A 57,362-nucleotide genomic window follows, 5' to 3' on the forward strand; every position below is an offset into this window, starting at 1 on the left:
CCCGCGGAGCGGGTCCCCCAGTGCTGCGCACTGGGCAATGAACGAAGGCGCTGCACGCCTTCGAAACCCGCTCCGCGGGTTTTCGGGAAAGCGCTGCGCGCTTTCCTGGAATCCCCGCTTCGCGGGTCTTCCGGATTTCCGCTGCGCTCCAATCCAAAAAGCAGGGTATTGCCGCTGCGCGGCAATACCCGGGCGTCCGCTGCGCTCCCGCCCAACCGGCTCCGCCGGGCAGCAAGGAGGGCGGGTGTGTCGCGCCGTGAGCTGTGTGAGGCTGAAATTCGGGCCCGCCGCCCCCAGGGCCAGGACGTGGCCGGCCCAGCGAGCCCCGTGCCAGAACCCGCCTTCCCCGGATCAAGCACGTTCCTGCCGGGCCAGCCCCGAGCCATGCATCAAAAGCAGCGCAAGACCAAGTCTGGAACTAGACCACACTCCCGATCCGGGGTGCTGCATCATCTGGTTTCGCATGTACCTTTGGCGAAGTCGGAGAACATCGCCGGACCATACTGCATCACATAATGTGCTGTGTAGACTCTGATATTTTACGCCATCACCCCAGGCGGTCGAGGGAATCATGGGAACCTGTGCACCGATGTCACCGAGAAGTGCCACGACGTGACGGGTGATTACGGATCGAGAAAGCCTCAACCCTCAGCTGAGCGCAATGCTCGATGCTTACCCTTGTGCATTTCCTCATTGGAATATCCCTCCCGAGTCGCTCTGAGAGGGGCAAGTGGGATTCAACACGGAGAGCGAGTTGCCGCTGGTTGGTGCCGCCACGTGCTCACGGATGGTAGCGGCACTCCTGCCCCGAATCGAGTTGCTGAGCTTGCTGGAGAACGTTTCCGTCAGATGCCTGCAGACCAACGTCCTGCTCCGCCACCCTGATGGGATGCGTATCGAACATGAGACCCTCAACGAATACGCCCGCGCAGTCGCCCGCAGGGAAGTCAGCGCGCTGCGGCTGACGTTCATGGTGATCGTGGGAGCAGTCGTTCTGACCGCCGTCCGGACCGATCGGGACCAGCTTGCCTTGTATGCCGCCTTCGTTTGGCTGGCGGTGGGCACTTTGGACTTCGGTGTTCGCGAGCGCCGCGCGGCGCGAATCGCCGACTTAACCAGAATCGAAGGTCGAAGGGTGGGCCGTGACCCTTACGAACTCGTGCGCGAGGAGGTCGTGCATCGCTACCCCGACCGCGAGGTGTACCTGCTGCTCACCCTCGCCGGCCTCTCCTACGTTGGGCTGAAGAGCCTTCTCTCCTCTGTCCATGTCGCGGGGCTTAGTCCAGCGGACGCTCCAGCCATCCTGACCACCGCCGTCAGCCTGCCGGGGTTGATCGTGGCAGTGAGCGTCATGATCCCGCGCGTTCTCAGAGCATGGGGTGCCAAGGAGAAAGACGCAGGGCAGGGGCGCGGTGCGGCGTCGTCCGGGCGCGCCGACATCATCCGAGCGGAGAAGGAAGGCGAGGCCGCCGTTCTGCGAGCCCGAGCAGAGCTGAGGCGAGCCGATGCCGAATACAAGAGGGCAGAAATGGGTCTCGCCCCGCTGCCGCCCGCGCAGCTCCCACCGCCGGACGAGCCACCCGAGCTGCCACCGGCGTCCGGGAACGGTGCCGCTGCAGGAGGAACTCCGCAGCCTCCGTCCCTCTGACTACGCGTCCCCTTCGCGCCCCGAACCCCGAGGCTGCCCCCTGTCCGCCTGTCCCGCCCTCCAGGCATGGGCAAGCAGGGGGCATCCAACACAATCGGCTCTCCCGCACATGCCCGCCACAACCGGCCCCGCCACACACCTCGACCACAGCACGCCGAGGCACTCGGCCAGAGCAGCCGAGCCCCCGGCCCATGCCGAACGGTCCGCCCTCATAAAATCGAATACATGACCGATTCCCGTCCGCCGTCCCGCCTCGAGCTGCTCACCTTCGCCGAACGCGTCGCCGAGCAGCAGCTGGCCCAGGTGCGCCGGTGGAAGGCGGCGGAGGAGCGTCGGTGGCGGAGCGGGAACGGGGTGCGGCGGCGCGGCCGGCGGTGCCGGAGTGGACGGTGGAGCGAAGCCTGGGCGGGCGTGCGTCGGCGGCGTATGTGCACGCGGGCGGCTGTCACATGGCGGGCAAGCGGGCGCAGGGGTGCCGCGGGAGGTGGCGATGCGGGCGCTGGCGGAGGGTGTTCAGGCATGCCCGCACTGCCGCCCGGACACCGAGCTGGGCGTCCTGGAGTAGCGCGGTGGGCGGCCGGCTGGCTGTACGTGCGGCTGCGGAGTGCCGTCTCGGCAGGCGGGTCGCCCCCTGCCGCTCACGGCGCTGTGGTCGCGGCCAGCCGCGGCGCCGCAAGGGATGCGCAGGGAGGACGGTCCATCCTGCCCTCACGCTTCAACAGGTTTGGCACGCTCGCGCAAGGCTCCCTTGCCGGTTGTGCCCTGTAAGGCGGCAAGCGGAAAGCTCGGGCGGTGGCGGGTCGGCTTGTTGCCCTCGATCGCAGCCGCTGACGCGCGTCCGCGCGATCAGCGGCCGCAACCATGGGCGGGGCTGCGGTCGTACATGCGGACACAGCACGGAAATCCTCCAGCCGGACAGGACACCGCGGCAATACCTGGACCAGGCGGTCACTCGGCGGGGTTGTCCCCGCCAGGCACTGTGAGCAAGAACCATCCGCCCCGAATCGGGCTCGGTCGGAGCCGGACTGGTCGGCCGCTGGCCGCTGCCGAGACGCTCCCGGACCGGGACCAGTCGTGAATGCGCCTGCCGGGACAGGCGCATTCCGGCGGGTCAGGATCGCATCCTCCTCAGGACGGGTGAATACGGAGGGATGTGATCGCCCAGGGTGATCCTTCACTGCACACTCGTCTCACCACCCCTCCGATCACCTTGAAGGTGTACACGCACTTTGGTGAACAGGACGCGCCCTGCCTCTCATGAAAGAGGTCCCTGCATGACTCGTGTACGCACTGCCCTTCCCGCTCTGGCGGTGGCCGTCGCGGCCGCCCTCGGCCCGGGCGCGGCCCCGGTCTCCGCCGAGACCCCGCTGCAGAGAGCCGACCGGCTGATGACGATGGGCTACGCGGAGTTCGCCCGGCAGCCCCATGCCGCCCCGTTCGACTGGGAGACCGACGGCTGTACCGGCCTCGATGTGGCCCGGCAGGCCACCTTCCGTCAGGCGTGTGTCCAGCACGACTTCGGCTACGGCAACTACGGCCCCTCCAGCACCCTCCGACTGGATCCGACGGACACCCGCCGGGCCTGGATCGACAAACGTTTTTATCAGGAGATGCGGCAGATCTGCACCGACCAGCACGGCAGCGACGGCCAGTGCATGGCCGACGCCGAGACCATCTACGGCGGAGTCCGGCTGCTCGGCGGCCTGCGCTGGTAACGCGAAAGGGGCAGCCGCTCAACCAGGCCGGGGGTCGCAGTCGCAGCAGTTACCCCGGCCCCGCCCTGTGTCCAGCGTTCCCGTAACTGCGTGCGTCGGATCAGGACCCGTCAGGGTCTGGTGAGCGATGCGCGGCAGCCATGTGTCCACCACGTCGTGCGACTCGTCGGGAGCCGGATCGCGACTTCCACCTGGCGCGTAGGCTGGAGACCGGCCGGCACACAGCGACCAGTGGGCGCAGTACCCGACCCGCTCAGCTCCCGCTTGCTCCGCGTCCGTGCCCGCCCCTCGCATAGTCGAGCAGTGCCTCCACTGACTCGCTGGCGCCCGAACGTGCAGAGCGCGGGCTCGATAGACCAACGGCTGGCTGTGCAGGTCTCTACGGATGTCGTTCCGCGGTGGAAGCGGGAGTCGGCTACGCGCCCCGCCCAAGATTAATGTCACTGAGAGCGGGAATCACTGCGATTGCATTCCCGCAGGCGGCGCTGCCACTTGCGGTGACATCCGGTCTCGTCGCGGTTCGTGGCCAGGGCAACCAAGTGACATCCGTCGACGCGTCGAAACGACTCCCGCTGAGACCTCCATAGCCAAACAGCACAAGCCGGGGTCAGGATCATGGACGGCTGCGGCCGTCAACGGTGCGAACACCTCCTCGGACAGACCGACGCGTTCGAGCGGTGGCTAGCGCACCGCATAAGCCCCAAGTGCCGCGCGCCGGTCTTCCGGCCCGCGCGCTGCGACGTCGAGGTTCAGCAGCCGAGCCACCTCGGCTGGCAGGAGTGCCGGTGCCCCTGCCCCGTTCCGCTCTTCGCCGCCCATGGGCAGCATCCTGTGCCGATCCCGGCCCACCCCCAGAAGGTGAGCAGACGACGACCCCCGGGGCTTCCATGAAGACCAAGGAGCCGCCTGCCCTCACATGGCGGTCACCGGAACACGGTTTCACCCGTCGGTCGGCCGAGCCGCAGCGGTGACGTGACGTCACATGCCGAGCGCCCCGCTCAGGAGACCACCTGCCGTGTCGACTCCCTCTGCCGGAACCGCGAACACGGGGCCGATCAAGTCGATCGGCTGCGCCGTCTTCCCGTCGCCGGGAAACAGGCCGGCAGGTTGAGCCTGCGCGAGTGGGGCAAGGACCGCACCGCCCAGCACGAGCAGGGCGCTCGCTGCCCCAGCGGTCAGGACACGACGAAGGGTGTGCATGAGGAGACCTCTCACAACAGACGGGCCGGACGGCGGATGCCGTGCGGATTCCCCGGAGGCTGTCCGGCTGCTGGCGGGCGAACGCGCCCGCGTCACCGCCGAGCGGGGCGTGCGGGAGCAGGGTGCGGGCAGGCGGGGCACGGTCGCGCTCCGGGCGGTGACCTTCCCGGGGCCGGGGACGGTGCGGGTGGGTGGGGTTCAGTTGAAGGCGACCTGGGCGGCGGTGAAGGTGAGGTCGGTCAGGCCCTTGGTGGCGCAGTCCGGGTTGGGGTGGACCACGACGGGCACGACGGTGAAGGTGTCACCGGTGAGCGGGCCGTCGACGATGGGGCCGCCGATGGTGAGGGTGCCCTTGGTGGGGTCGGTGTTGATGTGGCGTCCAGGGTGCTCGTCCGCCCGGTGTTCCAGTGGATGGGCACCGTCAGCTTCGCGGTCAGCAGCAGCGAGCACGGAGTGCCGCCCTGCGCGCTCGCGCTGCCGGTGACGCCGGAGATGTCGGCGGACTTCAGCTCACGGTGCGCGCCGTTGGGCGACAGGCAGTTGAGGAGCTTGGCGCCGCCGGTCACCGCGGCTTCCTGGTTGGTCGCGCGGCCGCTGCACCAGGCACACGGCGTGTCAGGGCGTCCAAGCGGCGCTGTCGCCCGACCGGGGGACACAACACCTGCGGACGGGCTCGTACACGCAGTCGGGCGGCCGCCTGACTGCGTAGGTCAGGACGGATGAAGCCGGGTTATGCGGTCACTTGTCGGACGATCTTCTTCCTCGTCTTCCGTGTCCTGCGTAGGACCTACGGCGTTGGGTCGCCTGATTGATGGAGTTGCCCGACTAGAGGGAGAACTGATGAGCACCATGATGCGCAAAGTGGTTCTGGTGACGGGTGTTGCGGCCGCGATGCTGGCCGGGCCCGCGGCGGCCGTGGGACAGGCGGCGGACGAGCCCGGGCAGGGCATCCCGGCGCTGATCGTGTCCCCGGCCCCGGGGAAGATCACCAAGGAGCGGAAGATCACCGACACATACAACTACGCCCCGGGCGGCTCCTCCTCGCAGCAGAGCAGTTCGTCGTCGGCCCCGCAGCCGCCGGAGCCCGGCCCGGTGACCAACCTCAAGGACACCGCCAACTCCACCGTCCAGTCCGCCACCTCCGGTGCGTCCAGCACCGTGGACTCCGCGCTGAAGTAGTCCGTCGCCGCAGCGCAGGCAGCAGAGGCGGCCGGGCGGCGGGGCATGCCCGAACCGGGCGCTCCCCGCCCGCCGCACCCCCAGGCGGAACCGGCCGGGCGCCGGGACAAGGACGAGAGGCAAGGATCAAGTGCAGAACATCCGTGAACCCCTGCTGGGGCGGCGGCGGGTCTGGCTCGCGACAGCGGCAGTCGCGCTGACACCGCTGGCAGCGCTTCCCCAGGCGCCCGGCGCCGAAGCGGCCGCAGGATCATCCAAGGTCTTCACCCGAAGCGGAGAGTGGGAACCCCCACGGGGCGTGACGGAAGCCACCGTGTACTTGTGGGGCCCGGGCGGGAACGGCGGTAACGGCGGCGGAGGAGGCGGAGGCGCGAGCAGCTGGCTCCCCGGCGGGTCCGGAAATCGGTACGGCGGCGGAGGTGCGGGCGGCGACAGCGGCGGAGGCGGCGGAGGCGGCGCCTACATCGCCTGCCAATTCGATGTCTATGAGGGGGACGTCTTCTACGTCGACATCGGCAGGACGGACCACGTGGGCGCCAGGGAAGCAAACGGCGGGGCCGCGGGCCCGAGCAACCAGCCCGGAGCAGGGCGCAGAAGCGGGCTTGCCGGCGAGAAGGGGGACGACAACCAGGCCTCCGGCGAGAGCACCCAGTTCCAGCTCGAGACGCAGTCCCGGCGGCAGCGCTCGCCGCAGTACACCGCCCTGGCCGAGGCGCCGGCAGGGCAGGAGGGCCGCCCCGGTCTCGGCGGAGGCGGCGGCTACGTCGCCAGCCAGGGCAGCCACGGAAAGGGCGGCAAGCCCCTCGGAACCGGCGGCCCCCCGACGGCCCTGAGCGATCAGGGCACCTGCGAGTCGGGCACCGGACGGCTCGCTGCAAGGCAGGGAAGGCCTGGCCGCCAGGGCGGCCAGGGTTCCCCCGGAACGGCGGGCAGCAAGCAGGGCCAAGGCCTCGGCGGAGTCGGCTCCACCCAGCCCGGAGCCGGGGGAGAGCCGGGCGTCTTCCACCGCCCCGACGGCCGGGACCTGCCAGAGGGCGTTGCGACCGGCGGCGACGGCGGCTTCGGAGGGGACGGCGGTGTCGGCTCCGGGCGCCCCAGGCTGGCCGAACCAGGCAGTCCGGGCAAACTCGGCGAACCCGGAGGTGACGGCTACGCTGTCATCACCTGGGCAGGACGCGAACGGGAAGGACGCGGGCGAGAGAACCGCGAACGGGAGGACCGCGAACGGGAAGAACGGTAACAACCGGGACAACAGCCCGACCGACAGCGAGGCTGAGCCCACCCGGCACCGCACCGCGGGCCCCGGACGCCGCAGCCAGTTGACTCTTTTCGCCACCCTCACCGCGGAACCGGGGCGTGCGGGAGCTGCGAGCCGACAGGGCGCGTCCACACTCGAGGCGGTGGGCCGGCGAGCGGCCCGCCGGCCCCACACGGGGCGGTGGGCCGGCGGGCCTCGTGCAGGGCGCGGCAGTTCTTGCTCAGGAGTACATCCCGGCCGCCGCCGGGCGGACCCACAGACCCGTCGATCTGTCGAGGATCACGCCGTGCTGCCCGGGCAGAGCGTGTCGGCCAGGACCGGGACGACCTCCAGGGCGGAGCGAGCGCCACCGCAGGCATTCTGCTGTTGGGTAGAGACCACGGTCATCAGCGCGGTGTCGAGGCCGCCGGGAAGAAGATCAGCAGGCTGAGCCTGCGCCGGGCTGGCATGCACTGCGGCACCCAGGACGAGCAGAGTGCTCGATGCCCCAGCGGCAAGGACACGACGAAGGGTGTGCATCGGGAAACCTCCACAACCAAGACGGGCCGGACAGCGGATACCGCACAGATTTTCGGCGGCTGTGCGGTCCGGGGCGTCGAACGCGCCAGCCTGACGGCAGAACGGGGCGTGCGGGAGCAGGGTGCGGGCAGGCGTGGCGCGGTCGCGCTCCGGGCGGTGACCTCCCCAGGGCCGGGAAGAACCCCGGCCCGCGCAGCGAGAGGCCGACGGGCCAGGGACGGTGCGGGCGGGTGTCAGCCGAAGGTGACCTGGACGGTGTCGAAGGTGAGGCTGGTCAGTCCCTTGGTGCCGCAGTCCGGGTTGGGGTTGGCCAGGACCGGGACCACGGTGAAGGTGTCGCCCTTGAGCGGGCCGCCGACGACCGGACCGCCGATACTGATCAGGCCCTTGGCGGGGTCGGTGTTGACGGTGGCGTCCACCGTGCTCGTCTGGCCGTTGTCCCAGTTGAAGGCCACCGTCAGGTCGGCGGTCAGCAGCAGCGAGCAGGGGCTGCCGTTCTGCGTGTGCGCGGTGCCCTTGGCGCTCACGTCGGCGTTCTTCAGCTGGGGGTGGGAGCCGTTGGGCGAGAGGCAGTTGACGACCGCCGCGTCGCCGGTCACGCCGGCCGTCTGGCCAGCCCCGGTCAGGGCCGGATCGAAGTTGATCACGCCGTGGCCGGTGCAGGTCAGGTCGCCGGCGGCGGCGTGGGCGGCGGTGGCGGGCAGGACGAGCCCCGCCGCCGACAGGGCTGCCGAGGCCGCCAGGACGCCGAAGCGGTGCAGCCGGGAACTCGGGGACGTGCAGGGGCGTATGGACATGCCGATCCCTCCTGTTGCTGACGCGTGTCAGACCGCGACCAGTGTCGAGGCGAGACAACCAGCCACTGAAGGGACGTGCGGGGGCGTGCAGGCAGTCCTCACGGGGCGCCCGGAGGTTGTTACCCGGCAGTGAGGGCACCATGCGGGACGGACGATGCCGACGGGACACAGTCCGTCCCGCCAGCACCGGAGAGGCCCGCGCGGCAGGGCTGCACGGCGAAGAGGGGCCGCCGGGCCGGGCCGCGGCCGAGCCCGGCGCTGATCGGCCGCGCGGCAGGCGAGCGGGGCGCGCCGCCGCCCACGTGCCTGTGCCCGAGCACGTCCACGCTCCGCACCGCGCGGATACGTGGTTATGCCAAGGCTCGCCCTGTCGCCCAGACCGTCGTCGAGGACAGCGACCAGGAGGTCGCCGACGACTGATGCGGAGCACGCTGCTCGAACAGCGCCGCAAGACGCTTCTGCACAACCTGCCCGATCCGGGTGATGAAGTGCAGCCGCGCGGTGGGGTGGGGAGCCTCCTGAACGTTGTCTGCAACGTCCGTCGTTTCGTCTTGTTCGGGAGGCCCGCTGTGCTCACCATCCGTCGCGGCGTCACCGCTGCTGCCGCAACCGTTGCACTTCTCACCGGCGGCATCACTGCAGCCGCACCGGCTCAGGCGTTGGACCCCAACGTCCTTCTCGACATCTCTGGCACCGCCATCAACATCACCGGCAACGCTGTAGCAACACTTGGCGACGCTGTTCCGAAGGCCCTTGCCGGGTAAGCCACGGACGACCCCGCGGTATGGCATATGAACCGTTCCGGGTTCGGTAGAGATCTCAGATGTTGGGTGCGACCTGGGATTTCGTTGTTGCGAGGTAGTGGTTGTTCTCGTATTCGACCGGCGGGACGTGGCCTATCTCACCGTGGAGTCGCCGGTGGTTGTACCAGTCGACGTACTCAGCGGTGGCGAGCTCGACGTCGGACAGCGTCTTCCAGGGCCGCCAGGGCTTGATCAGTTCGGTTTTGAACAGGCCGATCGTGCTCTCCATCAGGGCGTTGTCGTAGGCGTCGCCCACCGATCCGATGGAGGCGGCGATGCCGGCGGCCTCCAGGTGGCCGGCGAGCCGGAAACTCGTGTACTGCGACCCGGCATCCGAGTGATGGATCAACTGGCCCGGCCGGACGGGGTGGTGGTCGCGGTCGCGTTGCTACAGTGCCATCTCCAGGGCGTCCAGCACGAAGACCGTTTCCTTCACGGTGGCCGCGGACCAGCCGACGATCCGGCGGGAGAAGGTGTCCACGACGAAGGCGACGTAGACGACGCCTGCCCAGGTCTTCACGTGGGTGAAGTCCGCGACCCAGCACCGGTTCGGGGCGCCGGCGACGAAGTCGCGGTCGACGAGGTCCGGGGCCCGGTCGGTCTGACCGCCGGGCAGCGTGGTGATCACGCGCCGGCCGCGGACGGCGCCGGTGATGCCGAGCTCGCGCATCAGCCGCTCGACGGTGCAGCGGGCCACCGCGTGGCCCTGCCGGTGCAGTTCCCGCCAGATCTTCCTCGCGCCGTAGACACGGTAGTTGGCCTCGAAGACGGCGCTGATGTGCTCTTTCAGCTCGGCGTCCCGCACGGTCCTGGCGGACGGCGTGACCTGTCGTTTGTGGTGGGCGTAGTAGGTGGCAGGGGCGATCTTGCAGTCGTGTGCGCTGAGCACGCGGCAGATCGGCTCGACACCGCCGAAGCGGTCCCGGTGCTCGTCAATGAACGCTACGAGCGCGTGTGTGGCCGGTCGAGCTCGGCCGCGAAAAAAGACGCCGCGGCCTTGAGGATCTCGTTGGCCCGCTTGAGCTCTGCGTTCTCCTTCTTCAGCCGCTTCAGCTCGGCCGACTCCTCGATCGTGGTGCCCGGCCGGACGCCGGCGTCGATCTGGTCCTGCCGGACCCACTTGCGCAATGTCTCGGTCGTGCCGATCCCGAGCTTGGCCGCGACCGCTTTCATCGCAGCCCACTCGGTGTCGTAGTCGGGCCGCACCTCGGCGACCATCCGCACCGCACGACGGCGCAGCTCAAGCGGGTAAGGGGAAGGACGTGCCATGACTCGATCCTCTCAAATGATCGAGTCCCTACCGAACCCGGAACGGTTCATTGTCGGTCTTGGGCGAGCGGTTGTGCTCGATGGGCCGACCCAGCACGGTCGCCCGCCGGGCCGTCGCCGGATCGTCGCCCGCCTCCAGGCGCTCGCGCTCGATCCGGTCGGCGTCCGGGTGCTGGCCCTCCCCCAGAAGCAGTTCGGCCTGCCGCTCGGTCACCACGTCCCCGGCCGTAAGGCCGACCGCGGCCAGGCCCCGGCCCTTCCAGACGCCGGGCGGGACACCGGCTTCGTCCTGGGCGGCGCGCAGCGGCGTGCCCGTCCGGCGGTGACCGTCGCCGACCATCACGCCACGGAAGAGGTAGCGCACCCCGTTCCCCGGGCGAACTGGCGACATGCTAATCATCGGCCCATGGAACCCCGGGCGTGACCTGCACAAAAGCGTGATCCGTGGTTCTTCCCGCCGGGCGGGAGGGCATCACCAGATCTTTACCGGAGCGCCCGCCAGGCGGGCCGCCGGGCCAGCCCAAGACGGTAAGCCGCCGACCTGTGCACAGTCCGCCGCATGACTACCGAACTGCTCCACGGAGACCTCTGCCCGCTGTGCGGCCGGCCCCTCACGCTGCTCCCGACCGTCATCGTCCGCTCGAACGTGCCGTACCCCACCCGGACCGACTACCTGCCACACTGCACCGCCTGCGCCGACGACCTGCCTAACGTGCAGAGGTGGAACGACCTGATGAACGACCGCTACGGCCTCTGACCAGACCGTGCGAATGCTGCGCGCCAACCACACCAGCACCACCCAGCCGACTCCAACGCCATTTAACGCGCACCAACGCACCACTCCCCCGACAACCCACCACTGAGCGCACCGCGTCACCGACGCCCTTCAACACGACCAGCCACCACCGCCCCCGGCCGACCGGCCGGGGGCTTCGTGCATCGGTGGAGGAGTTCGCCGTGCCTACGTACGAGGTTCTGCCCCGCTCCACCGCCGACCTGGACCGCCTCACCCAAGAACAGCGCCGCCTATTCCGCCGCACCGTGGCTGCCTTCGTCGAGGACCCGCGCACCGGCGACTTCCGGCAAGCGCGCGGGTTCGCAGAATTTGGCAACGGTCAGCCGGGGAACCCGTCCACCAACTGGGCGGTTCCCGGCGTAGAACGAGTGGGTTCTGCCCGGCTGGCCGTAAGGGCCTTGGGACGGGTGCCGGTGCTCGGAGATACGAATTCGGCCGCAGTGAGCCTCACACACGGTCTCCTCGGGCGGAGGTGAGTCGATGATGTACGAATGACATACATAGCTCCCCCGGAGTGGCCGCCGCCAGCTGGATGGCCGCCGCCGTTCGACGACTGGACACCGCCGCGGGGTTGGACGCCGAATGCTCGCCGCCCCGTCCGCATTCCGCCGGACGGACACGGCATCCTACTGCCGGGGCTGCCCGGGGCTGAGGAACCCTCCGCGCCCGAACCACCGGCCGCTGCCGCAGATGGGCGCCCCAGGGTCGTGGTGCGGATGCTTGCGCTGTGGGCGCGGTCCGTCCAGCGCGACGCCCACAGCTACTACCAGGCCGCGAGCAAGGCAGCATGGACGGACCGGGCGATCGACTATGGAGAGGAGTGGTCGCCCACCGGGGACGATCTCGCTCGCGTACTTGAGGACGTCTAAGTTCGGGGGTACCGCCTCGTCATGTCGGCCTACCAGATGGAGCGCTGGTCGCGGGCCCACCAGCAGATCACCGGCGGCGCCAAGGAGTCGGACGAGCTCCTGGAGAAACTGCGCAACACCATCGAACACCTCGACGAGGCGTCCTTCACCGACCTTGTCGCGCAGAAGGGCCCGCCCGACCCGAAACGCAAAAGGAAGAAGTGGTCCATCGAGGAGCTGCCCGGCAAGGAGCTCTTCCTGGGGTTCGACGCTGGCTATACCGAGGCCGCGTTCGGCTTGGTAAACCTGCGGGATGTGACGGAGCGGGCACGCCCGTACGCCCAGCTTGATGCACCCGACGAGCCGTCGTTCGACGACTACGAGCCCGATTTGTACGATCCTGGAAGCGATTGATTCACGCCTGCACAGCAGCACTTGTACAAACCGGGCGCTCCCTCACCTGGTGCCGGGCGGGAGCTGCCCGTGGGCGAGCCAATCGCGCCCTGAGACGTCACTTGGGCAGCTTCGCTATTCGGTGATCCCGAAGAGCCTCCTCAGCCTGAGGGGGTCGGCGGTCTCGGCTGCCTCATTGAGGATGCGGTCCTGGCGCAGGCCGACGAGAGTGAGTCCTTTGGGTACGTCGTCGCGCAGGAGGGCCTTGCCGATGGCGGGATGGTCGGGGTCGAAGGTTGATCTCTGACTGACAATCAGCCGGGGGTTGGCCGAGGCGGGCCAGCGGCGGTGTCGGTAGTCGAGCCAGTCGGCGGCGATCTGGTGGGTGAGTTCCTCCAGATAGAGGGTGTGGCGTCGGAGACCATAGCCTCTTCCACCGCGCTACCTTCTCAGGCAGCACCTTTGCGTTCTGCGACGCGGAATACCGCGGCGGAGGCGTCGACTTCTCCGAGGCCAGAGGTGAACCGCCTCTCAACCTGGTGCCACGACACGGCCACGCCCCGCCAACGGGGCTGTTCTCGCCTTGGAACTCCTAACGGAATGAGTGTTCGAGTCAGGAGTCGATCTCCCAGTGAAGGGCACCGGCTTGGGCGGGTGCTTTCAGCGCCTCCCTGAGGGTGGCCGGGTCGGTGCCGGGCGGCAGGTCCACTGAGAGGTAAGTGCTCTGAAGCCACTCGTGCGGCAGGGCGGCTTCGACGACCTTGCCGTGAAGGAGCTCATGCAGCTGGTTCCGGTCCTGGTGGTCCGCAACGAGCGCGACACGAAGGGTCCGGTGGCCGGACTTCTGCACCACCGAGGCCACCAGGTGGGCGCTGTCGATGGTCACCACGTCGAGGTAGCAGATCCCGTAGGTGAAGAAGGGTGATTGTGCCGGTGAGAAGCAGCAACGCGTGATGGTGAGTTCTGGGAACGAGTGAGGGTGCTCAGCCGCTGGGATGTCGGTGACATTCAGCAACGCTGCGGAGCCGCAGGCCCTTTGGCTCGGCTCACGTCCTGGTGGTGTAGGTGTGAGTTCGAGTGTGGGAAGTGAAGCCTATGGACTCGTAGAGCTGTTTCGGGACGGGGTAGGCGGCATCTCCGCGGCAGTAGACGGTGGCGTGGTCCCCGCCGGCATCGGCGAAGGCGTGGAGCACGGCGGTGCAGACGGCGCGGGCCAGGCCGAGGCGGCGATGTTCGGGATGGGTGCCGACCGGCTCGAACTCGCCGATGCGGTTGGTCTCGTCGTACCAGCCCTGGCAGTAGGCGACGGCATCACCGGCGGGAGAGATGACAATGAGATCGAGCTCTGGGCGGTAGGGCCACATGCTCCTCATGCGGGCATGGCGCTCGGTGGTGATCCGGGTGGAGCCGAACGCGGCCCGGTGCGCTGCCGCCCGTCCGGCGGTGTCTGTGGGGTCCTGCTGGGCCCGGATCAGATAGCCGTCGGGCAGTGGTGGCAGGTCCGGCAGGTGGGTGAGCGGTCGGCGCATCACGGTCATGAAGGGGCCATCGGGGGCGCGCTTGTAGCCGCGCCGCTCCAGCGTGACGGCCAGGTGCTGTTCCGTCTCGGCGATCTCGACGTGCAACGTTCCGGGAGCCGTCTGCTCGGCCCAGTCGAGTACTTCGTCGGTCAGCTGGGAATGGCTCGGGTCGACCTGGAGCATGAGGGTGTCGGGCAGCTCGAGCCAGCCCCAGGCCAGGGTCTGGTCCTCGTCGGTCCAGATCGCCGTGGGGTGCCCGTCGGCCCGGTCGAGGGCCAGGCACCAGTTCCAGGCGAGGTCGCCGATGTGACGGTAGCCGGTCGCGGGGAAGACTCGGGTGGCCAGGTCCTGCATGGCGCGCAGCGCCAGGGGACCGGTGTAGGTGTGGCGTTGCATGGGCGCCATGCTGCCGACTGGCTCCTGGATCAAGCAACGGAGTTATCCCTGGCAGGTGAGGTCTGGCTCAGGTCGCGGCGCCTGTTCTGCCTTGGCCCGGCTCCGGGCGAGCCGGTAGGAGTCGGTGCCGGTCTCGATGATCGTGCCGTTGAAGGTGAGCCGGTCGACGATGGCCGTGCAGAGCCGGGGATCGATGAAGGTCTTGGTCCAGCCGCCGAAAGCCTCGTTGGAGGCGATGGCGACGCTGTTCTTCTCCTCGCGCTCGGTCAGCACCTGGAACAGCAGTTCGGCTCCGTGCTTGTCGAGCTCCATGTATCCGAGTTCGTCTATGCAGAGCAGGTCGACGCGGCCGTAGCGGGCGATGGTCTTGGTCAGCTGCTTGTCGTCCGCCGCCTCGACGAGTTCGTTGACCAGCTTGGTGGCCAGGGTGTACTTCACGCGGAACCCGGCCATCGCGGCCTCGGTGCCCAGTGCGATCAGGAGATGGGATTTGCCGGTGCCGGAGTCGCCGATCAGGCAGAGCGGCTGTCCCTTCTTCACCCACTCGCAGGTGGCGAGGGTGTGGACGACGGCTGCATCGATGTTGGGGTTGGCGTCGAAGTCGAACTCCCGCAGCGACTTCTGCCGCGGAAAGGCCGCGGCCTTGATCCTGCGTTCCGACCGGCGCCGGGCCCGGTCGTCGCACTCGGCCAGCAGCAGTTCGGCGAGGAAGGTGCGGTAGGACATCTGCTCGCGGGCGGCCTGCTCGGCCAGGTCGGGGAATTTCGCGCGAATGGTGGGCAGCCGGAGCATCCGGCAGGCGCCGACGACAGCGGTCTCGGCCGCCTGCTCGCTCATCCGGCGGCTGGTGGCGTTCATGACATCCGTTCTCCCTTGCTGGCAGTGGTCGTGCCGCGAGCGCGGCGGCCAAGGAGCTGGTCGTAGAGGGCCGGTGAGGGCAGCGGCCGGGTGTCGGGCGGGAGATGGGCCAGCCGCCGTGCGGTCAGGGAGGTCACCGTCGGCTCCCGCCGCCGCGGCTCCGGCTCGGGCAAGCCGGTGTCAGCGTCGTCGGCCTCCTGGGCCTTGCGGGCCTCCAGAGCGACGGCGTCCGTGGTCAGTGCGCCCACCCTCAGGCTGGCGGCGAGCCCGGCCACCAGGTGCTCGTGCGCAATGCGTCGCCCCAGCAGCAGCACGTCGATCAGGGCCCGGGTGCCGTCGCGGTCACCGCGGACCTTGCAGGCCGCGGCCCACCACGCGTCATGGACCGGAGTGAACTTCCCGGCGGCTCTGGCCTGCTCGAGCGCGGTCGCCCCGGGCAGAGCACCGGGCTTGCGCACCAGGACTTCCAGGTAGTGGTCCAGGACCAGCCGCTCCCCGCCTTTGGCGATCAGCCGTTCGTGCCGGGCGATTCCCGCGCTGCCGTCGTAGACGACCAGCTCGTTGGCGTGCAGCACGGCCCGCACCCGGCGGCCGATGAAGCGGACCGGCACCGAGTAGCAGTTGGTACGGACCGAGATCCGGCTGTGCCGGTCCACCCGCAACGCGAAGGTGCGGCTGGTGTCGAACGACTTGTCCGGCAGCGGCTTCAGGAGGGGCTGTTCCACGGCGAAGTACTCACCGGTGGTCCGGGGCCGCATCCGGATGCGCCGGGCATCTTCTTGTTCGTCCCACTGCTCGACGAGCAGGTTCAGCTCGGCCAAGAAGTCCACCTCGGGAACCGGGACCAGGTGGTTGCGACGGAAGTACCCGACATCCCCTTCCACCCCGCCCTTCTCGTGGGCGCCGGCCAGGCCGGGGCGGCAGTAGAAGCTGTCCAGGCCGTAGTGCTCGCGGAAGGTGATCCACCGCTCGTTCTCCCGTCTCTCCCGGGCGAACCCGATCACCTTGGCGACCGCGGCCTTCAAGTTGTCGTAGCGGACCTTGCCGGTCGGCGCCCCGCCCAGGACGCTGAGGGCGTGCACGTGACCCTCGAAGAACGCTTCCTGTCCGCCGGACGCGAAGATTCGGTGCACTGCCTTGCCCGAATACGACAGGCGGAAGCTGAACAGGTAGCAGACCACCGTATGCCCGGCCAGACGCACCGAGACATCCCCGAAGTCGACCTCCGCTTCGACGCCGGGGCGGTGCGACTGCGGCACGAACGCCTCAACGGGACCACGACCGGCCATCGCGCGAATCTCCCCCCGGCGCACTGCGACGTAATCGCGGACCATGCCGTAGGAGATGTCATGGGCCTGATGCTCTTCAAGCAGCCGGTCCAGGACACGCTTCGCGGTGTGCCGCTGCTTGCGCGGGGCGTCCAGATCGGCCCGCAGCATCTGGTCGACCAACGGCTTGTACGGGTCCAGGCGCGTCGGCCTCGGCGGCAGTTTCTTACGCGGCCGGGGCCAGGCCGACTCCAGCGCGTTCTGCACCGTCGGGTGGCCGACGCCGTACTTGCGCATCACGGCCCGCTTCGACAGCCCGGCACGGCAGTCCCGGCGGATCGCCGCGTACAGCTCGACCTTGGACCTCGGCGCCATCGACGCCCCCTCGCGGAACGGAGCATGGCCATGCTCCCACCGCAAGCCCTCCGCTGTTGCCGAAACTCACCGACACACGGACACCGCAACCCGAGACGTTTACAGCGCTGACCGACACCCGTTCCTGAAAGTCACCGACACACCCACTCCTGAAGCTCCTATAGACCATCAAGCCTCCCGCAGACAGTCGCGTCACCCGTGCCCGTGATTCGGCTCTGTTCAGGCGTGGATGGTGGCTGGGCGCGCGACAGTCAGGCCGCACCGGTAGGGCTCGTCGAGTGTGCCGTCGGGAAAGAGGCGTGCCAGCGCGGTGCGGTTCGCGCCGAGGAGGTGCTCGCGCTCGGCAAGGTCCATGACCACGAAGTGCGAGTGGGTGGCGAGGTTGCCGAGGTGCTCCTCGACGGTGACCCGGCGCGACCACGTGACCTCGCGGGTGGCCACCTCGACCGGGAACGGAGTGAGCAGGTCGGCGACTGTCGTCGAGAAGCGGTAAGTGAAGGGTGCGAGCCGGACCTCCTCCTCCGCCACCCACGGGACGCGGACGTCGGCCTGGTTCCACCACAGGGCCAGTGCGCCGTGCGGGCGCAGCACGCGCAGCGCTTCGGGGACGGAGCGGGCCGGGTCGGTCCAGTGCCAGGCCTGGGCGTAGGTGATCAGGTCGAAGCTGCCGGCGGCGAAGGGCAGACGGTCCCCCTCCCCGCGCACGAGCGGGATGTCCGGCTCGGCCCGGTGCAACTGTGCGGCCATGCCGGCGCCCGGCTCCAGGGCGACGACCCGGGCGCCGCGCTCACGCAGCAGCCGGGTGGCTATCCCGGTGCCGGCCCCGCAGTCCAGCACGTCGGCACCGGCCAACGGCAGGCCGGCGAGTTCCTCCACGGCGTCGAAGAGCGCCGCCGGGTAGTCCGGGCGGGCGGCGGCGTACTGCGTGGCGACGTTGTCGAAGGACAGGGCACGGGGCGGGTTCGCGTGGGATGCCATGCCCGTGATCTTCCCGCACTGCACTGTTCCCACCGCAAGCCCTCAAGCGGAAGCTAGCGGCTGGTGCAGCGGGCAACGCGTGTGGTGGGGCGGCCGGGCCGCTTGGGGCAGGTGATGGTAGACCTCGCGGGCGACGAAGCGTTTCAGGCAGCGGATGATGTCCTTCTTGGACCAGCCCTGGGCAGTGCGGCGGGTGACGTAGTCGTGGGTCCGCGCGTCGTACTTCATCCGCACCATGACGATGGCGTGCAGGGCCTTGTTGGCCTGCCCGGTCGCCACCACGGTGGAGCCGGTGCCGGTCGGTCCGCCCCGAGGATGCGGGAATGGGGGCGACACCGCCCAGCCGCGCGAAGGACGCCTCGGTCCGCAGCCGCTGGGGGTTGTCGCCCGCGCTGATCAGCAGTTGGCCGGCGGTCTCCGGGCCGATCCCGGGCAGCGCGACGAGCCGCGGCGCGGCCTGGGCGACCAGGGGCTCGATCTCGGCTTCGGTCTCCTGGATCTCATCGTCGAGTACCTGGTAGCGGCGGGCCAGGCGCCGCAGGGTGGTCCTGGCCGCGTGCGTGGGGTCGGCCGGGTCACCGGTGGGGCGGGTGCGGGCCAGGGCGTTGATCAGCTTGCCAGTAATCAGGCCCCGGACTTTCTCCCGTAATTCGCTGGGTGCGGTGATGATCAGGGCGCGGATCTGGTTGATGGCCTGGGTCCGGGCCTTGATGGCACTGCTGCGGGCGGTGCACAGCACGCGGATGGCCTCGACGATGCCGTCCCGGCTTTTCGGGGGTGCCGCCGGCACGGCCGGACAGCACGGCGGCTGCGGCGCTGTAGGCGTCCAGGGGGTCGGTCTTGCCGTGAGCGTGCCCACGCTCGGCTTCGCTCGCGCGGGGGCGCCCCCATCGCCGCTACGCGCTGGACGGGGTCTTCACCCGGGCCCTGCAACAGATCCAGGCCCGGGCGGACGCCGCCGGCGACATCGACTGGCTGGTGCAGATCGACTCCACCATCGTCCTCGCCCACCAGCACGCCGTCGCCACGGGCCGAAAAGGGGGATCCTCCGGCCGGACGAACCGGACGATCACGCCCTCGGCCGATCCCGGGGCGGACCGACCACCAAGATCCACCTCGCCTGCGACGGCCGGGGACGACCGCTGGCCCTCCTGCTCACGGCCGGCCGGCGTCATGACGGCGTCTGCGCCCGTCCGCTGCTCGAGCGTATCCGGGTGCCGCGTGCGGGGCGGGGCCGGCCGCGCTGCCGCCCGGACCATGTGATCGCGGACAAGGCCTACGCCTCCCGCGGGTTCCGCGCCTACCTGCGCAGACGCGGCATCGGCCACACCATTCCGGAGAAGCGGGACCAACAACGCCACCGCCGCAGGAGAGGACGTCGCGGCGGCAGGCCGCCCGCGTTCGACCGGGAGGTCTACCGCAAGCGCAACATCGTCGAACGCTGCTTCAACCGGCTCAAGGGCTTCCGAGGATTCGCCACCAGGTACGACAAGACCGCCACCTCCTACGAAGCAGCGGTCTCTCTCGCCTCGTTCCTGCTCTGGGTAAGATCCGTTTGAAGACGGACCCTAGGTGACACGGATCTCACAGGTGCGGATCTGCGCGACACTCAGCTGACCACCGAGCAGCTACGCGAAGCAAAGACTCACCGTGGGGCCGCCCTGCCGGAGGGCATGCAAGACACGAGCTGACACAATGCAGGAAACGTCATGTCGTGACGTTCCCTGCACTTGCCTCACCCGCCTCGTCGGCAGCTTCCGCTCTAACCTGCCCGGGCATGCCTGTCTAGATAGTCATCGTGCCGGGAGCTCACCGCTTCGCACGGCGTGCCCTGGGCCGCCGCGCCGCTCACGGCGATGCCTGCGATGAAGACAAACCCGCCCCGGGCGAGAATCCGGCCGTGACTACCGACCGCCTGCCCACTGGGCACCGGACCGATACCCACCGCGACGTCCCGCACGGAAGACACCGCGCTGCCGCCCGCGCCATGCGCCCAGCTCGCCGCCGAACGCCTCCCCGTCCAAGCCGTCCCGGCCGCCACCGAACCGGCGCCCACCCGCACGGCCGGACGCCGCACCCTGGGCGCCGGCCCCGCACCGCCGGACCATGACGGCCGGACCCGAGCCGCCACGCATGCGCACGTTCCGTTTTACTCATGCCTCCATTGGCGCATATGCACCCATCGCACATATCGACAATCTTCGCCTGCCGGAAATCCCGCCCGCGAACCCGAAGAATGTGGCGCCCGCATTGGACCATCGCTTCGATCTTTTGGTGCGCGCAGGGACATATCCACGGAACGCCGTAGGAAGTCATCCGGTGCGCAACGGCCGATGACTCCCCGCCATCGGCGCACGCCAGCGCACATCCCGCCGTCTCCCCCTATTTCTCCGCCCGGCGCACGCGGGTGACACCGGGAAATCCCGGCGCAGGAACCTCAGGCTTCCGCCCCGGGCACCTGCCATCGAGTCTCCGGCCGGAGAAGGCAGGTTCACATCAGATGCGGTACCAACGCATCAAGGGCCCACTGCACCGGCCCTCGCATATATGAGTACCACCGGCCACGGAACGCCGAACTCAATCTGGAAGCTCTGGTTACGCACCCCGTCAATCACACGTGGCCCTGAGAATCAGCGCCTACGGCTGCTCAAGCCTGCAAATTCGGGTACGGCACTGGGGCCGCAAGACTTGCGGCGGCGTACCGGTGCCTGTCCAGGGCGCACCAGCGCGTCACCCGGCGCCGGGGCGAAGTCGTGCACTCAGGACGGAGCAGCCGGATTGGCCTCCTGTGGGGCAAGGGCGGCCAGCTGGGCGCAAACCGTGTCGGCGTCGGGGACGCCGAGGTCGGCGTACAGACCCAGGGCGTCCTGCCAGTGGCGGCGGGCCTGGGGGATGTCTCCTGCGGTGTGGTGGGTGGTGGCGATCCCCGCGTGCGCGCGAGCCTGCTCATAGCGGTCACCGGTCTGGGAAGCCAGGTTCAGCGCCTCGGTGTGCCAGGTACGGGCCTGCGCCGCCTGGCCGTTCGCTTGCAGCGCTTCGCCCAGGCCGTTGAGCGCCTCGACTTCACAAGGGCGGTAGCCGGTCTGCCGCGAGAGGTCCAGGGCTCGGCGGTGGTGGTCGGCCGCCTCCTGATGGTGCCCCTGCTGACAGTAGACCAAGCCCAGGAAGGTGAGCCCGTTGGCCTGGCCGACCCGGTTGCCGGTCTGCCGGGCCAGATCCAGGGACCGACGGTGGTGGTCGGCCGCCTCCTGATAGTGCCCCTGCCGCCAATGGACCAAGCCCAGGCAAGCCAGCACATGGACCTGGCCATCCCGATTGCCCAGATCCGAGAAGAGGTGCAGGCCCCGGCTGTAGTAGTCGGCCGCTTCTTGATGGTGCCCCTGTCGCCAATAGACCATGCCCAGGTGGACCAGCGCGTAGGCCTGGCCGGCCCGGTTGCCGAGAAGGACGGAAAGGTCCAGGGACCGACGGTGGTGGTCGGCCGCCTTTTGGTAAAGTCCCTGCTGCCAGTACACCAAGCCCAAGAAGGTCAGCGCGTAGGCCTCGCCGTCCCGATTCTCGGTCTCTTGGAAGAGGTCCGTAGCCTGACGGTGGTAATCGACCGCCTGCTGATAGTGCCCCTGCTGCCAGTACACCAAGCCCAGGAAGATCAGTGCATGGGCTTGGCCGTCCCGATTTCCGGTTCGCCGGAAGAGGTCCGCAGCCTGACGTTCGTGGCCCGCCGCCTGCTGGAATTCGCCCTGCCGCCAGTAGACCAAGCCCAAAAAGGCCAGTGCGTGGGCCTGGCCGTCCCGGTATCCGGTCTGCCGGGCGAGGTTCAGGGCCCGGCGGTGGTGGTCGGTCGCCTGCTGGAAGTGGCCCTGCCGCCAATAGACCAAGCCCAAAAAGATCAGCGCGTACGCTTCGCCACTGTGGTCGCCGGTGTGGCGGGCGGCGTCGCAAGCATGACTGTGGATGGTCAGCGCGACGGTGTAGTGCCCACCGATGTCTAGGTGACGGAACAGGGTGGCGGCCAGGTCCAGGGCGTGGTGGTGCCAGCCGTGTCGGGCGGCGTGGGCGCAGACGGCAACCAGGTTGGCGCGTTCGGCGTCGAGCCAGGTCCGCGCGGTATCCGGTGCGTCGACCGGCGGGGCAGGACTGACCGGCGTGAGGTGGAAAAGCCGAGGCCGTTGGTCTATTCGGTGATGGCCGAGGCTGGTGGTGGCGGTGGTGGCGGTGGTCAGGTAGTGGTCGAACAGGCGGGTCAGGGCGATGTGCCGGTCGCCTTCCGGGTCGGTGGTGATGGTCAGTTCGGCGGCGTAGGCGTGCAGCAGGTCGTGCATGGTGTAGCGGTCGGGGCCGGTGGGCTGGATGAGGTGGGCGCGAGCCAGTTGGTCGAGAAGGCGGCGGGCCGTATCAAGGCTGGTGTGGGTGAGGGCGGCGGTCGCGTGGGCATTCCAGTCGGGGCCGGGGTGCAGGGCGAGCATGCGGAAGGCGCGGGCTGCGTCGGCGGGCAGTCGCTGGTAGGACCAGGAGAACACCGTCCGTACACCGGCGCCGACCTCCTCATCGGCCGCCAGAAGGTCCAGCCGTCGCTGCCGGTCGGCCAGCTCGGTGGCGAGGGCGGTCAGGCTGTGATGGGGGCGGGCGGCGGCGAGCTCGGCGGCCAGCCGCAGCGCCAGCGGCAGCCGTCGGCACAGCTCCGCCAAGGTGGCGGTGGCCTGCGGCTCGGCCTCTACCCGGGAGCCGATCAGTCGCCGCAGCAGGGCCTGGGCGTCGTCGACGGGCAGCAGGTCGAGCACCAGGCGGTGGGCGCCGTGCAGGGCGACCAGGCCGGGCAGGGCGTCCCGGCTGGTCACCAGGGTGGCGCAGGTGGCGGTGCCGGGTAGCAGGGGACGGAGTTGCTCGGCCGCGGCGGCGTTGTCCAGTACCACCAGCATTCGCCGCCCGACCAGTTCGCTGCGGTAGCGAGCCGCCCGGTCGTCCACGTCCAGGGGGATGTCCTGGCCGCGCAGGCCGAGCGCGGTCAGCAGCCGGGCCAGTGCCTCGCCCGCGGTCATCGGCTGCTCGGGGTCGTAGCCGCGCAGGTTCACATACAGCTGCCCGTCGGGGAAGGCCGGGCGGACCCGGTGGGCCCAGTGCACCGCCAGTGCCGTCTTGCCCACCCCTGGAGTGCCAGAGACCAGGCCGATCACCGCCGTCGTCGAGGCCTGGTCCGCAACCGTCAACCGGTCCAGCCACGCCATTTGGCGTTCCCGGCCGGTGAACCCGGCCACGTCACCGGGTAAGAGGCACGGCACCCGCGCCGACCGCGAGTGCCCCGAAGGAGCGCCTTCCGGGGCGAGCGGAGCCAAGGCGGGGTCGGCGGTGAGCACCGCCTGTTCCAAGCTCTGCAGTTCCGGGCCGGGCTCAATGCCCAGCTGGTCAACCAGCAGTGCCCGAGCCTGCCTGTAGGCCGCCAGGGCCTCGGCCTGCCGCCCCGACCGGTACAGGGCCAGCATCTGCTGGGCGCGCAGCCGCTCCCGCAGCGGATGCTCGCGCACCACCCCGGCCAGCTCGGTCACCACCTCCGCGTGCCGGCCCAGCGCCAGATCGGTCTCGAGGCGTTCTTCCAGCACATCCAGCCGGTGCTCTGCGAGCCGGTCCCGCTCGGCCTCCAGCAGCGGACCGGCCAGGCCCTCGCAGAGCCGGCCCCGCCACAACTCCAGTGCACCGTGCAGCGCCTCAGCCGCCGCGGGCAGGTCCCCGGCAGCCCGGGCCGCCCTCCCCGCCGCGACCTGTGCGGTGAACATCTCCAGATCGAGTCGGCCGGCCGGCACCGTCAGCATGTATCCGGCCTCGGTCCAGGACAGCAGCCGGGACGGAGCCCGGGCGGGCCGACCTGGCTCGAGCACCCGGCGCAGCCCGGCGGCATGCCGCTGCAGCAGGTTCACCGCGCGTCCCGGGGCCGTCGTTCCCCATACGGCGTCGATGAGCTTTTCCCGCGATACCGGCTGGTTGGCGTGCAGCAGCAGTACCGCCAGCACGACCCGTTGCTGCATCGGGCCGATGTTCAGCTCCGCCCCATCACGCCACACCCGCAGCGGGCCGAGCACCGCAAAGCGCAGCTTCGTGGACGATGTGTGATGGTCCATCACCGACTCCCTACCGGGGGCAGAGCCAACGTAACCCACATGGCGCCGTGCAGACTCCCGTCTGTGGACGGCACTTTCCCGCACTCACTGCAAAGGGCGCTGCAACCAGTACTGCAGCGCCCTCCCGCATGGTGGGAATCAATGTCACCCGCGGAAGCCGGTCGGGGCCGGCTTCCGCGGGTGGCCTGTACGGCAAGCGCTGCTCCGACGGGGACGGGGGCCGCCGGAGCAGAGTCTGGTCGTGTCTCAGCGGCACTCCAGAATTTCTGTCGGTAACTGTTCGGGAACCAGGGGCTGGTCCATGGGGCGGCGGTGGTCAGGTGCTGGTCGGGTGAGCGGGGGCGGAAGTAGGCGTGGACCTGTCGTCTGTGGCCCGGCCAGGTGGTGGCGGTGTTGGCGACGAATGCCTTCAGCGGGGCCCAGAGCCGTCGTGCGGGCTGTAGCTTGCGCCGTACCACAGGTGCACACCCGGGGTGGGCGCTCACGAAGGCGCGGACGGTCCGCGCGCGGTGGATGGACTCGTTGTCACACAGCACGACCACCGCCGGGGCGTGCGGGAAGGCCGTGACCAGCTCCTGCAGCAGGGCGAGGAAATCGGCCGCGCTGCGGCGGCCGATCCGGTAGTGGAAGGTGCCTGTTTTCACCTGCGCGCCGAGCACCGTGAGCTGTCATTTCTTGCCCGGGGTGGGGATGTGCGGGCGGTGGGTGGGCAGCGTCCAGCCGGCGCGTATGTGCGGCAGGAGGTGCACATGGGTCTCGTCCGCCACCCACACCACCGTGCTGAGCGGCAGCGCTCGCAGCCGGCGGGTGATGGCGGCCACCTTCCCGGCACGTGCCCGGTCACCGCGGGCGATCAGCGCGGGACGGCGCCACACGGCGACCTGCCGCACCCGCCGGTAGAGCGTGCGGTGGCTGAGGCGCGGCCGGCCCAGGTGGCGGTGGAGCCGGGGCACGGTCCACGGTCCGGGCCGCTGCAGCAGGGCAGTGATCCGCTCGGTCAGCCGTGCGCTGCCCAGCCGGGGACGCCCCGGCCCGGGCAGGTCGGCCAGGGCGTCCACCCCGCCGGTGTTGCACCGGCCGATCCATCGCCGGACCGTGGCCGGGTCGCACTCCACCAGCAGAGCAATCTGTGCCGGTGACAGGCCCCGTGTAGGGACAGCAGCACCATCACCGCCCGCGTCGCCGACCGCCACGGCCCCCGCAGCAGCCCGCGTAGCTTCTCGCGTTCGGAGTCGGATCCATTGGCGAACACGGTGGGCGGGGCACACTGACCACAACCTCGCCGGGTGGGCGGACGTTGCTGACACCTCGATCGAACACCCGGCGAGGGCCATGTCAACATCCACTACCGCGGACCGCCTCAGCGCCCGTTACGCGCACCTCTTTTGGATACGCGCTCAGCAGTTGCTGGCCGGCGTCCGAGTAGGCAGCCGCCGGGAGCGCTCCGTGCGAGCAACGGGTCGGCCCGTGGATCGGGACCGCCCGCTCGTGAAGACGCTTTTTCGAGTCGTGATAGGAACGGCGTGTGGTCGATGCGCAGATTGACGTGGTGGTCGCGGACGACCAGGAGCTGGTGCGGGCCGGATTCCGCCTGATCCTGGACGCGCAGCCGGACATCACCGTGGTGGGTGAGGCAGCCGACGGCGTCGAGTGCGTCGCTCTGGCACGCCGTTTGAGGCCACAGGTGGTGCTGGCCGACATCCGTATGCCTCGTCTGGACGGACTGGAGGTGACCCGCCGGCTGGCGGGGCCGGATGCGCGTGACCCGTTCAACGTGGTGGTCATCACGACGTTCGATCAGGACGACTACGTGCGCGACGCGCTGCGCAACGGTGCCTGTGGTTTCCTGCTGAAGGACGCCTCGCCCGCCCTGCTGGTGGAAGCGGTCCGTGCGGCGGCCCGCGGGGACGCGCTGGTCTCGCCGGCGGTGACCGTGCGGCTGCTGAAGCAGATGGATCACGTGACGCGCCAGGAGGCGGTCACTGAGTATGCCGGTGCTTTCGCGTTGAGTGAGCGGGAACTGGAGATCGTGCGGTTGGTCGCGGTGGGGCGTACCAACCAGGAGATCTGCGGTGACCTGTTCCTGTCCCTGTCGTCGGTCAAGACGTACCTGGGGCGGATCCAGGCCAAGCTCGGCGCTCGTAATCGTGTCGAGGTGGCGGCGTGGGCGTGGGAGCACGGAGTCGTCCGGCCCCGTCCCTGAACCGGTCTCGCCGACGGGTGGTCACAGCGGTGCAGTGTCCGGTGTCCGGAGCGGGAGGGGCAGGGCGGCCTTGAGCTGCCAGCCTCCGTGGGTGACAGGGCCGGCGGTGAAGGTCCCGTCCAGGGCCTCGACCCGCTCCTGCAGGCCGATCAGGCCGAACCCGCTGTTCCCGCCCGCGGGCGTGGAGTGGTGGCCGGGCGAGGCGGTGTTGATGACCGTGACGTGCAGCCATGTGTCGTCGGCGTCCAGGCGGACGGTCACCTGGGACCGGGGGGCGTGCCGGCGGGCGTTGGTGAGGGCTTCCTGCACGACCCGGTAGACGGAGATCTCCAGTTCGGGACTGAGTGAGGCGGTGCGGGCGGCGACGGTGGCCTCCAGCCGTGCCTGCTCTTCGGGTGCGCCGGCGACGGCGGTGGCGCAGTAGGTGGTGACGAGCCGGGCGAGTTCGCTCAGCAGGTCACCAGGGCGCAGTGCGGTGTGGTTGTCCTCGCGCAGCACGCGCACGAGCCGGCGCATGGAGTCCAGGGTCTCGGTGCCGGAGCGGGCGATGGCCCGCAGGATGGGTTCGACCTTCTCGGGTGCGGTGGCGTGGATGGTCGCGGCCGCGTTGGCCTGGACGATGATCCCGGTCATGTGGTGGGCGATGAGGTCGTGCAGGTCCCGGGCCAGTGCCAGGCGCTCGGCCTGGCGGACGTCCTGGATGGCGCGCCGGCGACGCAGCTCGACGGTCCGGATGACGCAGCCGAGGGCCACGCACACGGTGGCGGTCACGGTGAGGACGTAGCTCCCCACCACGAGGGCATCGGCCGTGCGGGGCCGCAGGGTGGTCAGCAGGGCCGCCAGTCCCAGGCCCGTCGCGCACAGGGCCGCTGTGGCGGTGCGCGGGACCTGGCCGATCACGCGGATCATCGTGAGCAGCAAGACTGCGCATTCCAGGGCACCGATCGAGGCGTGCTGCTGCGGAGTGATCAGGCACCACACGGTGACGGTCATCGACAGCGTGATCATCACCGGCACGCGGACGAGCAGCGACGGACCCCGTCGCGTGGTGGCCAGCCCGGCCATCAGGGCGGGGCCGGTGACCAGAGCCGGTACCCAGTTGGTCACCGGGCGCCAGGGATCGGGGCTTGCGCCGAGCAGAGCGAGGTCGGCGAGCCAGTTCAGGGCGAAGACGAGCACGACAACGCCCGCAACGAGGCGCTTGACAGCCGGAGTAAACGGAACTTCCCAATCCACGGGGTCAGCCTAAGGATGAGCGCCCGCCTGTCGCTGTCGGCCGAATGGCCGACAGCGCTCGCACAGCCGAGGCCGAATGGCCGACGCCTGTCGTGAAGGTGGCGCCTGATCATGGATGAGCGGCAGCCGGGACCACCCCCGTACCGGGTGCCGTGCCTCTCCGTCAGTGAGGACGAGGGGACAGGGCCTCTCCGACCCGGTTGCTCGACCTGGCGCCCACGGTGTGCGTGCAGCGAGGCCCGCACAGGACGGGAGGTCTCCGGCCGTGGGGGAACGTGCGCGGCCGGGCGCGTGCCACTTGCCCGTGGGGACGAGGCCAGTGCGCGCTGCGGGGTCCTGGGGAGGCTGAGCTGCTCTGCAGGACCCCGCGCTCATCACATGTTCGGCGTCCCTCCTCTGTATCGGAGTCTGCATACCTCATGGCCACTTTCCTGCACAGGGCCGGCCGCTTCGCCTTCGGGCGGCGCTGGCTGGTCCTCCTCCTGTGGGCTGTCGTCCTCGGCGTGGTCGGTGCCGCCGCCGGCAGCAGCAGCGGCACCGCCGACAGCGAAGTCAGCGTGCCCGGGACCGAGTCCCAGAAGGCGTTCGACCTGCTGTCGGAGAAGTTCCCCTCGGCCAACGCCGACGGCGCCAGTGCCCGGGTGGTGCTGCGCGCACCGGACGGGGAGAAGATCACCGCCGCGTCCGCGCGCGAGGACGTCGCCGGCGTGCTGGGGGACCTGAAGGACTCCTCGAGCCGGGTCGCCTTCGTCAGTGATCCGTTCACCGACCAGACCGTGAGCGCCGACGGCACCACCGCCTACGCCCAGGTCACCTACCAGGCCAAGGCCACCGACCTCACCGACGCCGACCACGACCGGTTCGAGGCGGCCCTGGAAGACGGCCGCGGGACGGGCCTGACCGTGGAGGCGTCGGGCAGCGCCCTGGCCCCGGCGGAGACGAGCCATGCCGCCGAGGTCATCGGGTTCGCGCTGGCCGCCGTCATCCTGGTCGTCACCTTCGGCTCGCTCGCCGCCGCCGGCATACCGCTGGTGACCGCCGTGCTCGGCGTCGCCATCACCCTGGCCGCCATCACCGCCCTGACGGCGGCCTTCGACCTGAACGGCAACACGTCCGCGCTGGCCACCATGCTGGGCATCGCGGTCGGCATCGACTACGCCCTGTTCATCGTCTCCCGGTACCGCTCCGAACGCGCCGCGGGCCACGGGGCGCGGGAGGCGGCAGCGCGCGCCAACGGCACCGCCGGCTCGGCCGTCGTCTTCGCCGGCATCACCGTCGTCATCGCGCTGGCCGGCCTCGCCGTGGTCAACATGCCGATCCTGACCTCCATGGGCCTGGCCGCCGCAGGAGCCGTGACCATCGCGGTCCTGGTCGCCATCACCGTGGTTCCCGCGCTGCTCGGTTTCGCCCCCGAGCGGGTCCTCGGCCGGGCGGGCCGCCGCACGGCCTCCTCCGCGGCCGGTGCGGACAACGCCCAGCACGGCGGCACCGCCACCGGCAAGGCGCCCCTGGGCCGCCGCTGGGTCGAGGCCGTACTGCGCAAGCCGCTCAAGGCAGCGGTCATCTCGGTGGTCGCGCTCGGCGTCGTCGCCCTGCCCGCCACCCAGCTGGAACTCGGCCTGCCCGACGACGGCTCCCAGGCCACCTCGTCCACGCAGCGCAAGGCCTACGACATGCTGGCCGAGTCCTTCGGAGCGGGCTTCAACGGCCCGCTGACCATCGCCGTCACCGACGACGACGCGGCCACCGCCAAGGACGGCGCCGAGCAGATGCAGTCGTCCCTGGGCGCCCTGGAGGACGTCGCGGCGGTGGCACCCGCCGCGTTCAACCCGGCCGGCGACACCGCCATCATCAACGTCATCCCCAAGAGCGCCCCCACCAGCAGCGCCACCAAGACCCTGGTGACCGACATCCGGCAGCTGGCCGACCGCGTGGAGCAGAAAACCGGCGCGCAGAGCCTGGTCACCGGCCAGACGGCCTCGAACATCGACGTCTCCGACAAGTTCACCGCCGCGCTCGCGCCGTACCTGCTGCTCGTCCTCGGACTGGCCTTCCTGGTCCTGATCCTGGTCTTCCGCTCCGTCCTGGTGCCCCTCAAGGCGGCGCTCGGCTTCATCCTGTCGGTGCTCGCCTCGTTCGGCGCCCTGGTGGCCGTCTTCCAGTGGGGCTGGCTGAAGGACCTCTTCGGCCTGGAGCAGACCGGCCCGATCATGAGCCTGATGCCCATCCTCACCGTCGGCATCGTCTTCGGGCTCGCGATGGACTACCAGGTCTTCCTCGTCACCCGCATGCGCGAGGCCTACGTCCACGGCGCCGACCCCCGCACCGCCATCGTCGAGGGCTTCCGGCACAGCGCGCGCGTGGTCACCGTCGCCGCCCTCATCATGATCAGCGTGTTCGCCGGGTTCATCGGCGCCGACGACGCCATGATCAAGGCCCTCGGCTTCGGCCTCGCCATCGCCGTCGCCTTCGACGCCTTCGTGGTCCGCATGACCCTCGTCCCGGCGGTCCTCGCGCTGCTCGGGAAGAGGGCGTGGACGCTGCCCCGCTGGATCGACCGCTTCCTGCCCCACGTCGACATCGAAGGCGAGAAGCTCGGCCCGACCGCCCCGACGCTGCCGCCCCAGGAAGCCGCGCCGGCCTCCCCCACCCAGTACAGCGACCACCGCTGATCCCCCGGGTCCCGCACCGGCCAGGTGCGGGGCCCCTCCCTCATTCCCCGCTCCCGCCCCGGCCGCCGACAAGCCCCTCCCGCCCCGGTCGCCGCAGGAGCCTCGTGGTTGGTCCGCCGCCGCCCCTAGGCCGTTTCTGACGGCTCTTGAGACCGTCCCCGGACGGTTGCGGGCGGGCCCGATGAGTCAGCCGACGCCTCGCGAGCCGTCTCTCGTAGTGCCACCCGGCCGGATGATGTCCGACCAAGAGCCGTCAGGAGCGCCCTAGGCGCCGCACACATCACACGGAGGCCCCATGCGTACAGGCACCTTCCTCGCCATCGCCGCCGTCCTCGGCCTCTCAGAGGACGTTCCGGCCCGGTTCGGTTTCGTGCCGGGCGTCGAGGCGCGGGGCCCGCCCAGGGGCGTCGGCCGTGGTGCCTGCCCGGCAGATGCCGGACAGGCACCCTTCGTGCTCCAGCTCCCGCGATGCCCAGCGGCGTCGCCCGCCCCCAGTCCCGGCGAATCTCCCGCACGCCCGCCGCAACCCGAACCGCATGACGTCGATCGCCCCGCCGTACTCACCCTGGAGCGGCACCGCTGAAGAAGCTCCTTACCTTCATGGCGGCCCGCTTCTCCTCCCGCACCGGCAGCGTGGCCAGCACTTCGCGCACGGGAGCGGTCGTGCCGGGGCCGGGCTCGCGCACGGGCGCGGCAGTGGCGTGGCCGGCCGGGACCAGCAGGGCAAGAGCGGCCGCGGTGCTCCTCGGCCGTCTGCGTGACGACGAGGGCGGGTCGGTTCCGGCGGCGGTATCGGATTCCGGTCTCGTCTCGCGAGCTGGGCCAGCGGCCTGACCTGCGGGTCTGGCGGTATCCGGCTTTCCGGCGTGCTGGTCCGCCTCTTCACACCAATAGATCACCGACCTGTTCGGCGGGTGCAGCACAGGAGTCGGGGCAGGGCCTGTGGGAGTTCCCCGCACGCGCGCCGAGGTGAACGGGTCACTACCGGGGCGTCGTCCGCGCCCGCGTGCGCTTCCAGTGGACAGGCACTGGGGAGCGCACATGGGCACGGAACCGTGCTGCCGTTCCGGCGGGTGACCGGGCCCGGCGGCCCGGCCCCGGCCGAAACGGCGGCCTACTGCTTTCAGGCCACGGCGGCCTCGGTCCGGCAGGTGGTGTCGTGCTCGTCCGCCATCATCGCGACCAGGTTCAGCCGGGCCCGGGATATCCGGGAGCGCACGGTGCCCACCGGACACCGGGCCACTTCCGCGGCCTCCGCGTACGGCAGTCCGTACAGCTGCGTGAGCACGAACGCCTCACGCCGGTCGCGCGGCAGGGAGTCGACCAACTGCATGAGGGCGACGCCCTCCTCGAAGCCCGGCAGGCCGGTCGGCTGGGCACGCTCGGCGGCGCCCTCCCAGTCGGTGGTGCCGACCGTTCGCGGGCGGCGGGCCGCGAGGCGCAGGCTGTCGGCGACCACCCGGCGGGCGATCGACAGCAGCCAGACGCGAGCCGAGGAATGGCCCTCGAACCGGTGCAGTGCGGTCAGCGCCCGCAGGAACGTGTCCTGGGCGAGGTCGTCGGCGGCCTGCGCGTCGCCCGCGAGGTACGCCACGTAGCGGCGCACGTCCCGTTGGAGTGCGCGGACGAAGCGGTCGACCGCTTCGCTGTCGCCGTCGGCGGCGGCGAGCGCCCAATCGGTGATCGTCTCGTCGGTCACGGTGGGCAGGGCAGAGCTCATCGTCCCGTGGTCCTTCCTCGAAGAACCCGCACGGCGGCACCGAATCGAGGAGAGCGGTTCCGAAAGGTCGTCGGCCGCCGTACGGGTGAAGAGATCCGTCCGCGCGGACGCGCGCACGGGAGACCGCCGCCGCGCGGAGGCGGCAGCGGTGTTCCGGCTGTCAGAGGACAGCGATCTCTCCGGGAGGCCCCCGGGTGGTGAGGGCGTGGACGAGCAGGAGCTGCCGCAGACGCCGCCGGGCCCGCGGGGCGGGCCGGAAGGCGGGCGGACGCGGCAGCGGTACGAAGACGGCGAGTACGAGCCGTAGCGGTACGAACACGCGGTCCGCGCCGGCCCGCACCAGCGCGAAGACCGCGCGTTCTCCCTGGGCCAGCCACAGTCCGCACAGGAGGGCGGCCAGCAGGTGGGCGGCGAGCATGCCCCACGAGGCGGTACCCGTCATATGGCCCATGTCGTGCATGCCTGCCATCCATGGCATGTCAGTCACGGCGGTCATGTCATGACCAGAGGAGGTCATGGCGCCGGCGTCGTGCCCGGGTGCATGGTGCATGCGCTGCAGCAGACCGGCCTGCACCGCGATGTCGTACGCCCGGGCCGCCTCCGCCGGGGTCGGGTCCGTACCGCAGAGCAGGTACCTGGCCCACTCCTGAACGCTCTGCGTGCTGGAGGCCGTCGACGCGGACGGCCGTTGCCCGCCGGACTGCGCGAGCGTGAAAGCGACGTGGAGACCCGTCTGTACGGCGACGGTCAGACCGACCACCGTACGGCGCCGGCGCTCCTGGCCACCGAGGGCCCAGCCGACGACACCGACCACGGCGGCGCCGGCCGAAAGCACCCACCAGGGCACTCCCGCACCGGACATGAGCATGTGACTGGCGGCGGCGAGCACGACACAGACGGCCGCGAACATCGCGGCCCGCAGGACACGCAGAGTTCCGCCGGCAGACATGAATCTCAATCCTGGCATCCGGCGGACGGGGCCAGGCACGCGGGGCGGCCTCGGCCCACTGCCCACCGCCCGGTGCGTACGACAAGCGTGCTGCTCGCTCGGGCCCGTCTCGGCCCGGCTCGGGCACGGCGCGGCCTCGACGGTCGGCACGGCGGCCACGGTGTGCGTGGCGAGTCCGCTGCCCGCGCCGGCCCTGGGCTTCCTGCCGCGGGCGGCCGCGGGGGCCGTCGACATCGCCGACGCGCTGCCGCCCGGTGATCGCCGGCATCCTGGTCGCGGCGGCCGTGGGCCCAGGTCAGGGCGGCGCCGCGCTCGCGGCCGCGCTGTCCGCGCACGCGGCGGCGCTGGTGCAGGAGGTGCGTGCGTCGGCGTTCCTGACCGCCCGGCGGGCCATCGACGCCGCACCGTGCGCAAACACCGCCCTGCTGTCACCGCCCAACACATCGAACGTGGTTGAGGCCACCGCAATGAGACAGAACTGGTCGAGGGCCCCACCCGGCATCCGAGCGGGAGTCGGTGTGACCGGCCGTCGGTATGCGCCACGCGGAGCGTGTCGGCCGTTCCCGGACGACGCCGTGGGAACTCAGCCGCCACGGGGACCGACTACTACATCGTCGGCATCAACCGAACCCACGCACCACGGCCCTGCCGGGCCAGGTACTCGACGAACGCAGGAGGCACTGCCTTGGAACGCAGAAGTTTTCTCCGCCGGACGACAGCGGCGGGCGCGGCCACCCTGGCCGGAGGCACACTGGCCGCAACAGCCACCAGCGGCGGGCGAGCCGTGGCCGCACCTCGGCGTGAGGGAGCGCTGCGCGTCGACATCGTGATGTTCGACGGGGTCGAGGAGTTGGACTGCATCGCTCCCTACGGGGTCTTCTCGAACGGCGGGGACGAGGTCGCGGTCCGCTACGTCACCACGGGACGTCCCGGACTGGTCCGTGCTGCCCACGGCACCGGGTTCCAGGTCGAGCACCGGTGGTCCCCGGAGCAGGCTGACGTGATCGTGGTGCCGGGAGGCGGATACGCACGCCGGGAAGGCGGTGTGTGGGCGGAGATCGAGCGCGGCGTCCTGCCGCGGGCGCTCGCCGCCGCACCCAGGAGAGGGCTGACGATCAGTTCGGTCTGCTCGGGGGCGATGCTGCTGTCCGCAGCAGGGTTGACGAAGGGACGTCCCTGTACCACCCACCACCTGGCGAAGGCGGATCTCGAAGCGCAGGGCGGCATCCTCAAGGACGCCCGCGTCGTCGACGACGGCGATCTCGTCACCGCCGGAGGTATCACCTCGGGGCTCGAGCTGGGCCTGTGGCTGCTCCATCGCGAACTCGGCTCGGACGCCGCCCTGGCGGTGGAGAAGACGCTGGAGTACGAGACTCGCGGGACTGTCTGGACAGGGCGGTAGCCAGCATCCGGACGGTCGGCCGAAAGCCTCGCTCGACGCCGGCCGTCGCCGCACACACCCACCACTGGCGAACACAGAGAAAGTCGAGACATGTCTACGCAGACGACAGTGCCCTGGAGGGCGAGGAGTCACCGGACGGCGGCCGCATGGCGGCGGATCGCGGCGCTCGCCGCGGCCGTGACGCTCACAGGAGTGCTGGCCGAGCCCGCCGCCGCGACGGCGGACGACTGTGACCGGCAGTGCAGGATCGACCGTGCGCGGGCGGCGGAGCAGGCCAATGCCCTGCCCCTGACGTCCTTCTACGACCTGCCGCCCGACCTGCCGCCCGCGCCGGCGGGGACCCTCGTCCGCGCCGAGAAGGCTCAGGAATACCAGTTCGATTCCGGCATACGCGCGACGCGCATCCTGTACCACTCACGCAGTGCGAAGGACCGGGACGTCGCCGCCACAGGGGTGGTCCTGACCCCTGCGGGCGACCCGCCGCCCGGCGGCTGGCGGGTGATCGCCGACGCGCACGGCGCGAGCGGGGTCGGGCGGAACTGCGCACCGTCGCTGATGAAGGACCTCCAGTACGGGGAGCACCTGCAGTCCCTGGTCCGCGCCGGCTATGCCGTGGTCGCCACCGACTACGCGGGGCTGGGCACCGACGGCCGGCACGAGTTCCTCTCCAAGCGGGCCGAGGCCAACGATGTCGTCAACGCGCTGCCCGCCGCCCGCACGGCCGTGCGCGGACTCGGCAGCGAATGGGTCGCGCTGGGCCACTCGCAGGGTGGGCAGGCGGTACTGGGGGTCGGCGAGCTGATGGCCGAACGCGAACGGCGGGGCAGGCCCGACCACGGCTACCGGGGCCTCGCCGCCATCGCACCCGCCGCCGACCTCACCAGCCTCTTCACCCGGACCGCGAAAATGCCGGAGGCATCGGGGCTCGTACCGATGATCGTCGCCGGGGCGGCGGCGGGCCTGCCGGGACTTCGCCCGTCGCAGGTACTGACCCCCACGGCGACGGCCCGTCTGAACACACTGAGGACCGACTGCATCGGCGTGATACAGGCCAGCTACAGCGACCTGACCGGTGACGCGCTCGTCCGCCCCGGCGCCGCGCGCACCATCGAGCCTTACCTGAGGCGGAACAACCCCGGAACGCTCCCCGTCGCCGGACCCGTACTCCTCCAGCAGGGCACCGCCGACGTACTCACCACACCCCCGGACACAGCGGAGCTCGAGGCCAGGCTCTGCCGCAAGGGCGCCACCGTCGAGTACCGGACCTACGAAGGCCTCGACCACAACGGTGTCCTCATCCCCGCCCAGCCCGACACACTGTCCTGGATCGGTGACCGCTTCGCCGGGCACGCCGCACCCGATACGTGCGCGCAGTAGCAGACCCACCCGACACAGGTTCTGTGCGAAACGATGTGCCGCGGCCGAGCGGAGCGGACATGCCCGCGGGCCGGCGCCCGTCGGCCGACTGCGAATTCGTCGAGGACGGGACCGGTCTCGGGGTGCTCGGCGCGGACGGTGGTCAATGCCGCGACCGCCCCGTCGCAGATGGCGTCCTCCAGGTCACCGGCCGTCATGTCGCAGCCGTGGACGAGCCAGTCATGCGGTGGCTTCTTAGACTCCGTTTCTGATGGCGCGATCGCTCGTTGAACGGTGCATGACGGGTCTGATCGAGCGGCTGGTGCCGGACGAGTTGTGGACGCTGTTGCGGCGGGTGGTTCCGCCGACGGAGGTCATACGCGCGCAGGGCGGCGGCCGCCGACGGGCCGGTGACCGCGCATGCCTGGCGGGGATCGTCTTCGTGGCCACCTCGGGCTGTACCTGGCGGCAGCTGCCGCCGGTGTTCGGGCCGGCCTGGCCCACCGTCTACCGGCGTTTCGCCCAGTGGAGCCGAGAACGGGTGTGGGCCCGGCTGCACCGGGCCATTCTCGACGAACTCGGCGCGCGGGGTGAGCTGGACTGGTCGCGGTGCGCGATCGACTCCGTCAGCGTGCGGGCGGCAAAAAGGGGCCCTTGACCGGACCGGATCCGACCGACCGTGGCAAACCGGGATCGAAGATTCACCTGATCACCGACCGCAACGGCGTGCCGCTGTCGCTGGACATCTCCGGCGCCAACACGCACGACAGCCTCGGCCTGCAGCCGCTCGTGCGGGGCATCCCGCCCATCCGCTCCCGCCGCGGCCCGCGCCGCCGACGCCCGGCCAAGCTCCATGCAGACAAGGGCTACGACTACAACCACCTGCGGAAATGGCTCCGCGAGCGTCGCAACCGCCACCGCACCGCACGCAAGGGCATCGAGTCCTCCAAGCGGCTTGGCCGCCACCGCTGGGTCGTCGAGAGGACCGTGTCCTGGCTGGCCGGATGCCGAAGGCTGCACCGCCGTTACGAGCGCAAGGCCGAGCACTTCCTGGCCTTCGTCGGCATCGCCGCAGCCCTCATCAGCTACCGCCGGCTCGCCGGGCAGCACAGCAGGCTCAGTGCGAACCGGCGGGCAGAGTGAGCCGGGCGAGGTAGACGTCGATGCCGGATACACGACCAGGCAGGGGTGCGCTCAGATCCCACCAGCGCATCGCCTCGATCTCGCGATCGGCCTCGAAATCGCGGCGCCGTAGGGCGCGGCCGGTGAACAGGGCACCGTATTCGGCGCGCTGTGGAGAACCCAACAGGAATCCGGCATAGCCGACGAATTGCAAAGGAGTGCCGGACACCTGACCGCTCTCCTCGGCAAGTTCACGAACGGCCGCCTGGCGAGGGCTCTCCCCGGGCTCGAGCAGGCCACCAGGTAGTTCCCACTGCCCCCGGAACCGGTCGTAGACCATAACGACCTCGTCGCGGTGCCACAAGGCAGTCAGAGCCATGGGCATGGGAGCCCCACCAGGCAGGACATCTTCGGCGCCAAGCGTGAATGAAACCAGCCGGTTGCCGCGCTGATCGACAGCGAGGGGCTTGGACGAAGGATTGAGCATGCGGAAGCCTGCCCCAACTCCAGCACACCCAACGCCGTAGACAGGTAGGAACGCGGTAGCAGCAGCAATTCCTACACACCATCTGAAACGGCCTCTTAGCTGGTCGGGCATGAGAATGCAGCTGTCGCAGGAGTCTCTGCTCGTTGCTGGCAGAGGTGTCGTGGGGGTGGCGGATGCTGTCGATGCGGGCGGTTCTGGAGGCGCGGAAGACGTCTGCGGCGGTGCTGGCGGAGGAACTCGAAGCCGAACCGGAGCGGGCGCGCGCGGCCTTGGCGGACGCGGAGGAGGTGCTCAGGCGCCGGGTGATCGGCCTGGAGCAGTATCGGGAGGAGCTGGCCCAGGAGGAGGCGCCCGCCGTGGTGGCCGGCAGGGCGCCGCAGAGGAGGCCGGTGGGGCCGCGCCGGGCGGTGCCCCACCGGGACAACGCCCCCGGGACAGAGGTGTTGTCGGTGAACTACCCGACATTGACGGCCGCCGCCGTGGACGCGGGAGCCGACGGGCTGGGTGCCCGGCTCCGTCCGCGAAGATCGGGTTCTGGCACAACATTCCGTGAGCGATCTCAAGTCCGACCTAGAGGGTGTCTGAGGAGTTCCCTACCTGCGGGCGGCGGCCGGGCCGGTGCGGTACACGCTGCTGTCGACGCTGTGCCACGTACGGGAGACGGAGATCACCGACTCGCTGGTGGAGCTGTTCATCCAGCTCGTACAGGAGATCAACACGCGGGCGGAGAAGAAGGTCGAGGGCGAGTTCAGCAAGGAGCGCAAGCGGGTCCGCGGCAAGGAGGGCATCCTGCTGCGGCTGGCGGAGGCGGCGGTCGCGGAGCCAGGCGGCACGGTCCGCAAGGTGATCTATCCGGTGGCCGGGGAGTCCACGCTGAAGGCGCTGGCGGCGGAGGCCGCGGCGAACGAGGCCCGTTACCGGGCCCGGGTGCGTACGGTGCTGCGCTCGTCGTACTCAAGCCACTGGCGGCGGATGCTCTCGCCGCTGCTGAACGCGCTGGAGCTGATGTGCGATAACACCGCCTACCGGCCGGTGATGGACGCGATCGACCTGCTCAAGCGGTATCTGGACCAGCCCATCGCCAAGGAGGGCGCGTTCTTCGACGTGGCGGAGAAGATCCCGCTGGGCGGGGTAGTGCACGAGGAATGGCGCAAGGCGGTGGTGGATGAGCGCGACCGGGTCGAGCGCCTCCCGTACGAGCTGTGCGTGCTGGTCAGCCTGCGGGACGCGCTGCGGCGTCGGGAGATCTGAGTGCCGGGCGCGAACCGGTGGCGGAATCCGGAGGACGATCTGCCGCCGGACTTCGAGGACAACCGTGATGTGCGCTACGACGCGATCCGCCAGCCGCAGGACCCGGAGAAGTTGATCGAGGCCCTTCAGAAGCGGCTGCGCGAGGCGCTGACCCGCTTCGATACCGCGCTGGAGCTGGCACCACGGTCGGGGTGGACATCGTCCGTCGGCACGGCGAGCCGTGGATCAAGGTCTCGCCGCTGGGCAAGCAGGAGGAACGGGAGAACCTCGTCGCCTTGAAGGCGGAGATCGAACGCCGCTGGGGGACCATCGACCTGATCGACATCCTCAAGGAGGCCGAGTTCGCCACCGGTTTCACGTCCGAGTTCACCTCGGTCGCCACCAGGGAGGCGGTCCCGAAGGCGGTGCTGCGGCGCCGGCTGCTGCTGGTGCTGTTCGCGCCGGGTACGAACATGGGCATCACGCGGGTCGCGGTCACCGGCAAGCACGGCGAGAGCGAGGCTGTGCTGCGGTGGGTGCGGCACCTGTTCGTCAACCGGGCCAACCTGCGCTCTGCGCTGGTGCGGCTGGTCAACTCCATATTCGCCGCCCGCGATGCCGCGTGGTGGGGCGAGGGCACCGCCTGCGCGAGCGACTCCAAGAAGTTCGGCTCCTGGTCCAGCAACTTCATGACGGAGTGGCACCAGCGGTACCGCGGCCCCGGGGTGATGACCTACTGGCACGTCGAGAAGAAGTCGCTGTGCGTGTACAGCCAGCTGAAATCGTGCTCGGCTTCCGAGGTCGCCGCGATGATCGAGGGCGTGCTGCGGCACGGCACGGACGTGTAGATCGACCGGCAGTACACCGACACGCACGGCGCCTCCATCGTCGGGTTCGCCTTCGCGCACATGCTCGGTTTCAACCTGCTCCCACGGTTGGAGAACGTCGGCTCGGCGCGGCTGTACCGGCCGGCGGCCGGTCAGGACGAGAAGTGGCCGAACCTGGGGCCGGTGCTGTCGACCAAGACGATCGACTGGGACCTGATCCGCCAGCAGTACGACCAGATCGTGAAGTACACCACCGCCCTGCGCCGGGGCACCGCCGAGGCCGAGCAGGTCCTGCGGCGTTTCACCCACGGCGGGCCCAAGCACCCCACCTACCGGGCGATTGAGGAACTCGGGCGGGCGGTGCGTACGGCGTTCATCTGCGACTACCTCGCCGACGCCGGCCTGCGGCGCGAGACCAACGACGGCCTCCAGGCCGTGGAGAACTAGAACTCCGCCAACCACGACCTGTTCCACGGCGAGGACGGCGACCTGACCGGCTCCGATAAGGAGTCCCAGGAGGTCTCGATGCTCGCGCTGCACCTGCTCCAGTCCGCTCTGGTGCACGTCAACACCCTGCTGCTCCAGGACATCCTGAGCGAGGAGAAGTGGCGGAAGCGGCTCACCGACGCCGACCGGCGGGCCCTGTCCCCGCTGTTCTTGACCCACGTGAACCCCTACGGCCGATTCGAGTCGGACATGAACTCTTACCTCGGCCTCACCGCCGCCGGGGCGGCGACGGTGCCCGGCCCCCGCACCGCGCCCGAGGCAGAATCCGCTCGGTCGGCGGCGGGCGGTGCTGCCGGGTCGGCATCCTGAAGACCCCTTACCTTGGCGGCCTGCGGCCCCTGCGCGACAGGACGCCGTCGGTGACGAGGGGTGAGCCTTGCAGGGGCCGGTGTTTCTACCGGCCGGTGTTCTGGGCGGTCTTCCAGGCGCGGTAGTGCTGGGCGGGGTTGTCGGTGAAGGAGGCGTGGCGGGGGCGCCAGCCGAGCAGGCGGCGGGCCTTGGCGCTGGAGACGAGTTCGTCCTGGTCGGCGGCCATTTGCATCATGCCGCCCTCCTCGGCACTGGCCAGGGTGATCTCACCGGTGAATCCGGCGGCGCGCACGGCGGTGTACTGCATGTCCAGGGCGGTCAGGCGCTGGTCGTCGGCGATGACGAAGACCTCGCCGTCGAGGGCTTCGGGCCGGTCGAAGATGCGGAAGTAGGCGTCAGCGAGGTCGTCGACGTGGACCCAGCTCCAGCGCTTGGCGGTGTCGCCGTAGAAGACGGGGCTTCCCGCTTCGGCGGCGGCGAACCACTGGCCGGTCATGGAGGTGGTGGCCGGTCCCCCGTACATGAAGCCAGGGCGTACCACGGTGTGGGCGAGGCCGGAGGCGGCCAGTTCCTTCTCCAGGGTGAAACGGAAGCCGATGGGGCTGTCGGGGTTGCCAGGGGTGTTCTCGTCCATCAGCGGCAGGCCGGTGCGGCCGTAGGAGGAGATGCCGGTGGTGAACACCAGGTGCCGGCGGCGTCCGTCGCGTTCCTGGGCGGTGAGGAGTTCAGCGAACAGGCGCTGGTCGCTGCCGACGGGGTCGCTCATGTCCATGAGGAGGTGGACGACCGCGTCGGTGCCCTCCAGGTGGCCGCGCCAGGTTTCGGGCTGGGAGAAGTCGCCTTCGACGGGGGTGACCTCGTTGACGGCCAGGTCACGGGCGGCGGGCGTGGTGGTGTCGCGGGCCAGGCCCAGGACGGTGTGTCCGGCGCGGGCCAGGGCGGCCGAGACCCGGCGGCCGGCGTAGCCGGTGGCGCCGATGACGAGGATCTGCATGGTGCGTGCTCCGTGTGCGGTGTCGTGCCGCGGGTCAGGCGGCGGGGGTGGTGGTGAAGAACCGGGCGAGGCGGTCGGCCGTCCAGGCCGGGTTGTCGGCGGCGAAGGTGTGCGCGGCCCCGGGGACGATGTCGGCGCGGACGTCGGCCGCGGCCTGGCGCGCGCCGTCGAGCAGCACGTTCTGGGGCAGGCCATGCTCGCCGTTGAGGATGAGGACCGGCATCGTCAGCCGGCCGCCGGCGCGGGCCGCCCGCCCGTCCGGGACGAGGGTGGCGTAGTGCTCGAAGCCGCCGCGCATCGCGTCGGGGCGGGTGTAGACGCGCAGCAGGTCAGCGCGGTCGGCGGCGGTGACCCCGCCGCGGGTCATCATCGACCAGAAGCCCGTGAGGTAGGGCTCCTCCTTGCCGGCGGTGAGCATGGCGGCCAGGTCGCTCTGGGCGTGGAAGCCGAAGTGCCACGATCCGCCGGTGGCGGGGTTCATGTGGTCCTCCAGGCCGTACCCGGGCAGGAACGCCTCGCTGAGGACCAGGCGCTCCACCTCGTGCGGGTATGCCTGCGCCCAGGCGTGGACGGTCATGGTGCCGATGTCGGTGCCCACGACGAAGGCCCGCTCATGCCCCAGATGCCGCAGCAGCTGGTGCAGGTCCTCGGCTTCCTCCCGCTTGGTCCAGTGCCCGGCCGGGATGCCCGAGTCGCCCGAGCCGCGCAGGTCCGGCGCGATCACCGTGAATCCCTCCTGTGCGAGCAGGGGCAGCAGCGGGCGCCACTCGATCCAGCTGAAGGGCCAGCCGTGCACGAGGACCACGGCAGGCCCCTGACCGCCGACGACGTAGTGCAGCCGGACCCCGTTGACCTCGGCCTCAGCGTGCGCGAAGCCCACGGGCGGGGCGGTGGGGGGACTCATTCGAACCTCCTTATTGCTTGCTTCAGCAACAATCACACTATTTGCTTGCCTCGTCAAGTAGAGTGGAGGAATGCCCGCAGACAACGAACCCGCCCCGCTGACCCCGGACGAATCGCTGCTGTGGCAGAGCCTGGGGCGCCTGGTCCATTCCCTGCCCCGCGTGCTGGAGGAGGACATGGCCCGCACCAGCGTGACCATGACCGAGTTCGCCGTCCTCCTGCTGCTCAGCGAAGCGCCGGGACGGCGCCTGCGGATGTCCGCGCTCGCCACGGCCGCCGGCCTCACCCCCTCCCGCATCACCCGCGTCGTCGACGCGCTCTCCGGCCACGGCCTGGTCCGTAAGCAGCGCCACGGCCAGGACGCGCGTGGAAGTGAGGCCGTCCTCACCGATGCCGGACTCACTGCCATGCAGGCCGCCCAGCCCACCCACCTCGCCAGCGCCAGACGTCGCGTGCTCGACCGCATCCCGGCCGACCTGGTACCTGACCTTGCCAAAGCCCTGGCCGCCCTCACCGACACCCAGAGCCCCACCCCACGCACCTGATCACCAATATCTCGCGCGTTCGAGCCGTCCGACGTCGTTGCCTGGTACGGCCCGGCATGGTGCCCACGTTCCGACGAAGCGGCAGCGCGGCTCAACGCCGCGCCTCGCCGACGGAGACTCGTCAGCTCGCGGGACCGCCTGGGGGAACGGCTCGAAGTAACGGCGGACACTCTCCGGCTTCGCCAATGCCGCACGTCACTCTGACAAACGGTCCTTTGCGCGAGCAAGATGAATCATGGGCCGCCGGACCCCCGCCGATCCCGGATTCGTTCGCAGAATCCGTTCTCACTCAACAGCGGGACGGACCCCCTTCTGAGACTTGCATTGTGCGAAAGTCCGGGCCCATGACGGACCCTCAGCAGCCCTCCCCGGCCGACCGGTCGGACGCGGACGACGTCGAGCAGCACGCCTGTCCGAAGTGTGACGCGCAGCCCGGCTCGCCGTGCCGCTCGCGCGGCGGCGCGGTCGCCTCCGCGTACCACACCCGCCGCTTCACGATGGTGGCCCGGCTGAAGAAGGCGCTGCGGGTGCCGACCCCGGCCGACCGCGGCCCGGGCCGGCCGGGCACCCCGCCGCCGGCGCCGATCGGCCCGGACTTGCCGAGCGCGGACAGCCGCATCGGCTACGCCCGCTGCTCGACGCTCGGGCAGGAACTCGACTCCCAGCTCGACGCGCTCAGCGAGCACAGCGTCCCGAGGGACAAGATCTTCAGCGAGAAGATCAGCACCCGCGTGCGGGTCCGCCCCCGGTTCGAGGAGGCCCTCCGTACGGCTCGGGAAGTCAAGACGCAGCCCCGCACTGCCGGGTCATCTTCACCGTGTACGAGATGAAGCGCCTCGGCCGCGACGCCGCCGAACTCACCGCGCTCGCCGACCACCTCACCGCCCACGGCCTGGTACTGGAGATGCTCGCCGGACCCCTGCCCGGCATCTACGACCCCACCGGCCCTGGCGATCTGCTGTTCGCGTTCCTCGCCGCGATGGCGGAGACCGAGCGGGAGAACATCCGCGAGTCGACGCTGGAGGGGCTCGACACCGCGGCCCGCAAGGGCAAGTACGGCGGCCGGCCCCCGGTCACCACCGACGACATGCTCCATACCGTGCTACGGCGCCGTGCGGGCGGCGAGTCCGTCGAGCAGATCCAGCCCGACCTGATCATCTCCGCCGGCAAGCGCAAGGGACAGAACCCCTCGGTGGCCAGCGTCTACCGGGCGCTCGCCGAGTACGCCAAGCGCAAGGCGTACCCCGAAGCGGTCGATGCGGCCCACGCCGGCTTCGCCGCTCTCCAGGTCGGCGAAGCCCCGGACCCCGCCTCACTATCCCTGACCGAGCGTCACTCTGATTACAGAGAGCTACTTGTCACTTCGCCATAGCTTCGGGAGAGCAGGGCCGTCCGGGAAGGCGCCCGCGGCACCGTCGGCCGCACCGTCCCGTTCTGGCAGCGCCACCGCTACCTACGCAGCGAGCGCTTCCCCACCCTGCACGTGGTCCTGGCGGGCAAGCCCGAGCATCTGCTCGACCACCGCCTGACCGCACTCGCCCAACGCCGTGCGCGGCATCACCGTGCACGTGCTCGCCCTCACACTGCCCGCCCTGCAACGCGGAGAGCCCTGGCACCAGATCGGCGTGGATGACCCCTACCGCCGCAGGAAGCGCTACCCGGAACCGGTCCGCCGCTGACCCGCGCCCGGGCTCACAACGCCCGGGGGTACGGCCAGCCGGTCAGATTTGTGCCGCCCGTGTCGAGCAGGTAAAAGGCGACGTAACGCGCTGGCCACTTCCACGCCGCGGCGGCCGCGGTTCGCACCTGGTCTCGAGCGTCGACGGAGACGGCGGACCTCTCGGAGGAGGTCGGAGGTGGCCATTTCTGTGAGGCGTGAAAGGTATGGGGACGGTGGACAGTCAGTGGGGCATCGGCATTCCCGCTTCCGACGGCGCACGGTTTCTGCTGGCGAAGATTCGGAGCGGAAACGACTACGCGCGCAGCAGGAAAAGGACGTTCAGGCGCTCGGCGTCCGTCATCAAAGTGGCCTCCCTTGCCCTGTCCGCCGGTTCCACCGTCATTCTCGGGCTGCAGGACTTGAACCTCTGGGCGAGTGTCGCGTTCACCCTTGTGGCACTCGTGACACTGCTGGGAGCGGTCGAGCCGTTCTTCAACTGGCGCTCGCGCTGGATCCTCATGGAAGAGGCCCAGTACCGCTTCCAACGGCTGGCCGACGAACTCGAATACCTGATGGCGGCGACTCCGGAGCAGGAGCTGAGTTACGAGAGCCTGCGACCCGTCTTCGATCAGTACCAAGAGGTATGGGCCTCTTTGAGCGAGCGGTGGCTGGAGAACCGGGCGAATCCTGAGGCAGCCGGACGGTCGTGATCGCCGCGGGACTGACTGTTTCGGTACATGCCGATCCGGAGCACACGGCGAGCTGGGCACGGTGGTCGTTCGTCTCCGCATGCTGCCGTGCCTCACGGCGGACTGCGCATTGTCCGGCGGCGGGCAATCGTGCAGTCGGCGGGACTGCAGGTGCCGTTCATAGGCTGCTGTCAGCGCAGGTCCGGCCATGCGCTCTATGCGGGGGCTCCTGCTGCGTCATGTGATGTCCCCTCGGACGGCCTCGCGGATGCGCTCGCCACACTCGCGGGCCGCAGCACTCTCGCCTCGGACCACGTCTCGCTGCATCCTGCCGAATCCGTATGGCTCGGACCGCCGACCGTAGCTGTCGGTGGGGCCGCAGCGGTGATGCCCGATTGGGCGAGTCCTCCGTGTCCGGCGGACCGGCACAGACATTGGGGGCGTCGAGCAGGTCAGGAAGCTCATCAGGGATGTACGCCTTGCGGAGCCGGGCCTGGCCGTGGTCGATGTCGCGGCCGCTGACGAGGAAACCACCCTCGCCGTTCAGGCAGCGCTTGCTGCGCGCTGGACGACCGCGATCGCTGGCCGGGCGACCAGAACTCCGGGCGATTCCGGTGTCGGCATTGGCAGGAAGCGGCCGGCCGGGTCGGGGCATATGTTCCTCGGAGGGGGCTACATTCAGTCGAGCGGTCGGACCGCTACGCGCGGGGACGGGTGGTGAGCCAGTCCTGTAGTTCCCGGTGGCGGAACTGATAGGCCGTGCCAGAGATCCGCAGCAGGCCGGCCCCGTAGGCCCAGTGGAGGAAGGCACCGAGCCGCCAGGGCAGTCGGCCACGGGAGCAGCAAAGGAAGATCACGTAGCGACGGCCGGCACCGGTGGCGAAGTACAGTCCGCCCACAAGCCCGCCCGTGAACCCGGCGATGAGTCCGAAGGTGAGTCCGAACGCGGCTCCGAAGGTGAGTGCGCCCGCGATTCCGCCGGCGAACCCGAACGTGAGCCCGCCCACGAGGCCGATCACGAGATCGTCCCGGATCAGGTGGCGGGGGTCCGCCTGTGAGGTGAGTCCGCTCGTGTGGGTGGCGGGGACAGCCGGGGAGGTGAGCCCGAGCGCGAACCCGCCCGCGAGCCCACTGACGAGCCCGATCGTGAGCCCACCCGTGAGCGCCATGGGGAGGCCGCCCGCGAGGCCGACGGCGAAGTCGACGGTGAGGCCCACTCCCAGGCCGACCGCCAGGCCACCTGCGAGCCCGGCCCCGAGCCCGCGGAGGGTCTTCCGGACGATCCGTCGTCGTTGAGCGGAGTCCCGCAGCCTCTGCAGTCGGGCCGCCCGGGGCCGCTGGGGATGTGCTCTGCCAGCCTGCAACAAGGCCCCGAGCCCGAGCAGCATGACGGGCGCGGTGCCCAGCAGCTCACGGGGGGAGAGGCCCATGGGAACTTGCGTCAGGAGCAGGGCGTCGAGAGCGAGAAAGAGAAGCGCGGTGAGGAACGCGTCGGCGGTACGGACCCGGCGACGTCCTGCCATGGGCCACAACTGGTGCAGCACGAGATCGGTTCCGACCCCGGCCGACGCGGGGGGAGCGAGGTGGGCGGCGAGCGCGGCCAGCCAGCGGTGTGTCTGGTCGGACTGGTAACAGCCGGGCCGGGTGGGGTGCTGGCTGATGGCGGCGGGCAGGTAGATGCCCAGCAGGTGGTCGCGTACCTCGCTGCGTGAGGCGAAGCCGAGCAGGTCGGCCGGGTCACGGAGGTAGCCGAGGGTGTCGGGGTGGCGTTCCTCGTAGGCGGTGGCGGCCAGGTTGAGCCGCCAAGGCGTGTTCAGGGTCTGGGCGAGGGCGCACTCGGGGGCGGCGGCCAGGGTGTCGAAGACGGTGGTCCAGCGGGCGGGGCTGGTGCTACGAGCAGTGAGGTAGGCGATGGCCTGGGCTGGGGTGACGGGGGTGATCTCGATGCGTGCGGCCTCGCGCATCCGTAAGTCCAGGGCTGTCAGTTCGGCGTACTGGGCGGTGCGGCAGGTGAGGATCACCGGGGCGTTGCCGGTGGGGTGCTGGTAGGTGTTGAGCTGCTCCAGGGCACGAGGGGCACGCCGTTGGCCGACCGGGGTAGCAACGGTGTCCATCTCGTCGAGGCCGTCCAGGACCGGCAGCACTCGGTGTCGGTCCAGCAGCAGCCAGGCGTCCGCGGCGGTGACGCCGCGGTCGCGGAACTGATCGTGGACCTGCTCGGCGAGCCAGTCTCGCAGCGGCCGGTCGGTGTCCCAGCTTGCCAGGGAGAGACGGACCGGGACCGGGTCGGTCTCAGTCCGCTCGGGGTGGGTGAGCAGACCGAGCAGGAGGTCCAGGGCGAGCAGGGTCTTGCCGGAACCCGGCTCGCCGGTGATCACCAGGCGGGCCGGGCGCAACCGCCGGTAGTAGTCGACGACGTCAGTGAGGCGCCCTTCGTCGGCGGCGCCCGTGGCGTTGTTGGCAGGCTCGGACCGATGACGGAAGATCAGGTCGATGCGGTGGGCACCGGGACCGATCAGCTGAGCACGCTGGCGGGTCTCTGCCGCGGTGACCGCAGCGGTCAGCGTCCTGGCCTTCGCTTCCGCGTTCGCCGCGGCATCGGCGCGAGCGTCCCGGTAGGCGATCCAAGCCAGGAAGGCGCCGGGCACGGCTGGAAGCAGGGCGACGGCTGTTGCGGCCGGCCGGGCCACCTGAAACTGCTCGGACAGCCACAGTGCCAGTCCCGCGCTCACGGCCTGCAGAGCGAGAAAGATTACGGCTGCCCTGCGTGTGCGTGATACCCCCATACCAGGGCATGTTCCCTTACGGTTCCACCCCGCGAACCGCGAGTATCCCCACCTATTCGAATCAGATCCTCAACTTGCCCGCGGACAAGGGATACCCCGGCACGCTGGTCCCTCGATCACCGCCCACCCCGGGGCGGCCCGATGCGAAGGAGACACCGCGATGACGGCACACCGGCCAGAGGCCGGCGTCCGGCGCGCCTGCCCCGACCACAAGTCCGACCAGCACCGGGCGAGCCGCAGCGCGCCCCTGCGGTGCGCACTTCGTTGCCACTGGAACCCACTCGGTGCCCGGATCCGACGAGACAGTGGAATTCCAGGTCACACTGCGGATCCGATCGCGCGCTGTGCTGTCACAACCCTTCACTCTCCTCCTGAACTCGCAAGTGATGTCCGGGTGGGAGGAGATCACCGGGTCCCGGGGCCGGGTGATCTTGGTGGCCGTGTGTGGTCGGCGCCCAGCCAGTGGCCGTGCGCGAGGGGTGGAGGCGCGGGGCTGATGGCGGGGAAGCGGAAGAGGAATGCAGCGGGGTCGACGAACGGCCCTCGCGGCGACGTGCTGCGCGTGCTCGGTGTGCTGAAGGTCGCGACCGTCGACCAGATGCAGCGGCTCATTGCCCCGCACCTGACCTTTCGGCACACCGACAAGGAACAGCCGCTCCAAGCGGAGGCAGGACCGCATCTGATCAGGGAAGGCCCGGACCGGCGGTGTAGTCACGCCCTGACTGCCCTGGGGCCTGACTGCACCGCTACACCGCTCCTCCTTCGGCTGATGGCTTCACGGCTGGTGAACCGGCGGCGATGCCCGGGGCGTCGACCAGGTCATGAAGCCGATCAGGGATGCATACCTCGCGGAGCCGGGCCTGGTTATGATCGATGTCACTGCCGCTAGTGATCTTGAGTTTCCCGGGTCTCGGCGTCCAGCTCGGTGCCCGGGTGCTGGCCGAGATCGGCGACGTACCACACCCGTTTCGCCGACGCCCGCGGACCGAAGTCATATGCGGGCTCGTCGCCCATCACCAGAGCCTCCGGCAACAAGTCCAGCATCACCCGTCGCCGCGTGAAAAACGACCGGCTCAACCACGCCGGCCACCTGTGGGCCTTCGCTGCCCTGACCGCCTCGCCGGGTGCCAAGGTCCACTACCGGCGACGACGCGACCAACACGGCGATTGGCATGCTGCCGCCTTGCGTCACTTGTTCAACCGCCTGGTCGGCCAGATCTATCACTGCCTGCAGCACGGCGAACGCTACGACGAAACGCTGGCCTTCCCGCCGCCGTCGGAAGGACTTGAGGCAGCCGAGGCATAGCCGAGACCAGAGCTCTCACTCCGGGATGGTCAGACCGAACTCACGCAGCCGGGGCAGACAGACGTCGGGACAAGCCTCCACAGAGATGGCGTCCGTGCGCACCAGCAGGTCCTCGTGGAACGGGGCCCCGCTCGCGACGAACGCCCACGGCTTCGTCCCGTCGCGCAGGCGCTCGGCATCGGCCTCGAACAGAACCGTGACTCCCAGCCCGGCCAACGGCTCCAGACCCGCACCAGGGTTACCAAAGTCCCCTTGCGCCCGTAATCGAACAGCCAGCAGAGCTGCAGGAGGTTCTCAGCTGTCCCCTTGACGGCTTGGCGCCGTGAGGCGTCTACCTGGACCTGCGCCAGGAACTCACCTCCCCTGACGCGGCCGGTCCTGCGGTCGGCCCGAACACGGTCTGCCCAGGATTATGAGGAGAGGCCGTCCTCACCGAATAGCAGCACCTGCTGGACGTCGATGTCCGTGCGTACGTGGTGTGGGCGGGCCGGGTGGCGCCAGCGTCCGGCTTGGTCACGGGCGACGTCGACAGCGACTTCCATGACGACGTCGGGCTGTACCAGGTGGACGTCGAGGGTTGCGCTGGGTTCCCCAGCCTGCCGAGAACGTTCCCCCGGTCCACGGGTGCGCGTCCCGGGGTGGGGTCAGATGGTCGGCCAGTGCATGGCCGACGGTCTGGGAGAGGGTGGTGCTGCGGCCGATGTACAGGAAGCGGCCCGCGGTGTCGTAGTGGCCCAGCAACACCGTCCGGGGCGCGGTGAGGGAGCCGGTGACCGCGCCGATGACGGCCTCGGTGGTGACCCGCACCTTGTACTTTCGCCACGACCTGGCGCCGCCGCGATACGGTTCGTCGAGTCGCTTGAAGACGAGGCTCTCCAGCCCGGCCGCCGTCCACGCCGGCCACTCCCGGGCCACAGCCGGGTCGGTGGTCGACGGGCACAGCGTGAACGGCACGGAAAGGCCGCGCTCCGCGAAGAGCTCTTCGAGGACCGCGCGGCGCCGCGTGTGCGGCCGACCGGTTACGAGTTGGTGCGTGACAGCGGGCGGGACGTGCCTGGCTCAGCGGGCACTGGTCTCAGGTTGTGACGGTGCGGTCGGTGACCAGTCCGGCGATGGCGCGGTAGGTGTCGGGCAGCCGGTCGCGGCGGTGGGTCCAGCGGATGAGCTGTTTCCGCGCTTGTGGTCGGCCAGGGCGTGCTCGCCGGTGATGCGGTCGGACGCACGGTCGTGGCGAACGCGTTCCCACTGTTGGAACCTGCCGGGCAGCGCACCGGGGCGGGGCTTCCTCGGCGGCGTGACGGCCTGACCGGGATGCTCGCGGCCCAGCCCGAGGTAGCCGTCGTCGAGGAGCACCTCGACCTGGTCGAAGTGATCAAAGCAGCCGGTGACGCCTGCCGCGCGGGCGGCGGTGGTGTCGTGCATCCGTCCCGGCCGCAGCGCGTCGGTCCACAGAGTGCGGCCCTTGTGATCGGCGATGACGGTGGCCTTCATCGTGTTCTGCCTCTTCTTGCCCGACACGAACGCCCGCCTGCCCCCGCGGCCGGCCGCGGCCGGCGGACCTGCACCTCGGTGGCGTCCAGCCGGAGCTCGACCCCCTCGGCCCGGGCGTAGGCGAACCCATCCTCCACCGTCCGAAGCCGCAGACCCGGGCGCTCGGGAACGGCAAACCCCCGCTCGGCCAGCAGCCCCGGACCTCTCCGATCCGACGGCGCGCGGGACGGTCGAGCGATCGACACCGAACAGCACTGCCAGGACCGCGTGCGGCAGGTCATGCCGCAGATGGATCAACGTGACTGCCAGCCGGTCCACGAACATCAGCCGGTACCGCGCACCGGCACCCGGTGCGCGCCTGCGTACGCCACCACGATCTCGGAGACGCCTCCCCTCTACCGCGGCCGCCCATGGCCGGGCCAACTCCTCCGCCAACGACGTCAGATGCGCCACCGAGACGCCCGTGAACAACGGGTGCGTCAGCACTGCACGATCAGCCAAGCCCCTCACTACACCAGGATGCCCGCCCGCTATCACGCACCAACTCGTTAAGAGGCGGGGGCGGTCTTCCGGCTCCCAGGCTGACCGTCGGGTGCCGGTGCGGTCCGGTCAGGAGGGGACGGAGACGTGATCGTGCGCGTGGTCTGCTGTCCGGCCGGGCCGGAACCGGCGGCGGACGAGCGCGATCAGGGAAGGTCCTCCGCGGAAGCACCACAGGGCGATGACCGGATCACAGATGGCACATGCCAGAGATGCGTCGTGGTAGAACGGCAGGATCGGATTGCCCTTGAGGTGGTGGGCCATGTCCCAGGCCGTGTGGAGCAGCCAGCCGACGCCGATGAAGGCCCAGGAGTCCAGGCCGCGGTAGGCGACGTAGGCCGTGAGTGCGACGAATGGGAGCTCCCACGGGCCGAAGCCGCCCCCGCTCAGATAGGCGGCGCCGGCTCCGCCCACCATGATCGCGTTGAAGTGGCGTCGGTGCGGTTCTTTGATCAGGGACATCAGCAGGCAGTAGATGATGCCGACGATCACTGGTGACACAAGGTTCATGAGGGGATGACTTCTTCTTCCTGGGGCGGGCCGCATTACCGCGGTCGAGCTGTCGCAGCGCGAGCACCGACGTCTCGGCCAGAGCGCGGTCCCGGGTGGGCAGGATCAGGAGTGTCAGTACGCTGGCGGCCGTCGCGGTCAGCAGGATCGAGGCGATCAGTCAGGCGTCGGCGAGGGCGCGGCGCGGCGTTGCGGGAAACATACTCGCGGGGACGGTGATCGGGTCGACGGCGACGGTGCCTTCGACGGACATGCTGATGTTCTTCCTGCTTGTGCAGGGGGATGGTGAGCGACTGATCGGCGAAGGGCCGGGCGCTCAGAGAGTGGTGGGCGTTGGACCCTGCGCGCGCCAGACGGTGCCGCGCCGTTCGTGGGAGATGAGTTCTTCGACGGCGTGCGCGACGCGGAGGCCCGCCTCGCGCTCCAGTAGGTACAGACCCAGATCGAGACCGGAGGTCACGCCGGCGCCGGTGATCAGGTCGCCGTCGTCCACGATGCGGGCGCGGACCGCGTGGGCGCCAGTGGCGTCCAGCATGTCGAGGCCCATGTGGTGGGTGGTGGCGTGACGTCCCTCCAGCAGGCCGGCCATGGCCAGGACGAGCGAGCCGCCGCAGACGGTGGCGACGGTGATGTCCGGGTCGTCCATTGCCTGCTTGAGGAGCGCAGGGAGCTCGGTGGTCAGCGTGCGGCCCAGCAGCACCGGGATGAACTCGTCCTGCTTCCGCTCGGCGACGCCCACCTCTTCTTCCGGAGCCTCGCCGGGTTCGCCCACGCGGCCGGAGGCGCCGGGTACCAGAAGCATGTCGGCGCGCTCCAGGTCGAGGGCGCCGACGGCGCGCAGCGTCAGTCCTCCGATGCCGCTGACGACCTCACGAGGGCCCTCTGCGGTGACCAGCTCGACGGTCACCGCGCCTCCGTCGCCGAGCCGCCGGCGTACAGGACCTCGTAGGGGGCAATGGCATCGAGCGGATCGAAGCCATCGAACAGGACGACCTGGGTGTGCATGGGTGTGGGGTTCCTTCGGCGTCGATTTCCATCGGGACGCTCCGAAGTCAACCGGCTGCCTGGGTGTTCGCCCAGTGGCACTAGTGACAGGTTGCAACGGAATAGTGCCAACACTTTCTTGAAACGTGTGGACTGCGATGACGTGGGGCTTCCGGAAGGGCGGCCCAGGTCCGTCAAGCTGGCGGGGAGGTAAGTTCTGGCCATGCATACGGTTGCCGTGCTCGCGTTGGATCAGGTGATCCCGTTCGACCTGTCCACCCCGATCGAGGTCTTCTCCCGGACCCGCCTGCCCGACGGGCGGCCCGGCTACCAGGTACGGGTGTGCGCCGAGCGCGACGAGGTCGACGCCGGAGCCTTCACCCTGCGTGCCCCCTGGGGCCTGGAGGGCCTTCAGGGCGCGGACACGATCATCGTGCCGGGCGTCGCCGATCTCGCTGCCTCACTCCCTCCCGCCGTGCACGATGCGCTGCGGTCGGCCGCTGCCGACGGCACCCGGATCGCCTCCATCTGCGTGGGCACCTTCCCCCTGGCCGGCACCGGGCTCCTCGACGGACTGCGCGTCACGACCCACTGGCGCGCGGCCGGTCTGCTGGCTGCCGCCCACCCGGACCTCGACGTCGCCCCGGACGTCCTCTACGTCGACAACGGCCAGTTGCTCACCTCGGCCGGTGCCGCGGCGGGCATGGACCTGTGTCTGCACATGATCCGCCGTGACTACGGCTCGGCCGTCGCCGCCGACGCCGCCCGCCTGTCAGTGATGCCTCTCGAACGAGAGGGCGGGCAGGCGCAGTTCATCGTCTACGACCACGCACCCACACCGCGGGGCTCCGAGCTTGAGACGCTGCTCACCTGGCTACAGGAAAACCTGGCCCGCGACCTCACCCTTGCCGACATCGCCGAGCGGGCCGGAACCAGCACCCGAACCTTGATCCGGCGGTTCCGCGACCAGACCGGCACCACGCCGCTCCAGTGGCTCCACCGGGCCCGCATCCGCCAGGCACAGCACTTGCTGGAAACCACGGAGCACTCCGTGGAGCGCATCGGCAGCCAGGTCGGCTTCGGCTCACCCACCACCTTCCGTGACCGCTTCAAACGCACCACCGGCGTCAGCCCGCAGACCTACCGGCGCACGTTCAGTTGAACAGCCGAATGAGATGGCCTCAGCCGGCCCACGTGGGCGGTCGCCGTCCCGTCCTTGGGATCCCCGGAGTCGTCGATGACCAGCACCCCACCCGCATGCGGGGCCCTGCGCGGATCCTCCCGCAGCCGCTCAAGACGGCGGGCATTGATGTGCTCGTGCTCCCAAGGTGACTCGGAGAGGAAGAACTGCAGCCGCTGCACCGCCGGGTGCTGGGCGTCGGCCACCGGTTCCGCCCCGGCCAGGCAGGTCAGCGTCTTGTTCCGCTCCCGCGGCGCCAGCAGCCCCGTCAGGTACCGGCGGAAGCCCCGCCGCTGGGCCAGCGAGTCGAGCAGGTCATCGAAGCCGGCGGCGTAGTCCTCGAGTGACCCCGGCGCCGGTGGACACGGACGACGAGCGGTCACGGCAGCCACCCCCGCCCGTCCTTCTGCTGCGATGACTGCCCGACGTCAACAAACCACCTATAGACGTAAGCTCCGTGCGGGGCTCCACACAAAAGTGGACGTATGGGTTCACGGCGTCGGCGACTTCGAAAGTGTCCGAAAGTGCATCAATGGATTGCCGATGCTTTGTGGAACGCACTTCACTGTGGTTTCATTCACTGGGCATTTACCAGTTTTGGGGTTCACTGCGCGCAACGTACGGGCATTCTCGTCTCCATCCAAGGGAGAGTCATGTATACCCTCGGACTGAATTGCTGCTTCTCGCTGCCGGGCCGCGAAATCGTACCCGGCCTTCCCCAGTGGTTCTTTCACGACGCGTCGGCGGTACTCATTCGGGATGGCGAGGTCGTTGCCGCAGTCGAACAAGAGCGACTCAACCGGCTCAAACACACGAACCGCTTCTCCGGCGACGCCGCTCAGGCCTGCCTCACGCACGCAGGCATCGGTATCGAGCACGTGGACGCGGTGGCGTTCTTCTTCGACGAGGCGTGGACGGACAAGGAACTCTTCCATCAGTACGTGGAACACCCCGATGTGATGACTAGCTCGGCCAGAGAGCTTATCAAGGACCGCGTGTGCGAGTTATTCAGGTACGAACTCCCTGACCACCGCCTCTCCTTCGTTCAGCACCACGACTCGCATGCCTATTCTGTCTACCCTCAGTCTGGCTTCAGCGATGCCCTCGTCGTCGTGATGGACGGCCGCGGGGAAAGCGCTTCGACGTCGATCTACAGCGCCGCAGGCGACCGGGTCGAACTGCTCGTCTCGAAGGGCCCGGCGGACTCACTCGGCCACTGGTACACGGCCGGAACGGAGTTGCTGGGTTACCAGCTGTTCGACGAGTACAAGGTCATGGGGCTCGCGCCTTACGGAAATCCGGACACCTACCGCCCGGTCCTCGATGAACTCTTCGAACTGCTGCCTGACGGCGACTTCCGTCTGGACCACACACGACTGCGCGCGGCTATGTTCTCCGCAGGATTCGCCCCACGCCGCAAGAACGGACTGTTCGAGCAGCGGCACATGGACTTCGCGGCGACTGTTCAGCAGGTGACCGAGGAGGCCGCCCTCCACATGATCGGTCACTGGCTGAGGGCGACCGGACACTCTCGCCTCGCGCTCGCCGGCGGCGTCGGACAGAACTGCACGCTGAACGGCAGATTACTGCGCGACCAGCACCTGCGGGACATCTTCGTCCACCCCGCGTCCCACGACGCCGGCGCCGCTTTGGGCGCCGCGATCAAAGTGGAGGCGGACGCGGTCTCCACGCTGCCGCACCGCAGAATCCGTGACGTCTTCTGGGGCCCCTCACTGGCCCTCCCGGAGCAGACCGAAGCTCTGCTGAAGAAGTGGGCCGGCTACCTGGACGTCCAGCGCGTGGCCAACATCGAGGAGCGGGCCGCGGAACTCCTCGCCTCCGGCAGGGTCATCGGCTGGGTGCAGGGGCGTTCGGAGTTCGGGCCCAGAGCGCTGGGCAACCGGAGCATTCTCGCCGACCCACGTCCCGCGGACAACCGCCAACGGGTGAACCTGATGGTGAAGAAACGGGAGACCTACCGGCCGTTCGCACCATCGGTACAGACCGAGAGCCTGCGCGAGTGGTTCGAGTTCCCCGACGACATCGACGCGCCGGACTTCATGGTGTTCACCGTTCCGGTCCTGGAGCACCGCCGTGCGGAACTCGCCGCCGTCACCCATGTAGACGGCACCGCCCGGGTCCACGCAGTGGACCGGGATGTCAACAACCAGTTCTGGCGGCTGCTGGAGGAGTTCGAGGCGCTTACCGGGGTCCCGGTCTTGCTCAACACCTCCTTCAACAACCACGCCGAGCCCATCGTCGACTCCGTCGAGGACGCCATACGCTGCTTCCTCACCACGGAACTCGACCATCTGGTCGTCGGTGACTTCCTGATATCCCGCTCGTCCTACGACCGGCAGGCACTGACGGGTCTTGTGCCCAGCCTCTGCGTGGACACCGTGATCGTGCGTGAGAGCGGACCGGATCGCACGGAGCGGACCGTTGTGACGGGTGAGTACACCAAGGCCAAGCGCGTTCCGGTCAGTTCCAGGGTCGCCGCCGTGCTCCTCTCCGCGGACGGCGAGCGCAGTCTGGCCGAGCTCGGACTGGACCTTACGGCACCGAGCGGCGTCGAAGCTCTGACCGAGATCGAGCTGCTCTGGAGCGAGCGATTCCTCGACCTCTCACCCTGTTGAACGGCAGAAGGCTCGTCATGCGCTTGCGGACTCGGCACCGGGAGGACACGACCGGCGTCGGACGACTCTGGCACAACAGGGACTTCACCCGGCTGTGGATCGGACAGTCGCTCTCCTTCTTCGGCGGTGGACTCTACGACGTGGCCGTCGCCTGGAGCGTTTTCGCGACCACCCGGTCCTCGGCCGCCACAGGCATCGTCGTCGCCGCCACGACCGCTGCCCAGTTCCTGTGCGCCCTGCCCTCGGGGTACCTCAGTGACCGGCTGAGCCGACGCCGGATGCTCATCATCAGCGATCTGGTGGCGGGGGCCGCAGCGCTCGCAGTGGGCCTCGTGGTGCTGGGGGGCAGTCTGACGCTGGGGCCGGTCGTCGTGCTCAGCCTGGTCCTCGGCGCCTGCCGGGCACTGGGCACCATCGCCCATATGCCCCTGCTCGCCCAGACGGCCCAGGGCAACCTCAAGTCCGCCAACTTCCTGCACTCGGCCACGTACAACACGATCAGAATCGCTTCGGTGGCTCTGGGCGGACTGCTGCTCACCGTCACAGAAGCGCACTGGCTGATCCTCGCCAACGCCCTGTCGTTCTTCGTTGCCGCCGTTGTGACCCAGAGGATCGGTAGGCAGCCGGCTGGCGGCAGAAATGCCCCGTCGGGGACCGTATGGCAGGCCGTACGGGAAGGGCTGCGGGTGCTGCTGGGTGAACGGTCGGCTCGGCTGATCGTGCTCAACTCCGCTCTCACCAAGGCCGTGTACTCGGCGGCCGTCGCGGTGACCCTGCCGCGGCTGATGGCCGAGAGCGCGGGCACGGCGGGCGGCCTGGGGCTGGCCATGGGCCTGCAGAGCCTGGGCGTCGTGGCCGGGTCGTGGCTGGTCCGGCGAATGGCCGGGGCGGAACTGGGGCTCGTGCACTTCAGGCGACTGGTGACCGTGGGCGCGACGGCCGTCTTGGCCCTGGCGTGGTCCTCCGGTCCGCTGCTCCTGCTCTGCACCTTCATCGCGGGCTGCGGACTGGCCTTCGAGATGGTCGAGCAGACCTGTCTGCAGCAGATCATTCCGCCGGGGGCCCTGGGCCGGGTCCTCAGCCTCGACATGTTCGCCGGGCTGCTCTGCTACTCGCTTGGCTCGTTCCTGCTGGGTGGGCTGGTCGACGTCTCGGGAGCGGCCACGGTCCTCACGTGCTGCACCG

The 57,362-nt window shown here is 69.8% G+C and carries 45 protein-coding genes and 9 pseudogenes (1 of these 54 running past the window's edge); 27 read left to right on the top strand and 27 right to left on the bottom strand.

The genetic code is table 11. The features are described 5' to 3' along the window. Positions 1-889 precede the first annotated feature (889 nt). From IEZ04_RS30065 to IEZ04_RS30070, 3 genes are all read left to right on the top strand, one after another. Entirely contained in the window at positions 890-1,648 is a 759-nt protein-coding gene (locus IEZ04_RS30065) for a hypothetical protein (protein WP_189220154.1), read from the top strand. A 490-nt stretch (positions 1,649-2,138) separates the two neighbouring features. After that, positions 2,139-2,213, top strand: a complete 75-nt coding sequence (locus IEZ04_RS35305) for a DUF6233 domain-containing protein (RefSeq protein ID WP_229821394.1) — start codon at positions 2,139-2,141, stop codon at positions 2,211-2,213. Positions 2,214-2,922: 709 nt separating this feature from the next. Next, the gene (locus IEZ04_RS30070) at positions 2,923-3,363 is read left to right on the top strand and encodes a phospholipase A2 (protein ID WP_189220155.1); all 441 of its coding nucleotides are present in this window, start codon (positions 2,923-2,925) and stop codon (positions 3,361-3,363) included. Positions 3,364-4,761: 1,398 nt separating this feature from the next. Here the strand turns inward: IEZ04_RS30070 and IEZ04_RS30075 are convergent. Then, positions 4,762-5,013, bottom strand: a complete 252-nt coding sequence (locus IEZ04_RS30075) for a hypothetical protein (protein WP_189220156.1) — start codon at positions 5,011-5,013, stop codon at positions 4,762-4,764. A 390-nt stretch (positions 5,014-5,403) separates the two neighbouring features. On the opposite strand from IEZ04_RS30075, the gene IEZ04_RS30080 reads away from it, so the two are divergent. Beyond that, positions 5,404-5,742, top strand: a complete 339-nt coding sequence (locus tag IEZ04_RS30080) for a hypothetical protein (protein WP_189220157.1) — start codon at positions 5,404-5,406, stop codon at positions 5,740-5,742. 298 nt (positions 5,743-6,040) lie between these two features. After that, positions 6,041-6,982 (top strand): hypothetical protein, encoded by a 942-nt coding sequence (locus IEZ04_RS30085; protein ID WP_189220158.1) that lies wholly within the window; start codon positions 6,041-6,043, stop codon positions 6,980-6,982. 297 nt (positions 6,983-7,279) lie between these two features. Here IEZ04_RS30085 and IEZ04_RS30090 read toward each other — a convergent pair whose 3' ends face one another. Both IEZ04_RS30090 and IEZ04_RS30095 read right to left on the bottom strand, forming a co-directional pair. Further along, positions 7,280-7,519 carry a hypothetical protein gene (locus IEZ04_RS30090; RefSeq protein ID WP_189220159.1) on the bottom strand — a complete coding sequence of 80 codons (240 nt, stop codon included), beginning with the start codon at positions 7,517-7,519 and terminating at the stop codon, positions 7,280-7,282. Positions 7,520-7,752: 233 nt separating this feature from the next. After that, positions 7,753-8,316, bottom strand: a complete 564-nt coding sequence (locus IEZ04_RS30095) for a hypothetical protein (protein WP_189220160.1) — start codon at positions 8,314-8,316, stop codon at positions 7,753-7,755. Positions 8,317-8,735: 419 nt separating this feature from the next. On the opposite strand from IEZ04_RS30095, the gene IEZ04_RS30100 reads away from it, so the two are divergent. After that, complete coding sequence (locus IEZ04_RS30100; protein ID WP_189220161.1) at positions 8,736-9,080, top strand: hypothetical protein; 345 nt, start codon at positions 8,736-8,738, stop codon at positions 9,078-9,080. A 55-nt stretch (positions 9,081-9,135) separates the two neighbouring features. On the opposite strand, the pseudogene IEZ04_RS30105 reads toward IEZ04_RS30100, so the two are convergent. Both IEZ04_RS30105 and IEZ04_RS30110 read right to left on the bottom strand, forming a co-directional pair. Further along, positions 9,136-10,388, bottom strand: a pseudogene (locus IEZ04_RS30105) (IS3 family transposase). 52 nt (positions 10,389-10,440) lie between these two features. Further along, a pseudogene (locus tag IEZ04_RS30110) lies at positions 10,441-10,728 on the bottom strand (relaxase domain-containing protein); the annotation flags it as partial. 219 nt (positions 10,729-10,947) lie between these two features. Between IEZ04_RS30110 and IEZ04_RS30115 the strand changes: the two are divergent. The 3 genes from IEZ04_RS30115 to IEZ04_RS30125 all read left to right on the top strand — a co-directional run bounded on the left by IEZ04_RS30115 (position 10,948) and on the right by IEZ04_RS30125 (position 12,446). Next, positions 10,948-11,145 carry a hypothetical protein gene (locus IEZ04_RS30115; protein WP_189220162.1) on the top strand — a complete coding sequence of 66 codons (198 nt, stop codon included), beginning with the start codon at positions 10,948-10,950 and terminating at the stop codon, positions 11,143-11,145. Positions 11,146-11,891: 746 nt separating this feature from the next. Then, complete coding sequence (locus tag IEZ04_RS30120; RefSeq protein ID WP_189220163.1) at positions 11,892-12,053, top strand: hypothetical protein; 162 nt, start codon at positions 11,892-11,894, stop codon at positions 12,051-12,053. A 21-nt stretch (positions 12,054-12,074) separates the two neighbouring features. Further along, positions 12,075-12,446, top strand: coding sequence for a hypothetical protein (locus IEZ04_RS30125; RefSeq protein ID WP_189220164.1), 372 nt, complete (start codon positions 12,075-12,077; stop codon positions 12,444-12,446). Positions 12,447-13,038: 592 nt separating this feature from the next. Here IEZ04_RS30125 and IEZ04_RS30130 read toward each other — a convergent pair. From IEZ04_RS30130 to IEZ04_RS36290, 6 genes and pseudogenes are all read right to left on the bottom strand, one after another. Next, entirely contained in the window at positions 13,039-13,440 is a 402-nt protein-coding gene (locus tag IEZ04_RS30130; protein ID WP_189220165.1) for a DUF4265 domain-containing protein, read from the bottom strand. A gap of 31 nt (positions 13,441-13,471) precedes the next feature. Next, complete coding sequence (locus IEZ04_RS30135; RefSeq protein ID WP_189220166.1) at positions 13,472-14,341, bottom strand: GNAT family N-acetyltransferase; 870 nt, start codon at positions 14,339-14,341, stop codon at positions 13,472-13,474. Positions 14,342-14,383: 42 nt separating this feature from the next. Further along, positions 14,384-15,199 carry an IS21-like element helper ATPase IstB gene (gene istB / locus IEZ04_RS30140; protein WP_189220167.1) on the bottom strand — a complete coding sequence of 272 codons (816 nt, stop codon included), beginning with the start codon at positions 15,197-15,199 and terminating at the stop codon, positions 14,384-14,386. After that, complete coding sequence (gene istA / locus IEZ04_RS30145; protein ID WP_189220168.1) at positions 15,196-16,842, bottom strand: IS21 family transposase; 1,647 nt, start codon at positions 16,840-16,842, stop codon at positions 15,196-15,198. Before istA ends, istB begins: the two co-directional genes overlap by 4 nt. Positions 16,843-17,061: 219 nt before the next feature. Continuing rightward, entirely contained in the window at positions 17,062-17,820 is a 759-nt protein-coding gene (locus tag IEZ04_RS30150; RefSeq protein WP_189220169.1) for a class I SAM-dependent methyltransferase, read from the bottom strand. Positions 17,821-17,862: 42 nt separating this feature from the next. Beyond that, positions 17,863-18,671, bottom strand: a pseudogene (locus IEZ04_RS36290) (transposase); the annotation flags it as partial. Here IEZ04_RS36290 and IEZ04_RS30160 point away from each other — a divergent pair. Beyond that, positions 18,672-19,379, top strand: a complete 708-nt coding sequence (locus IEZ04_RS30160; protein ID WP_444545454.1) for an IS5 family transposase — start codon at positions 18,672-18,674, stop codon at positions 19,377-19,379. It abuts the pseudogene before it with no gap. Positions 19,380-20,579: 1,200 nt separating this feature from the next. On the opposite strand, the gene IEZ04_RS30165 is transcribed toward IEZ04_RS30160, so the two are convergent. Continuing rightward, positions 20,580-23,933: an AfsR/SARP family transcriptional regulator gene (locus tag IEZ04_RS30165; RefSeq protein ID WP_189220171.1), complete on the bottom strand. Its 3,354-nt coding sequence runs from the start codon at positions 23,931-23,933 to the stop codon at positions 20,580-20,582. 248 nt (positions 23,934-24,181) lie between these two features. Further along, positions 24,182-25,185: pseudogene (locus IEZ04_RS35870) on the bottom strand (IS630 family transposase); the annotation flags it as partial. A gap of 273 nt (positions 25,186-25,458) precedes the next feature. Between IEZ04_RS35870 and IEZ04_RS30175 the strand changes: the two are divergent. Beyond that, a complete protein-coding gene (locus tag IEZ04_RS30175) occupies positions 25,459-26,136 on the top strand; it encodes a response regulator (protein ID WP_189220173.1) in 678 nt (225 codons plus the stop codon). 21 nt (positions 26,137-26,157) lie between these two features. Here IEZ04_RS30175 and IEZ04_RS30180 read toward each other — a convergent pair whose 3' ends face one another. Then, complete coding sequence (locus IEZ04_RS30180) at positions 26,158-27,315, bottom strand: sensor histidine kinase (RefSeq protein ID WP_189220174.1); 1,158 nt, start codon at positions 27,313-27,315, stop codon at positions 26,158-26,160. Positions 27,316-27,791: 476 nt separating this feature from the next. Here IEZ04_RS30180 and IEZ04_RS30185 point away from each other — a divergent pair, with 476 nt between their 5' ends. Further along, on the top strand, positions 27,792-30,044 hold the full coding sequence (locus tag IEZ04_RS30185) for an MMPL family transporter (RefSeq protein WP_189220175.1): 2,253 nt from the start codon (positions 27,792-27,794) through the stop codon (positions 30,042-30,044). 560 nt (positions 30,045-30,604) lie between these two features. On the opposite strand, the gene IEZ04_RS35680 is transcribed toward IEZ04_RS30185, so the two are convergent. The 3 genes from IEZ04_RS35680 to IEZ04_RS30195 all read right to left on the bottom strand — a co-directional run bounded on the left by IEZ04_RS35680 (position 30,605) and on the right by IEZ04_RS30195 (position 32,713). Further along, complete coding sequence (locus IEZ04_RS35680) at positions 30,605-30,730, bottom strand: hypothetical protein (RefSeq protein ID WP_268245700.1); 126 nt, start codon at positions 30,728-30,730, stop codon at positions 30,605-30,607. A 437-nt stretch (positions 30,731-31,167) separates the two neighbouring features. Continuing rightward, on the bottom strand, positions 31,168-31,764 hold the full coding sequence (locus IEZ04_RS30190) for a sigma-70 family RNA polymerase sigma factor (RefSeq protein WP_189220176.1): 597 nt from the start codon (positions 31,762-31,764) through the stop codon (positions 31,168-31,170). Between the two features lie 160 nt (positions 31,765-31,924). Continuing rightward, positions 31,925-32,713 carry a hypothetical protein gene (locus IEZ04_RS30195; protein WP_189220177.1) on the bottom strand — a complete coding sequence of 263 codons (789 nt, stop codon included), beginning with the start codon at positions 32,711-32,713 and terminating at the stop codon, positions 31,925-31,927. 685 nt (positions 32,714-33,398) lie between these two features. Here IEZ04_RS30195 and IEZ04_RS30200 point away from each other — a divergent pair. From IEZ04_RS30200 to IEZ04_RS30210, 3 genes are all read left to right on the top strand, one after another. Then, complete coding sequence (locus tag IEZ04_RS30200) at positions 33,399-34,115, top strand: DJ-1/PfpI family protein (RefSeq protein WP_189220178.1); 717 nt, start codon at positions 33,399-33,401, stop codon at positions 34,113-34,115. A gap of 90 nt (positions 34,116-34,205) precedes the next feature. Further along, positions 34,206-35,492, top strand: coding sequence for a lipase family protein (locus tag IEZ04_RS30205; protein ID WP_189220179.1), 1,287 nt, complete (start codon positions 34,206-34,208; stop codon positions 35,490-35,492). Between the two features lie 277 nt (positions 35,493-35,769). Next, positions 35,770-36,614, top strand: a protein-coding gene (locus IEZ04_RS30210) for an IS5 family transposase (RefSeq protein ID WP_373296380.1) whose coding sequence is annotated in 2 segments (ribosomal slippage) — positions 35,770-36,124 and positions 36,124-36,614 — 846 coding nt in all. Because the reading frame shifts where the segments join, the coding sequence is not laid out codon by codon here. On the opposite strand, the gene IEZ04_RS30215 is transcribed toward IEZ04_RS30210, so the two are convergent. Next, positions 36,589-37,080: an NUDIX hydrolase gene (locus tag IEZ04_RS30215; RefSeq protein ID WP_308429845.1), complete on the bottom strand. Its 492-nt coding sequence runs from the start codon at positions 37,078-37,080 to the stop codon at positions 36,589-36,591. The two genes, IEZ04_RS30210 and IEZ04_RS30215, sit on opposite strands and share 26 nt — an antisense overlap. Positions 37,081-37,698: 618 nt before the next feature. Between IEZ04_RS30215 and IEZ04_RS30220 the strand changes: the two genes are divergently transcribed. Continuing rightward, complete coding sequence (locus IEZ04_RS30220) at positions 37,699-38,331, top strand: hypothetical protein (protein ID WP_189220180.1); 633 nt, start codon at positions 37,699-37,701, stop codon at positions 38,329-38,331. 191 nt (positions 38,332-38,522) lie between these two features. Then, positions 38,523-39,953, top strand: a pseudogene (locus IEZ04_RS35330) (Tn3 family transposase). 85 nt (positions 39,954-40,038) lie between these two features. Here IEZ04_RS35330 and IEZ04_RS30240 read toward each other — a convergent pair. Both IEZ04_RS30240 and IEZ04_RS30245 read right to left on the bottom strand, forming a co-directional pair. Next, a complete protein-coding gene (locus tag IEZ04_RS30240) occupies positions 40,039-40,947 on the bottom strand; it encodes an NAD-dependent epimerase/dehydratase family protein (RefSeq protein WP_189220182.1) in 909 nt (302 codons plus the stop codon). 34 nt (positions 40,948-40,981) lie between these two features. Beyond that, a complete protein-coding gene (locus IEZ04_RS30245; RefSeq protein WP_189220183.1) occupies positions 40,982-41,851 on the bottom strand; it encodes an alpha/beta fold hydrolase in 870 nt (289 codons plus the stop codon). A gap of 70 nt (positions 41,852-41,921) precedes the next feature. Between IEZ04_RS30245 and IEZ04_RS30250 the strand changes: the two genes are divergently transcribed. From IEZ04_RS30250 to IEZ04_RS35335, 6 genes are all read left to right on the top strand, one after another. Beyond that, positions 41,922-42,395 carry a MarR family winged helix-turn-helix transcriptional regulator gene (locus tag IEZ04_RS30250; protein ID WP_189220184.1) on the top strand — a complete coding sequence of 158 codons (474 nt, stop codon included), beginning with the start codon at positions 41,922-41,924 and terminating at the stop codon, positions 42,393-42,395. Positions 42,396-42,739: 344 nt separating this feature from the next. Then, entirely contained in the window at positions 42,740-43,225 is a 486-nt protein-coding gene (locus IEZ04_RS35685) for a zinc finger domain-containing protein (RefSeq protein ID WP_268245701.1), read from the top strand. Then, on the top strand, positions 43,222-43,767 hold the full coding sequence (locus tag IEZ04_RS35690) for a recombinase family protein (RefSeq protein ID WP_268245702.1): 546 nt from the start codon (positions 43,222-43,224) through the stop codon (positions 43,765-43,767). Before IEZ04_RS35685 ends, IEZ04_RS35690 begins: the two co-directional genes overlap by 4 nt. Positions 43,768-43,942: 175 nt before the next feature. Then, complete coding sequence (locus tag IEZ04_RS35695; RefSeq protein ID WP_268245703.1) at positions 43,943-44,074, top strand: hypothetical protein; 132 nt, start codon at positions 43,943-43,945, stop codon at positions 44,072-44,074. 214 nt (positions 44,075-44,288) lie between these two features. Beyond that, positions 44,289-44,765: a DUF4231 domain-containing protein gene (locus IEZ04_RS30260; protein ID WP_229821380.1), complete on the top strand. Its 477-nt coding sequence runs from the start codon at positions 44,289-44,291 to the stop codon at positions 44,763-44,765. A gap of 442 nt (positions 44,766-45,207) precedes the next feature. Continuing rightward, positions 45,208-45,465, top strand: coding sequence for a DUF6207 family protein (locus tag IEZ04_RS35335; protein WP_268245706.1), 258 nt, complete (start codon positions 45,208-45,210; stop codon positions 45,463-45,465). Here IEZ04_RS35335 and IEZ04_RS30265 read toward each other — a convergent pair. Then, the gene (locus IEZ04_RS30265; RefSeq protein ID WP_189220186.1) at positions 45,443-47,476 is read right to left on the bottom strand and encodes an NACHT domain-containing protein; all 2,034 of its coding nucleotides are present in this window, start codon (positions 47,474-47,476) and stop codon (positions 45,443-45,445) included. The genes IEZ04_RS35335 and IEZ04_RS30265 overlap by 23 nt on opposite strands. Positions 47,477-48,418: 942 nt before the next feature. On the opposite strand from IEZ04_RS30265, the pseudogene IEZ04_RS30270 reads away from it, so the two are divergent. Beyond that, positions 48,419-48,836: pseudogene (locus IEZ04_RS30270) on the top strand (transposase); the annotation flags it as partial. Positions 48,837-48,851: 15 nt separating this feature from the next. Here IEZ04_RS30270 and IEZ04_RS30275 read toward each other — a convergent pair. The 5 genes and pseudogenes from IEZ04_RS30275 to IEZ04_RS30300 form a co-directional block, all read right to left on the bottom strand. Then, entirely contained in the window at positions 48,852-49,052 is a 201-nt protein-coding gene (locus tag IEZ04_RS30275) for a hypothetical protein (RefSeq protein WP_229821382.1), read from the bottom strand. Positions 49,053-49,349: 297 nt separating this feature from the next. Further along, complete coding sequence (locus IEZ04_RS35340) at positions 49,350-49,790, bottom strand: hypothetical protein (RefSeq protein ID WP_229821383.1); 441 nt, start codon at positions 49,788-49,790, stop codon at positions 49,350-49,352. Between the two features lie 121 nt (positions 49,791-49,911). Beyond that, positions 49,912-50,828, bottom strand: a pseudogene (locus tag IEZ04_RS30285) (transposase). A gap of 108 nt (positions 50,829-50,936) precedes the next feature. Further along, on the bottom strand, positions 50,937-51,377 hold the full coding sequence (locus tag IEZ04_RS30290; protein WP_189220187.1) for a DUF6010 family protein: 441 nt from the start codon (positions 51,375-51,377) through the stop codon (positions 50,937-50,939). Positions 51,378-51,693: 316 nt separating this feature from the next. Then, positions 51,694-52,382, bottom strand: a pseudogene (locus tag IEZ04_RS30300) (DJ-1/PfpI family protein). 202 nt (positions 52,383-52,584) lie between these two features. Between IEZ04_RS30300 and IEZ04_RS30305 the strand changes: the two are divergent. Further along, complete coding sequence (locus IEZ04_RS30305; protein WP_189220188.1) at positions 52,585-53,523, top strand: GlxA family transcriptional regulator; 939 nt, start codon at positions 52,585-52,587, stop codon at positions 53,521-53,523. A gap of 23 nt (positions 53,524-53,546) precedes the next feature. Here the strand turns inward: IEZ04_RS30305 and IEZ04_RS30310 are convergent. Further along, positions 53,547-53,924: pseudogene (locus IEZ04_RS30310) on the bottom strand (transposase); the annotation flags it as partial. A 270-nt stretch (positions 53,925-54,194) separates the two neighbouring features. On the opposite strand from IEZ04_RS30310, the gene IEZ04_RS30315 reads away from it, so the two are divergent. Both IEZ04_RS30315 and IEZ04_RS30320 read left to right on the top strand, forming a co-directional pair. After that, the gene (locus tag IEZ04_RS30315; protein ID WP_229821385.1) at positions 54,195-56,177 is read left to right on the top strand and encodes a carbamoyltransferase family protein; all 1,983 of its coding nucleotides are present in this window, start codon (positions 54,195-54,197) and stop codon (positions 56,175-56,177) included. A gap of 17 nt (positions 56,178-56,194) precedes the next feature. Beyond that, positions 56,195-57,362, top strand: partial view of an MFS transporter gene (locus IEZ04_RS30320; protein ID WP_189220189.1) — the 5' portion only. 65 nt of this gene lie beyond the right edge of the window; the window shows 1,168 of its 1,233 coding nt (coding positions 1-1,168); the start codon lies at positions 56,195-56,197; its stop codon lies beyond the right edge, outside the window.

This window comes from Streptomyces ruber (genome assembly GCF_014648075.1).
GTDB lineage: Bacteria > Actinomycetota > Actinomycetes > Streptomycetales > Streptomycetaceae > Streptomyces > Streptomyces ruber.

What these genes read in the sequence shown, in the direction of transcription:
- IEZ04_RS30065 (WP_189220154.1), top strand. Translation starts at nt 890, where the DNA reads ATGCGTATCGAACATGAGACCCTCAACGAATACGCCCGCGCAGTCGCC.
- IEZ04_RS30070 (WP_189220155.1), top strand. Translation starts at nt 2,923, where the DNA reads ATGACTCGTGTACGCACTGCCCTTCCCGCTCTGGCGGTGGCCGTCGCG.
- IEZ04_RS30080 (WP_189220157.1), top strand. Translation starts at nt 5,404, where the DNA reads ATGAGCACCATGATGCGCAAAGTGGTTCTGGTGACGGGTGTTGCGGCC.
- IEZ04_RS30090 (WP_189220159.1), bottom strand. Translation starts at nt 7,519, where the DNA reads ATGCACACCCTTCGTCGTGTCCTTGCCGCTGGGGCATCGAGCACTCTG.
- IEZ04_RS30095 (WP_189220160.1), bottom strand. Translation starts at nt 8,316, where the DNA reads ATGTCCATACGCCCCTGCACGTCCCCGAGTTCCCGGCTGCACCGCTTC.
- IEZ04_RS30100 (WP_189220161.1), top strand. Translation starts at nt 8,736, where the DNA reads ATGCGGAGCACGCTGCTCGAACAGCGCCGCAAGACGCTTCTGCACAAC.
- IEZ04_RS30115 (WP_189220162.1), top strand. Translation starts at nt 10,948, where the DNA reads ATGACTACCGAACTGCTCCACGGAGACCTCTGCCCGCTGTGCGGCCGG.
- IEZ04_RS30125 (WP_189220164.1), top strand. Translation starts at nt 12,075, where the DNA reads ATGTCGGCCTACCAGATGGAGCGCTGGTCGCGGGCCCACCAGCAGATC.
- IEZ04_RS30135 (WP_189220166.1), bottom strand. Translation starts at nt 14,341, where the DNA reads ATGCAACGCCACACCTACACCGGTCCCCTGGCGCTGCGCGCCATGCAG.
- istB (WP_189220167.1), bottom strand. Translation starts at nt 15,199, where the DNA reads ATGAACGCCACCAGCCGCCGGATGAGCGAGCAGGCGGCCGAGACCGCT.
- istA (WP_189220168.1), bottom strand. Translation starts at nt 16,842, where the DNA reads ATGGCGCCGAGGTCCAAGGTCGAGCTGTACGCGGCGATCCGCCGGGAC.
- IEZ04_RS30150 (WP_189220169.1), bottom strand. Translation starts at nt 17,820, where the DNA reads ATGGCATCCCACGCGAACCCGCCCCGTGCCCTGTCCTTCGACAACGTC.
- IEZ04_RS30165 (WP_189220171.1), bottom strand. Translation starts at nt 23,933, where the DNA reads ATGGACCATCACACATCGTCCACGAAGCTGCGCTTTGCGGTGCTCGGC.
- IEZ04_RS30185 (WP_189220175.1), top strand. Translation starts at nt 27,792, where the DNA reads ATGGCCACTTTCCTGCACAGGGCCGGCCGCTTCGCCTTCGGGCGGCGC.
- IEZ04_RS30190 (WP_189220176.1), bottom strand. Translation starts at nt 31,764, where the DNA reads ATGAGCTCTGCCCTGCCCACCGTGACCGACGAGACGATCACCGATTGG.
- IEZ04_RS30195 (WP_189220177.1), bottom strand. Translation starts at nt 32,713, where the DNA reads ATGTCTGCCGGCGGAACTCTGCGTGTCCTGCGGGCCGCGATGTTCGCG.
- IEZ04_RS30205 (WP_189220179.1), top strand. Translation starts at nt 34,206, where the DNA reads ATGTCTACGCAGACGACAGTGCCCTGGAGGGCGAGGAGTCACCGGACG.
- IEZ04_RS30215 (WP_308429845.1), bottom strand. Translation starts at nt 37,080, where the DNA reads ATGCTCAATCCTTCGTCCAAGCCCCTCGCTGTCGATCAGCGCGGCAAC.
- IEZ04_RS30240 (WP_189220182.1), bottom strand. Translation starts at nt 40,947, where the DNA reads ATGCAGATCCTCGTCATCGGCGCCACCGGCTACGCCGGCCGCCGGGTC.
- IEZ04_RS30245 (WP_189220183.1), bottom strand. Translation starts at nt 41,851, where the DNA reads ATGAGTCCCCCCACCGCCCCGCCCGTGGGCTTCGCGCACGCTGAGGCC.
- IEZ04_RS30250 (WP_189220184.1), top strand. Translation starts at nt 41,922, where the DNA reads ATGCCCGCAGACAACGAACCCGCCCCGCTGACCCCGGACGAATCGCTG.
- IEZ04_RS35685 (WP_268245701.1), top strand. Translation starts at nt 42,740, where the DNA reads ATGACGGACCCTCAGCAGCCCTCCCCGGCCGACCGGTCGGACGCGGAC.
- IEZ04_RS35690 (WP_268245702.1), top strand. Translation starts at nt 43,222, where the DNA reads ATGAAGCGCCTCGGCCGCGACGCCGCCGAACTCACCGCGCTCGCCGAC.
- IEZ04_RS30290 (WP_189220187.1), bottom strand. Translation starts at nt 51,377, where the DNA reads ATGAACCTTGTGTCACCAGTGATCGTCGGCATCATCTACTGCCTGCTG.
- IEZ04_RS30305 (WP_189220188.1), top strand. Translation starts at nt 52,585, where the DNA reads ATGCATACGGTTGCCGTGCTCGCGTTGGATCAGGTGATCCCGTTCGAC.
- IEZ04_RS30315 (WP_229821385.1), top strand. Translation starts at nt 54,195, where the DNA reads ATGTATACCCTCGGACTGAATTGCTGCTTCTCGCTGCCGGGCCGCGAA.